This window comes from Streptomyces boetiae (assembly GCF_031845405.1).
Taxonomy (GTDB): Bacteria; Actinomycetota; Actinomycetes; order Streptomycetales; family Streptomycetaceae; genus Streptomyces; species Streptomyces boetiae.
Map to the genome: position 1 here is coordinate 1 of NZ_JAVREN010000041.1, position 44,793 is coordinate 44,793.

The 44,793-nt window shown below is 74.0% G+C and carries 37 protein-coding genes, 1 tRNA gene and 1 pseudogene; 20 read left to right on the plus strand and 19 right to left on the minus strand.

The window, feature by feature from the left end; all coding sequences use genetic code 11:
- Positions 1–190 precede the first annotated feature (190 nt).
- From RM780_RS21810 to RM780_RS21830, 5 genes are all read right to left on the minus strand, one after another.
- Complete coding sequence (locus RM780_RS21810) at positions 191–544, minus strand: hypothetical protein (RefSeq protein ID WP_311632537.1); 354 nt, start codon at positions 542–544, stop codon at positions 191–193.
- 11 nt (positions 545–555) lie between these two features.
- Positions 556–897, minus strand: coding sequence for a DUF4279 domain-containing protein (locus RM780_RS21815; RefSeq protein ID WP_311632538.1), 342 nt, complete (start codon positions 895–897; stop codon positions 556–558).
- Positions 898–980: 83 nt separating this feature from the next.
- A complete protein-coding gene (locus RM780_RS21820; RefSeq protein WP_311632539.1) occupies positions 981–1,313 on the minus strand; it encodes a hypothetical protein in 333 nt (110 codons plus the stop codon).
- Positions 1,314–1,317: 4 nt separating this feature from the next.
- Positions 1,318–1,821 carry an Imm50 family immunity protein gene (locus RM780_RS21825; RefSeq protein ID WP_311632540.1) on the minus strand — a complete coding sequence of 168 codons (504 nt, stop codon included), beginning with the start codon at positions 1,819–1,821 and terminating at the stop codon, positions 1,318–1,320.
- Positions 1,802–6,286 (minus strand): RHS repeat-associated core domain-containing protein, encoded by a 4,485-nt coding sequence (locus tag RM780_RS21830; RefSeq protein ID WP_311632541.1) that lies wholly within the window; start codon positions 6,284–6,286, stop codon positions 1,802–1,804. Before RM780_RS21830 ends, RM780_RS21825 begins: the two co-directional genes overlap by 20 nt.
- Positions 6,287–6,475: 189 nt before the next feature.
- On the opposite strand from RM780_RS21830, the gene RM780_RS21835 reads away from it, so the two are divergent.
- The 6 genes from RM780_RS21835 (at position 6,476) to RM780_RS21860 (ending at position 13,539) form a co-directional block, all read left to right on the plus strand.
- Complete coding sequence (locus tag RM780_RS21835) at positions 6,476–7,132, plus strand: response regulator transcription factor (RefSeq protein ID WP_311632542.1); 657 nt, start codon at positions 6,476–6,478, stop codon at positions 7,130–7,132.
- A gap of 5 nt (positions 7,133–7,137) precedes the next feature.
- Entirely contained in the window at positions 7,138–8,478 is a 1,341-nt protein-coding gene (locus RM780_RS21840; RefSeq protein WP_311632543.1) for a sensor histidine kinase, read from the plus strand.
- A 55-nt stretch (positions 8,479–8,533) separates the two neighbouring features.
- Positions 8,534–10,783, plus strand: coding sequence for a hypothetical protein (locus RM780_RS21845; RefSeq protein ID WP_311632544.1), 2,250 nt, complete (start codon positions 8,534–8,536; stop codon positions 10,781–10,783).
- Positions 10,780–12,321, plus strand: coding sequence for a hypothetical protein (locus RM780_RS21850; protein ID WP_311632546.1), 1,542 nt, complete (start codon positions 10,780–10,782; stop codon positions 12,319–12,321). The genes RM780_RS21845 and RM780_RS21850 overlap by 4 nt, the downstream gene beginning before the upstream one ends.
- A gap of 169 nt (positions 12,322–12,490) precedes the next feature.
- The gene (locus RM780_RS21855) at positions 12,491–13,300 is read left to right on the plus strand and encodes a helix-turn-helix domain-containing protein (RefSeq protein WP_311632547.1); all 810 of its coding nucleotides are present in this window, start codon (positions 12,491–12,493) and stop codon (positions 13,298–13,300) included.
- Positions 13,297–13,539, plus strand: coding sequence for a DUF397 domain-containing protein (locus RM780_RS21860; protein ID WP_311632548.1), 243 nt, complete (start codon positions 13,297–13,299; stop codon positions 13,537–13,539). The genes RM780_RS21855 and RM780_RS21860 overlap by 4 nt, the downstream gene beginning before the upstream one ends.
- Before the next feature lie 82 nt (positions 13,540–13,621).
- Here RM780_RS21860 and RM780_RS21865 read toward each other — a convergent pair whose 3' ends face one another.
- Positions 13,622–13,912, minus strand: a complete 291-nt coding sequence (locus RM780_RS21865; RefSeq protein WP_311632549.1) for a hypothetical protein — start codon at positions 13,910–13,912, stop codon at positions 13,622–13,624.
- Positions 13,913–14,097: 185 nt separating this feature from the next.
- Between RM780_RS21865 and RM780_RS21870 the strand changes: the two genes are divergently transcribed.
- Positions 14,098–17,013 carry a SpoIIE family protein phosphatase gene (locus RM780_RS21870; protein ID WP_311632550.1) on the plus strand — a complete coding sequence of 972 codons (2,916 nt, stop codon included), beginning with the start codon at positions 14,098–14,100 and terminating at the stop codon, positions 17,011–17,013.
- Positions 17,014–17,729: 716 nt separating this feature from the next.
- On the opposite strand, the gene RM780_RS21875 is transcribed toward RM780_RS21870, so the two are convergent.
- Genes RM780_RS21875 through RM780_RS21885 form a run of 3 tightly spaced genes read right to left on the minus strand, consistent with a single transcriptional unit; the run spans position 17,730 to position 22,065 of the window.
- On the minus strand, positions 17,730–18,737 hold the full coding sequence (locus RM780_RS21875) for an alpha/beta fold hydrolase (RefSeq protein ID WP_311632551.1): 1,008 nt from the start codon (positions 18,735–18,737) through the stop codon (positions 17,730–17,732).
- A gap of 17 nt (positions 18,738–18,754) precedes the next feature.
- The gene (locus tag RM780_RS21880) at positions 18,755–20,467 is read right to left on the minus strand and encodes an aldehyde dehydrogenase family protein (protein ID WP_311632552.1); all 1,713 of its coding nucleotides are present in this window, start codon (positions 20,465–20,467) and stop codon (positions 18,755–18,757) included.
- Positions 20,464–22,065, minus strand: coding sequence for a GMC family oxidoreductase (locus tag RM780_RS21885; protein WP_311632553.1), 1,602 nt, complete (start codon positions 22,063–22,065; stop codon positions 20,464–20,466). The genes RM780_RS21880 and RM780_RS21885 overlap by 4 nt, the downstream gene beginning before the upstream one ends.
- A gap of 192 nt (positions 22,066–22,257) precedes the next feature.
- Between RM780_RS21885 and RM780_RS21890 the strand changes: the two genes are divergently transcribed.
- From RM780_RS21890 to RM780_RS21910, 5 genes are all read left to right on the plus strand, one after another.
- Positions 22,258–24,126: a caspase, EACC1-associated type gene (locus RM780_RS21890; RefSeq protein WP_311632554.1), complete on the plus strand. Its 1,869-nt coding sequence runs from the start codon at positions 22,258–22,260 to the stop codon at positions 24,124–24,126.
- An 87-nt stretch (positions 24,127–24,213) separates the two neighbouring features.
- On the plus strand, positions 24,214–25,158 hold the full coding sequence (locus tag RM780_RS21895) for an alpha/beta fold hydrolase (RefSeq protein ID WP_311632555.1): 945 nt from the start codon (positions 24,214–24,216) through the stop codon (positions 25,156–25,158).
- A 255-nt stretch (positions 25,159–25,413) separates the two neighbouring features.
- On the plus strand, positions 25,414–26,430 hold the full coding sequence (locus tag RM780_RS21900; RefSeq protein WP_311632556.1) for a phosphotriesterase family protein: 1,017 nt from the start codon (positions 25,414–25,416) through the stop codon (positions 26,428–26,430).
- 61 nt (positions 26,431–26,491) lie between these two features.
- On the plus strand, positions 26,492–27,457 hold the full coding sequence (locus tag RM780_RS21905) for an aldo/keto reductase (RefSeq protein WP_311632557.1): 966 nt from the start codon (positions 26,492–26,494) through the stop codon (positions 27,455–27,457).
- A 47-nt stretch (positions 27,458–27,504) separates the two neighbouring features.
- Positions 27,505–27,855, plus strand: coding sequence for a hypothetical protein (locus RM780_RS21910; RefSeq protein WP_311632558.1), 351 nt, complete (start codon positions 27,505–27,507; stop codon positions 27,853–27,855).
- Between the two features lie 56 nt (positions 27,856–27,911).
- Here RM780_RS21910 and RM780_RS21915 read toward each other — a convergent pair whose 3' ends face one another.
- A complete protein-coding gene (locus tag RM780_RS21915; RefSeq protein WP_311632559.1) occupies positions 27,912–28,508 on the minus strand; it encodes a TetR family transcriptional regulator in 597 nt (198 codons plus the stop codon).
- 215 nt (positions 28,509–28,723) lie between these two features.
- Here RM780_RS21915 and RM780_RS21920 point away from each other — a divergent pair, with 215 nt between their 5' ends.
- A complete protein-coding gene (locus RM780_RS21920) occupies positions 28,724–29,980 on the plus strand; it encodes an MFS transporter (RefSeq protein WP_311632560.1) in 1,257 nt (418 codons plus the stop codon).
- 53 nt (positions 29,981–30,033) lie between these two features.
- Positions 30,034–30,729, plus strand: a complete 696-nt coding sequence (locus RM780_RS21925; protein ID WP_311632561.1) for a response regulator transcription factor — start codon at positions 30,034–30,036, stop codon at positions 30,727–30,729.
- Between the two features lie 514 nt (positions 30,730–31,243).
- Here RM780_RS21925 and RM780_RS21930 read toward each other — a convergent pair.
- Positions 31,244–32,554 carry a PucR family transcriptional regulator gene (locus tag RM780_RS21930; protein WP_311632562.1) on the minus strand — a complete coding sequence of 437 codons (1,311 nt, stop codon included), beginning with the start codon at positions 32,552–32,554 and terminating at the stop codon, positions 31,244–31,246.
- A 170-nt stretch (positions 32,555–32,724) separates the two neighbouring features.
- Between RM780_RS21930 and RM780_RS21935 the strand changes: the two genes are divergently transcribed.
- Entirely contained in the window at positions 32,725–33,717 is a 993-nt protein-coding gene (locus RM780_RS21935) for an esterase/lipase family protein (RefSeq protein ID WP_311632563.1), read from the plus strand.
- A gap of 142 nt (positions 33,718–33,859) precedes the next feature.
- Here RM780_RS21935 and RM780_RS21940 read toward each other — a convergent pair whose 3' ends face one another.
- From RM780_RS21940 to RM780_RS21955, 4 genes are all read right to left on the minus strand, one after another.
- Complete coding sequence (locus RM780_RS21940) at positions 33,860–35,980, minus strand: SpoIIE family protein phosphatase (RefSeq protein WP_311632564.1); 2,121 nt, start codon at positions 35,978–35,980, stop codon at positions 33,860–33,862.
- 111 nt (positions 35,981–36,091) lie between these two features.
- Entirely contained in the window at positions 36,092–36,457 is a 366-nt protein-coding gene (locus RM780_RS21945) for a nuclear transport factor 2 family protein (RefSeq protein WP_311632565.1), read from the minus strand.
- A 172-nt stretch (positions 36,458–36,629) separates the two neighbouring features.
- Positions 36,630–37,205 carry a hypothetical protein gene (locus RM780_RS21950; protein ID WP_311632566.1) on the minus strand — a complete coding sequence of 192 codons (576 nt, stop codon included), beginning with the start codon at positions 37,203–37,205 and terminating at the stop codon, positions 36,630–36,632.
- Positions 37,206–37,388: 183 nt separating this feature from the next.
- Positions 37,389–37,461: transfer RNA gene (locus tag RM780_RS21955), tRNA-Glu, on the minus strand.
- A gap of 110 nt (positions 37,462–37,571) precedes the next feature.
- On the opposite strand from RM780_RS21955, the gene RM780_RS21960 reads away from it, so the two are divergent.
- Both RM780_RS21960 and RM780_RS21965 read left to right on the plus strand, forming a co-directional pair.
- Positions 37,572–37,934, plus strand: a complete 363-nt coding sequence (locus RM780_RS21960; protein WP_311632567.1) for a metallopeptidase family protein — start codon at positions 37,572–37,574, stop codon at positions 37,932–37,934.
- A gap of 111 nt (positions 37,935–38,045) precedes the next feature.
- Entirely contained in the window at positions 38,046–39,254 is a 1,209-nt protein-coding gene (locus tag RM780_RS21965) for a glycine betaine ABC transporter substrate-binding protein (RefSeq protein ID WP_311632568.1), read from the plus strand.
- 96 nt (positions 39,255–39,350) lie between these two features.
- Here the strand turns inward: RM780_RS21965 and RM780_RS21970 are convergent, their stop codons facing one another.
- Both RM780_RS21970 and RM780_RS21975 read right to left on the minus strand, forming a co-directional pair.
- Complete coding sequence (locus RM780_RS21970; protein WP_311632569.1) at positions 39,351–39,770, minus strand: DUF3017 domain-containing protein; 420 nt, start codon at positions 39,768–39,770, stop codon at positions 39,351–39,353.
- Complete coding sequence (locus RM780_RS21975) at positions 39,767–40,624, minus strand: bifunctional methylenetetrahydrofolate dehydrogenase/methenyltetrahydrofolate cyclohydrolase (protein WP_311632570.1); 858 nt, start codon at positions 40,622–40,624, stop codon at positions 39,767–39,769. The genes RM780_RS21970 and RM780_RS21975 overlap by 4 nt, the downstream gene beginning before the upstream one ends.
- A 196-nt stretch (positions 40,625–40,820) precedes the next feature.
- Here RM780_RS21975 and RM780_RS21980 point away from each other — a divergent pair, with 196 nt between their 5' ends.
- Positions 40,821–41,471 carry an HNH endonuclease family protein gene (locus RM780_RS21980; protein WP_311632571.1) on the plus strand — a complete coding sequence of 217 codons (651 nt, stop codon included), beginning with the start codon at positions 40,821–40,823 and terminating at the stop codon, positions 41,469–41,471.
- A gap of 22 nt (positions 41,472–41,493) precedes the next feature.
- Positions 41,494–41,745 (plus strand): hypothetical protein, encoded by a 252-nt coding sequence (locus RM780_RS21985; protein ID WP_311632572.1) that lies wholly within the window; start codon positions 41,494–41,496, stop codon positions 41,743–41,745.
- A 96-nt stretch (positions 41,746–41,841) separates the two neighbouring features.
- Here RM780_RS21985 and purH read toward each other — a convergent pair whose 3' ends face one another.
- Together purH and purN are read right to left on the minus strand one after the other, a co-directional pair.
- The gene (gene purH / locus RM780_RS21990; RefSeq protein WP_394813048.1) at positions 41,842–43,422 is read right to left on the minus strand and encodes a bifunctional phosphoribosylaminoimidazolecarboxamide formyltransferase/IMP cyclohydrolase; all 1,581 of its coding nucleotides are present in this window, start codon (positions 43,420–43,422) and stop codon (positions 41,842–41,844) included.
- On the minus strand, positions 43,419–44,069 hold the full coding sequence (gene purN, locus RM780_RS21995; RefSeq protein WP_311632573.1) for a phosphoribosylglycinamide formyltransferase: 651 nt from the start codon (positions 44,067–44,069) through the stop codon (positions 43,419–43,421). Before purN ends, purH begins: the two co-directional genes overlap by 4 nt.
- Before the next feature lie 181 nt (positions 44,070–44,250).
- Between purN and RM780_RS22000 the strand changes: the two are divergent.
- Positions 44,251–44,793 (plus strand): annotated as a pseudogene (locus RM780_RS22000) (hypothetical protein); the annotation flags it as partial.

The following is a 44,793-nucleotide window of genomic DNA, read 5'->3' on the forward strand; positions in this document are numbered from 1 at the left end:
ACCCCCGTCCCCGCACCCGCCCACCAACACGACCAACGCCAGCGGCACCGCCGCGACCACCCCACGCACCCACATCCCACGCGCCATACCGACCTCCACGTCCCTGGGCTCCACATCCCTTACGGACCCCTACGGAACCGGACGGGGCGTTTCCTGGGGGTTTCCGTGCGGGCGGCTGCCGGCGCGGCCCTCAGCTGCCGAGGGAGGAGAGGAAGTCCTCGGTCTCCGTCGAGCCGTCGGCCCGCGTCGCGAACGCCAGCGGCAGCCCGAGCGCGGCGACCCGCGCGAGGAGGTCCGGCGGAACGGCGAGGCAGGCCCCGGTCTCCACCCAGCCCTCCATCCGGATACGGGCCGCGTGACCCTCCGCGCGGAGGGCGGCCAATGCGTCGGCGAGCGGCTCCAGTTGGGAGAGGACCGCGCCGAGGAGCTGCGCCGGGTCGTCTCCGGCGACGTCGAGCGCGACGAGCGTTTCCGCGTCCGCATGGCCGCCCGTGACCTCCAGGGTCACCCGGAGCGACCGCCACCCAAGCTCGTTGCCCGCCACGGCTGTTGCCCCTAACGCTCGCTGGTGCTGACGCGGACCTCCAGGCGAACGCCCAGCGCGGCGATGCGGGCGACCGCCTCGGCCGGCAGCTCGACCACCGAGCCGTCCCCCACGAACCCGAAGATCTCGAACGTCACCTCGTACCCCTCCGCGACGAGGCTCCGCAACTCGCCGCACCTGCCGCCCACGGCATCCAGAACGTCCTCCACCTGCTCCGGCAGGCTCCTGCGCATCTCATGCCGCTGGAATATCCACCACCCGTCCTCATCCCCACCCGGCCGCCACCGATCCGGCCCCGGCTCCCGCACCCCCGTCGGCTCCATGCCCAGCCGCTCGGTGACACGCTCCGGCACGAGATCCCCTTCCGCACGGTGAGCGCGGCACGCGTGGCCCCCCACGGGGTCGGCCTCGGCCGGGGCAGCATTCCGGAGCCCCCTCAGAACGCGCCCGAGCGCAGCCCCCGGCGTTCGCGCCGTGGGGCCGGGTCCGCGTGGAAGCGGACGGATGTAGCGGGGCCCGTCAGGGTGATCGCGAGGCGGGGGCCGGGGAGGGGGGTGGTCGTGTGGGTCGCCGGGGTGGCGTGGTGCCAGCCGTCGATCGTGAGGGTGTCGACGGACGTGTAAACGACCGCCTCCTCCCAGGAGTTGAAGCCCTCCTCGCGCCACTCGGCGGGCGCGTCGGGCGGGAGGCCGGCGTGGCGGGTGGTGACGGTCACCGAACGGGCGCGTTCGTCCAGGTGGACGGAGGTGACGTGGGTGCTCTCGCTCATCTCGTCAGAGCCGTTCGTAGAAGACGTGGTCGGTGACGTCCGGCAGCCCGTTCCCGAGCCGCAGCCGGTCCACCGGCCCGGCGTGCCAGTACGTGTCCCCGCCGCCCCGCAGGGCGGCGAAGTGTCCAACGGCCAGCGACGCGTTGCTCGTGAAGCGCATCAACGCCCCTCCCGCCCCGCCCACTTCGACGGCGATCCGCCGCCGCTCGGCGGGCGCGAGGCGTTCGAGACGCACGCCGCCCGAGGCGGACAGCGGCCACCCGGAGACCTTCAGGTCCCCCACGTCGAGAAACCGCAGGTGGCACTGGAGCCGGTCGCACCCCTCCGCCACCCACTCCGCCTCCGGCCGGTCGGGGAAGGCCCCCAGCTCCAGCCGCATCGTGACCGTCGGCCCGTCCCGATCCAGGTGCACGGCCCGCACGAGGACCCCGTCGAGCGGCGGGACGGCATCGTAGTACCGCTCCAGCCGCTCACGATTGGCGACGAGCTCAGCCCAGCGAAGGGTCATAGTAGTAGTGCTCCTCGCAGCCCGGGATCTGGCCGTTGCGTGGGTCATCGTACGGCCGCACATGCACGTGGGGCGGCTGGTCGCCGACGCCGTTCGGGTCGCCGAACTGGTGACCGGTGTGGTGATCCTGGTAAACGATCAGCTCGTCCCGGTTGTTGAGGTGGACCTCCTCGTAAAACTGGACCGGCTGGTAGTTCTCGTCCAGGATCTGCCGCCCCTGCGGCGTGGTCGACGGCGTGTAGCGGATCTCCAGCGGCTCGGCCCCGTCGGGAACGCCGGCGTCGCGCAACGCCTGGCGGCGGGCGGCCTCGCGGCAGGGCGTCAGGCCGAGCGGGTCCGTCCAGGTGTGCGGGTTACGGGCGTAGGAGTAGGCGTTGGGTGCCGGGTCCAGGCCCAGGGGGTCGGGCGAGGTGTACCGGGAGATGTCCGGGTCGTAGTGGCGGTGGAGGTTGTAGTGCCACCCCGTCTCCGCGTCGGCGTACTGGCCGGGGAATCGCAGCGGACACTGCGCCTCCTGGTCGTGCCCGCCGCCCCACAGCGTGAGGTCCGAGCGCCAGGCCGTCTCCCCGGACTCGCTGACCAGGTGGGTGGGCGTGCCGACGAGATCGGTGATGATCGCGTAGAAACGCTCGTCCACCTCCGCGTCCGTCAGCGCCGGGCCGGAACGGGGCCCTGAGCCCGCCCCCGAGCCGAGACCCGATCCCGAGTCCCCCCGCCGCTCCACCTGGGTCAGCGGATGGTGCGCGTGGTGGTTCCACGTAAGCGTGACCGGCACGGCCGCCCCCGCCTCGTACACCGTCTGCTCCGCCAGCACCGGCCCGTCCCAGGCGAACTCGACGCGGCGGTCCTCGCGCCCGTCCGCCGCCAGGCGTCGCTTGGCCACGCGCCGCCCCAGCGGGTCGTACGCGTAGAGCCACCGCCCGCCCCCGGGCGTGACGACCCCCGTGAGGCGGTCCTCCGCGTCCCAGGAGTACTCCCACGTCCGCACCTTGCCGGAGAGCGTCCGCACGCGGCGCTCAACGGTGCGCCCCGCGTCGTCGTACGCGTACCGCGTGCGGCCGGCCCGGGTGACGCGCATCCCGGCGTAGTCCCGCTCCCCGCAGGCGTCCGTGCGCTCGCCCGACCACCGGCCGGAGGTCTGGTTGCCGTCGAGGTCGTAGGAGTACGCCTCCTCCGAGGCCCCGGAGCGCACCACGACCGGCCGCCCCAGCGCGTCGAGTTCGTAGCGGGTCTCGCCGGCCTCCGCGTCGTGCACGCCGATGAGGTAGTTGTCGGGCCGCCAGTCGTAGCTGCGGCTCTGGAGCGCCTGCGGGCCGCGCAGCAGCCGCTGCCCGGTGAGCTGCCCGGCCGGGTCCCAGCTGTGGCCGAGCGTGAGCGCGTCCCCGATCCGGCGGCCGGTCTCGCGCCCCTCCGCGTCATAGGTGAACGCCAGCACGCGCCCGGAGGTCGCCAGCGTCGCGGGCGCGCCGAACGGCGTGTATGTCCACGCGCTCTCCACCCCGGCGGGTGTCGTCCGGGACAGGCGCCGCCCGATCGCGTCGTACGCGTTGCTGATGGTCCGCGCCCCCACGGTTTCGGCAACGACGCGGCCCATCGCGTCGCGGACCAGGCGCAGGTCGGGCGCCCCCTTCCCGTCGCGCACGGCCCCCACGAGCCGGCCGAGCGCGTCGTGGCTGAAGCGTGTGGTGACGCCGTCCACGGTTTTCTCGGTGATCTGGCCGAGGGGACCCCGGGTGAGGGAGAGGGTCTGGCCCAGGGCGTTGGTGCGGGAGGTGAGTCGGCCGGCCTCGTCGTAGGAGAAGGAGACGACGCGCCCGTCGAAGTCGCTCTCGCGGACCACCCGTCCCATCGGGTCCCGTTCGTAGTCCCAGGTCAGCCCCTGCGCGTTGGTCACCCGCAGGAGACGGTTCTCGGTGTCGCGCGTGAAGGCGTAACGCGCTCCGTCCGGCCGGATCTCCGCCGTCGCCATGTCGAACGCGCCGTACTCGTAGAAGGTGACCCCGCCGTTCCGGTCCGTGTGCGTCAGGCAGTTGCCCTCGGCATCCCAAGTCCACGAGCGAGCCGCGCCGTTCGGGTCCACCTGGCGCAGCGGCCGGCCCTCGGGCGTCCACTCCCAGGTGGTGACCGCGCCGGCCGGCGAGGTCACCTCGGTCACCCGGCCGAAGGCGTCACGCCGGTAGCGCGTCGTGGCACCGGTCGCCGCGACAACGGCCGTGGCCAGGCCCGCCGGGTCGGACTCGATCCGGGTCACCGAGCCCAGGGCGTCCGTCAGTTCGGCGAGAGCGCCGTTCGCCTCGTAGCGGAAACGGGTCACCGCTCCGGCCGGGTCGGTCAGCGCCGTGCGGTTGCCCGCCGCGTCGAACTCCTGCCGCCATGTCCCGCCATCGGCCTGAACGACACGGGTGGGCCTGCCCAGTTCGTCGCAGGTGAGGGAGACCTCCCGGCCGTCGGGTCGGTGTATGGAGGTGAGGTGGCCGTGTTCGTCCCGGGTGTAGCGGGTGGTGTTGCCGAGGGGGTCGGTGATGCTTTGGATGCGGTCGTAGCGGTCCCAGGTGCGGTGGGTGTGGTGGCCGAGGGGGTCGGTTTCGGTGGTGAGTTGGTAGCTGTCGTTGAACTGGTAGACGGTGGTGTTGCCGAGGGAGTCGGTGAAGAGGGTGCGGTGGGTGTGGGGGTCGTAGGTGATGCGGCTGGCGAGGACGCCGTCGGTGCCGTTGGTGGCGGTGCAGCGGCCGTCGGCGTCGTAGGTGTAGTGGTAGCGGGTGCCGTTGCGGTCTTCCCAGGAGGTGATGCGGGCCTTTTCGTCGTAGGTCAGCTTCAGGGGGAGGCCGGAGGAGTTGTAGATCTCGGTGAGGTTGCCGTGCTGGTCGTAGGCGTAGCGCAGGAGGGTGGGCTGCTGGGGGTCGCTGAGGAGGGTGAGGGCGGTGATGCGGCCGGTGTCGGTGGTGATGGTGAGGTGGTGGCCGCCGGTGTGGGTGATTTCTGCGGGGGCGCCGGTTTCGTCGTAGGTGATGTGGAGGGTGTTGTTGTTGCGGTCGGTGAGGGCGGTGAGGGGGAGTTCGGCGCCGCGGCGGGTGGGGACGGGGGAGAAGTGGAGGGTGTGGCCGGTGGTGGGCTGGTGGATGGTGAGGGGGGTGCCGGGCTGTCCGTCCCAGGACAGGGGCCAGCGGGGGCCTTCGACGGGCAGGACGGGGGCGTCGGCAAGGGGGCGGGGGTAGTCCAGGATCATGCCGTCGGCGGTGACGAAGCGCAGGCCGGAGTCGTCCAGGATGAGGCGCTGGTCGAGAGTGGAGGCCCAGGAGGGGCCGAACCAGGTGCCCTCGCGGAGGCTGGTGCGGTGGTGGCGCTTCAGGATCAGGGGCAGGACGCCGGGGAGTTCGACGTCGGTGGCGGTCATGACCATCTCGCCGGTGGCCATGTCGATGGGGTCGGTGCGGCAGACGAGGTCGTCGGCGCCGCGGCCCATGCGGCGCAGGCTCTGGCCCAGGCCGCGAACACCCTGGGCGATGCCGCGCAGCCCCGTGCGGGCGGCTGACAGGCCCCCGCGCAGGCCCCGGGCCAGGCCCCCCAGGGTCGTCAGGCCCTTCATCCCCGGAATGCAGTCCAAAGCCGCAAAAGCGACGTCCCACAGGGAGGCGCGGCCGTTGGCGTAGTCGATGAGGGTGTCGGCCAGGACGACGAGGGCTGCGGCCAGGACGACCCAGGCGAGGGGGCCGCCGATGATCATCACGACGATGCCCAGGACGGCGACGATGGCCTGGCAGACGGAGACGATGGTGTCCCAGTTGTCCACGACGAAGTCGATGGCGCGTTCCCACCAGCGGCGGTTGTGGATGCCGGCGTCGGAGGCCTCGTCGATGCCGTTCGCGCAGGTGCGGGCGGCCTCCTCGCGCATGTCCAGGGCCTGGCGGGCCAGTTCGCGGGCGGCCGACAGGTCGGCCTCGGCGTTGTCCACCCGCGACTGGGCCGTGGAGGCGGCCTGCTGGGCGGCCTGGTGGTCGCGGACGGCCTGGCGGACCTGGGTTTCGTCGGGGGGCTCGGGGGCGTCCTCCTGGTCGCGTTCGTCCTGGAGGCGTTCGGCCTCGTCGCCGGCCCGCGAGACCCAGGACTGGGCGTCGTCAAGCTGCGTCTGCGCGGAGGACAGGGCGGCCTGCGCGTCGATCGCCCGCTGAAGAGCGCGGTCGGCCATGCCCTGGGCCGTCTGGAGTTCCGGCCAGTACCGGGCCAGCGCGTCGGCAGCCATGTCGTACGAACGCTGGAGCTTGTCCAGATTCCCCGGCACCCCGTCGAACTCCGCACGGAACGCCTCCGCCGACAGACCCGCCCACTCCTGCACCGCCCGGTCCGAGGCCATCCCCCGGATACGGCCCAGCGCCTCCCCCACATCGTCCGCGAAGTCCTGGAGTTCTTCGGAGAGTTGGCGGATCTCCTCCGGGTCGCCGGGCGTCGGGTCCCGGTCCAGATCCACCGGCGACCAATCAGACGGACGCGACACCACTGATCAACTCCCCCGTGCCTTGCGTATAGCGGTTGCTCCGAAGAGTGAGCCACAGAAAGTACGCGGATGTGAATGGCAATTTCGTCACAAGACCGCGACAGGCCCCCACCCCGGCGTTCCTTACGGGAAGGAAACGCCCCCGCCGCCACCATGGCCCGCATGCGCGTACTGGTGGTGGAGGACGAGCCGCGGCTGGCCGGGGCGATCGCGGGGTGGCTGCGCGGGGAGGCGCACGCCGTGGACGTGGCGGCGGACGGGGCCGCGGCGCAGGAGCGGCTGGGGGTGAACGACTACGACGTGGTCGTGCTGGACCGGGACATCCCGGCCGTGCACGGGGACGAGGTGTGCCGCGAGCTGGTGGCCTCCGGGGCGACGACGCGGGTGCTGATGCTGACGGCCGCCGCCGGGGTCGCGGAGCGGGTGGAGGGGCTGGGCCTGGGCGCGGACGACTACCTCCCCAAGCCGTTCGCGTTCCCGGAACTGGCCGCCCGTGTCCTGGCGTTGGGCCGCCGCGCCCGCCCGGCCGCGCCTCCGTTGCTGCGGCGGGCCGGGATCACGCTGGACCCGGGGCGCCGCGAGGTGTTCCGGGGAACGCGGTATGTGCCGCTGTCGAACAAGGAGTTCGCCGTCCTGGCCGAGCTGCTGCGGGCCGACGGCGCGCCCGTGTCCTCCGAACAGCTCCTGGAGAAGGTGTGGGACGAGCACGCCGACCCGTTCACGAGGGCCGTCCGGCTGGCGGTGCTCAAGCTCCGCAGGAAGCTGGGCGATCCGCCCGTGGTGGAGACCGTCACCGGGGTGGGGTACAAGATCTCATGAGAGGCATGAGGGGAAGGGAACGGCAGCGCGGGAGAAAGCGGTTGGCGCTGCGGGCGCGGCTGGCGCTGATCAATGGCGTGCTGTTTCTCCTGGCCGGCGTGCTGCTCCTCGGCCTGACGTACGCCCTGTTCAGCCAGCGCCTCGGCGGGGGCATCAACCACTCCGAGAGCAGCAGCGGCGAGGGGCCCGTAAGGGACGGCCAGGAGGCCCCCGAACTCAGCGCCACCACCTCCGACGGCCGCACCGCCACCGGCCCGGAGGCCGACGCCCTGATCCGCAGCGAGGAGCAGGTCCGCGACGCCGCCACGCGGACGCTGCTCGGCCAGGGCGCCGTCGCCCTGCTGATCGTCGGGGCCCTCGCCGCCGGGTCCGGCTGGGTGGCCGCCGGGCGCGTCCTCGCGCCGCTGCACCGGGTCACGGACACCGCCCGCCGCATCGCCGCCGCCCCCGTCGCCGACCGCGGCCTCTACCAGCGGATCGCGCTGCCCGGCCCCGACGACGAGGTCAAGGACCTGGCCGACGCCTTCGACACCATGGTGGAACGCCTGGACCGCTCCTTCGCCGGGCAGCGCCGCTTCGTGGCCAACGCCTCGCACGAGCTGCGCACGCCCCTGACCGTCAGCCGCGCGCTGGTCGAACTGGCGATGCACCGCGCCGCCGCCTCCCCCGAGGTGCGGCAACTGGGCGAACAGCTCCTGGACATCAACGCCCGGCACGAGCGCCTGATCAACGGCCTGCTGCTGCTCGCCGGTTCGGAGAACGACATCCCCGAGCGCTTCCCGGTGGACCTGGCCGACGTGGCCGCGCACGTGCTCGCGCAGGCCGCGGCCGAGGCCCGACACGCCGATGTGCACCTCGACTTCGGCGTGAGCGCGGAGGCCGTCACGCAAGGGGACGCGTTGCTCCTGGAACGCCTCGTGCACAACCTGGTGGAGAACGGCATCCGCCACAACACCCGCGCCCCCGGCGCCTGGGTGCGCGTCGAGACCCGCGCCGGGGAGGGCGGAACGGCCGTGGTGGAGGTGGCCAACTCCGGCCCAGTAGTGGCCCCTTACGACGTCCCCACGCTGTTCGAGCCGTTCCGCCGCCTCGGGGACGACCGGCTGGTCACGGCCGGGGGCGCGGGCCTCGGGCTGTCCATCGTCCGGGCGGTGGCCCGCGCCCACGACGGTGAGGTGGCCGCCCGGCCCCGCGAGGGCGGCGGCCTGGTGGTGACCGTGACCCTCCCGGCCGCCCCGCAGGCCGGGGAGGCGGCGGCGGAGATGCCGCCGGACGTTCCCGGAGCGAACGTTCAACCGGGTGCGGAGGGTGGCGAGTTCGTGGCAGCGCTGCGAACGCCCGGGTAACGCGCCGCCGTACCCGCCGATATCCTCCACAACAGGGGATGGGCAGGGGGCTGCGATGGGGGAGCGGGTGGACGGCCTGGAGGCCGTGCTGGACGGGCTGGTGCCGCGCCTGGTGGGCGCCCAGCGGCTGACCAACGACTGGGTCGAGCGTGAATTCCCGGGCGGCGCACCGGTGGTGGAGATCGTCGGCGGCCGGGCCGGCGGCAAGTCGACGCTGCTGCGCTCGCTCGCCGCCGGGTACCGCAACCGCCTGCCGCTGGCCGAGGCCGACCTGGCGCAGTTACCCGACTTCGGGGAGCCGGAGTTCGCGGAGGTCCGCCGGCCCGGGCCGCAGAACGCCTCCGCGCTCACGCACCTGCTCTACCTGCTCTCGCACCGGCTCTCGCTGGCCGTCGGCTCCTTCCGCCGCCACCTGAGCTTCCCCCGGCTCTCCTGCGGCCTGGTCCCGGTCACCGCCTGGGAGCCGCCGGAGGGCGGCATCGCCCCGCAGGGACTCGCGGAAGTCTACGCCCAGTTGAGGGCGCTGCTGAGCGATCACGAGGCCGGGCAGCGGCAGGTGCGCCAGGCCCTGCGCGCGTGGGTGGACGCGCTGCTGCCGGTCGTCGCCGGACTGCCGGGCATCCCGGGCGTCGAGGCCGCCGTGGAGGCCGCGTTGCGCACCGCACGCGGCCCGCTGGCCGGGCGCCCGGAGCGCGGCCCGCTGCGCTGGTGGCGCGACCGGCTCCCCGAGCACCAGGGGAACGCCGAGCAGCGGCTGTTCAGCATGGTCGCGGACTTCCGGGTGGGCGGCGCCGGGCGCGAGGCGGTCGAACGGCTGCTGGTGGAGGCGTTTCTGGCCGACATCGCGGACCACTACGGCGCGCTCAGCCGGTCGTTGGGAACGCCCCTGCCGCTGGTGCTGCTGGACAACGCGCACACGCCCGTGGGGCGCGCGTTCCTGGCCCGGCTGGTGCCGGCGCGGCAGGCGCTGCTGCGGGACGGGGAGACCGGGCGGCCCCTCGCGCTGCCCGCGATCGTGGCCGCCTCGCTCGGGGACGGCGCCGCGGTGCCGTCCGTGCGGCTGGCCGCGCGCAGCAGCCCGCCCCCGGCGCGCGGCCTGCTGCGCCTGGGCATCCCACACGTGGGCGCGGAGGAGGTGCGCGCGATGCTCACCGCGCGCCGCACCCCCGGCGACGCCGGCTTCCCGCCCGAACTGGCCGCCCTCATTGGCCGCTTGAGCGGCGGCCGTCCTGGCTGCGCGGCGATCCTCGCCGACGCGGTCGCCTTGCGACGCCGAACGGCCGGGGCGAACGCGGGCGCCTCCGGCGGTAATCCCCCCGAGGGGTACGCCCCCGGCGGGAACGCCCGTGGTGCCGGTCTCCCCGAGCCCGTTCTGTTCGACCTCCCTGCCGTCGACGATCCCTCTCGGAGCGTCGGGGAGCATCTGGCCGAGTTGCTCCTGCCCGACGCGCGGTTACGGGAAGCGCTGACGGTGCTGGCGCCCGCGCTCGATTCCGAGGCCGCGCGGCGGCTGTGGCGGGATCAGGGCGGGGCCGATGAATCGCTGGATGCCGCCCTGGCGGAGCTCGCGGGTGCGCACTGGCATCACACCCCTTGGCCGTGGCCCGAGCGCACCGGCGGCGACGGTCAGGACCCGGTCGTTCCCCTGGTCACCGACCGCGCCCTGCACGCGCTGCTCCTGCACCGCCGCGCCGGCGGCGAGGGCGCGGCCGAGAAGTGGCGGCGCGCCCACGTGCGCCTGCGGGCCCTCGCGAACCCCCGCGACCTGCCCGAGAACGCCGTCACCCACGGCCTGCGCTACCTGCACCACACCCTCGCCCTCGGCCGCCCCGAGCCCGTCGTGAGGGCCCTGCACCACCGCCTCGGCACGCAGACCCCCGCGGCCTGGCTCGCGGCCGTCAACGCCGTCTGCGCCGCCCCGCGCCCGCCCCGCGGCGCCGAGCCGCCCCCGGCCGATCCCGCCCCCTGCCCGGCCTGCGCCGCCGAGGGCGTGACCGGCGAGGAGTCGGTGACGCACCGGGCGGTCGGCCAGCTCGTGCGCGGCCTGTGGCACTGCGCCGACCCGCTGGCCCCCGCCCCCGAGCCCGACGACGTCTACCAGGTGACGACCGGCCTTCAGGCCCTCGCCCTGCTCCGCGACGACCGGACACTGCGCGCGGTGCTCAACGTCTGGCCCCAGCTGATCGGTTCGGGCCTCCAGGCCCCCGACCTCCCCGTCCCGCGCACCGGAACGGCCCCCCGAACGGGCCCCACCATCGACGACCCCACCAACGACCCGAGCAACCAGGGAGAGGGCGACGCATGAGAGGCTTCCTGCGCAACCGGCCGCCACGGGTGCGGGCCCTGGCCGCCGGGCTGGCGCTCGCCGTCGTGGCCGGCGGCGGCTACGTGACCTACACCGTCCTGGCCGACGACTCCTGCGCCCCCGGCGTGACCGAGCGGGGCGGCGAATGCGTCGGCGTCACGGACGGCTCGCACACCTTCCGCCAGGACTACCTCGGCGACCTGTTCGCCCACATCGAGGCCGAGAACCGCGACGTGGAGGACAGCGCACTCCCTCACGTCACCATCGCGTTCGTCCTGCCCTTCACCGACCCCGACCCGGTGCAGCAGTCCCACGTGCTCAACCAGGCCCAGGGCGCCTACCTCGCGCAGTACCGCGCCAACCACCGGGAGAACGGCGCAACGCCCCTGATCCGCCTCGTCCTCGCCAACCCCGGCTACCGCAGCGCCCATTGGGAGCCGATGGTCGACCAGCTCGCCGCCATGGCCGAGTCGTCCGAGGACAACCTGCGCGCCGTCACCGGCTTCGACGTCTCCATCCCCGAGAACGAGGCCGCCTTGCGGGAGTTGACCGCCGAGCACGGCATCCCCGTCGTCACCGGCCCGGTCACCGCCGACGACATCGGCAACAGCGCCGAGGAGCCCGACGCGTTCCCCGGCATGGCCAAGGTCACCGCCGACAGTGAGGATCAGGCCGAGGCGCTGATCGACTACTACGGCGGCATCGACCCGGCCACCACGCTGCTGGTGGCCGACCAGCGCGAGGACGACAACTACGTCGTCGCGCTCCGCGAGGTCTTCCGCGCCCACACCCGCGGCGCCCCGCGCACCGAGGAGCCCTTCACCTCGCCGGACGACTACAACGAGGAGGGCAACCTCGCCAACGTCTTCAACCGCATGGTCAACAACATCTGCGACGCCGAGGACATCAACACCCTTTACTTCGCCGGACGGCCGGTGCAGCTGCGCCAGTTCATCAACGAACTGGGCCGGCGCGGCTGTCACGACCAGGACTACCGCCTCATCACCATCTCGGCCGGCTCGACCCTGGCCACCGACGAGGATCTGGAGGCCGAGGCGCTGAGCCGGGGCATCGAGTTCGTCTACACCGCGCACGGCCACCCCGCCGAGTGGGCCGGGGAGGAGGCCCCCCTGACCGGCGGTTCGCAGGAGGACGTGGACGATTTCCTGGCGCTGGTCGAGGAGGCCGGCCTGAGCGGGCGCGCCGACCTGGCCGACGGCCGGACGATGATCATGCACGACTCGGTGTTCACGGCCGTCACCGGCATCCGCAACGCCGCCGTGGACGATGTGAGCATCCCCGTCCTGTCCGACATCGCGGAGGGCTGGCCCCTGCTGCGCGGCGAGGACAACCGCGTGCGCGGCGCGACGGGCTGGATCTGCCTGGACAACTACGGCCGCGCCTACAACAAGCCCCTGGCCGTGGTCCGGCTGCTCCCCGGCGAGGGCCCCAACGGCACGGAGGTCAGCTTCCAGGGCGTCGCCTGGCCGGAGGGCGATCCGCCCCCGGCCGACTGTGCGGTGGCCAACGAACGCTAGAGCGCCGGGAGCGAGCGCGTCAGCGCCCCACCTGAAAGGGGGGAATTCCCCTTTCCCTCTCCTGCCGGGGAGCCGGAGCGGCTAGCGTGCCTCGTAGCCGGACCGCCACGATGCGTCATCGCTGGGGAGGGGGCGGCGGCGCTGTCACAGTGCAAAGGTGGTGTGGACAATGGCGGAAGAGCTGCCCTCGGCCCTGCGGCTCACCTTCGGGAAGCAGTGCCGTCTGCTGCGGGATTCTCTTCACCTGTCGAGGGAGCAGGTCGGCGACTCCTGCGGGGTCTCGGCCTCGATGGTCGGTGCGGTGGAGCGGGCCGAGCGCATCCCCGACTCGCAGTTGATCAAGAGCCTGGACCGCGCGCTCAAGGCCAACGGCCTGCTGGCCTCGGCCATCGAGGGCATGTCGGTGGAGAAGTACCGGACGTTCTTCCGGGACTTCGTGGTGCTGGAACGCCAGTGCTTCCTGCTGAACGCGTACGCTCCGCTGGCCATCCCCGGCCTGCTCCAGACTCGGGACTACGCGCGGGCGATCTTCCGCATGTCGACCGCCGGACTCACCGACGAGCAGGTGGAGAAGGAGGTCGAGGCCCGGATCGAGCGGCAGCAGGTCTTCCAGCGGGACCCGAGGCCGTTGCTCACCTTCGTCATCGAGCAGTCCGTGCTGGAACGGCCCATCGGCGGCCGGGAGGTCATGAGGGAGCAACTGGAACACCTGCTGTTCTGCGCCCGGTTGCACTTCGTCACCGTGCAGATCATGCCGACCGCCCGGCCCGAACACGCGGGCCTCAACGGCTACATGTCGCTGGTGACGACCAAGGAGCACCGGCACGTCGCGTACCTCGAATTCCCGGGCGGGAGCCAGTTGATCTCCGAGCGGAAGCGCGTGGCTACGCTGGACGAGCGGTATGGCATGCTGCGGGCTCAGGCCCTCTCCCCCGAGGAGTCGGCGGAGTTGATCGAGAAGTCCATGGGAGCACTGTGAACAGCGAACTCACCTGGTTCAAGAGCAGCTACAGCACCGACCAGGGCGGCGACTGCGTCGAAGTCGCCTACGACTGGCGGAAGTCGAGCCACAGCACCGACCAGGGTGGCGAGTGCGTCGAGATCGCCGCTTGCCCCCACGCGATTCACGTCCGGGACTCCAAGGACACGAGCATCCCGTCCTTCGCCGCCGCCCCGGCCGCCTGGTCCGCCTTCCTCGGCTTCGCCTCCGCCCGCTGACCCACTTCTTCCTTCTTCCTTCTCCTGTACAGCGCCGCCCACCCGGCCGACCGGTGACCATGAACCGGCCGGCCGGGATCGTTCAGGGGACGTACACGCTGTGCGCGTGGTGCTGGGTGGTGTGCGCGCCCGGGGCCACGACCGCCAGGACGCGGCCCTCGCAGTCGGGGTGCTCGTAGACCAGCGCGTACTCGGTCGTCCAGTTGTCCACGGTCACCGGGCTGCTCTCGGCGTTCACGCACCCGTTGGGGTTGTCGATCAACTCGCCGTTGAGCAGGATCTGGCCACGGGCCGCCGAGGCCGGGGCGGCCAGGGCGAGGCCCGTCGCCGCCAGGGCGGCCAGGGTGCCGAGCAGGGTCGCGGCACGTCGCATGAAGACTCCTCGGGGACAGGGCGGACGCGCCGTCCGCCACTCAGCGTGCGTTCATGGCGACCCTAGGTGAGAGGTGGCGGAGCGGCGCGCGTTGTTCGCCCGCTCGTGAGTTCGTCACCCTCACGCCCCCGGCGGATTGGCGCGAGGCCGCGCGAGAGGGCTGAAATGTGTCTAGTCTGCTCACTGTGAGTAGCGAAACGGTTCGGGGACGTGAGTGGGAGGAGCGCCTGCGGCTTCTCGCGGCCATGGAGGAGGACCAGAGCGACACCAATCTCCTCACGGCCGCGCTCCAGCAGGCCACGGCCGGGCTCGGCGCCCTGGGCGGCATGGCCCATCTGCGGGCGGCCGGCGCGCTCCGGCTGGTCGGCCTGATGGCCAGCAGCGGGCTGCCGCCCGCGCTGCTGCGCCTGTGGGAGGCCGTCGCCATGGACGGTACGTCCGCCCCCTCCCGCGCCATCCGCGAGGGCGCGACGGTCTGGCTGCCCTCCGTGGAGAGCCCCGAGCAGGCGCTCGACCGGCCCTGGCGGAAGGGCGAGACGCGACTCCCGCCCTCCGGGACCGGCATCCTCTCCGTGCCCCTGCTGCGGCCGGACGACGGAGGGCTGCCCGGCTCCCTCTCCGTCTTCACCGTGCCGGGCCACGAACCCCGGGCGGACGAACGGGAGTTCTTCGAGGAGATCGCCCGCCTCACCGGCGGCCGACTGCGCCTGACCTCCCCGACGCCGGAGAACCTCCCCCCCGACCTCCTCAACGACCTCCGCGACGACCCGCAGCTGAGGAACAGGCTTCCCGGTGTGGCCGGCGACACCTTCGAGTGGAATCTCCTCACCGGCGCCATCCGCGTCACGGAGGCGCTGCGCGAGGCGTTTCCGGGCATCGACCCCGCCGCGTTCAACGGCCGCATCGAGGACTGGGTGAGCGTCATCCACCCCGGCGACCTGCCCTGGGTCCTCACCGAGGTGGAACGCGGCATCCGCGGGGCCGGGGCCTACGAGGTGGAGCACCGGGTGCGGCAGGCGGACGGCTCCTACGGCTGGGTCCGCCTGCGCGGCAGGGTCGTGGAGCACGGGGACAAGGGGCCCGCCCGGGTCGTGGGCACGCTCAGCAACACCACCGAGACGCACGCGGCGCTGGAGTCCGTGGGCCGCGCCCTGCGTCACATGACGGACGGCTTCCTGGCTGTGGACGGGGAGTGGCGGATCTCGTTCGTCAACGCCGCCGCCGAGGCCCTGCTCGGCTCCGCGCGCGAGGTGATGGGGCGGCGGCTGTGGGACCTGCCGGTGATGGGCCGGGTGGCCCACCTGAGGGAGCGCTGCGAACAGGCCGCGCGGGACCGGGCGCCCGCCGACTTCGACGTGCCGTGGCCGGAGGGCGACCGCTGGTACCACCTGCGGCTGGTGCCCGTTCCGGACGGGCTGACCCTCTACATCTCCGACATCACGCGGGAGCGGCGCGACGAGGCGGAGCGGGAGGCCGCGCGCCGGGCCGCCGCCGAACGCGCGGGGCTGGTCGCCGCGATCACGCGGGCGCTGGCGGAGGCGGTGACCGCGCGGGACGTGGTGGCGGCGATGGCGGACAGCCTGCTGCCGCCGTTCGGGGCTGAGGGGCTGGTCGTACTCGCCCTGCGGGACGGGCAGTTGTCGCTGGTGGGGGCGCGGGGGTATCCGGAAGGCTTTCGCGAGCACCTGGACGCGGTCATGGCGGCCTCGGACGGGGAGTCGCCGCCGGGGCGGGCGTTGCGGGTGAAGGAGCCGCTGTTCATCGAGTCGGCCGAGGAACACGCCGAGGACTACCCGGTGGTGGCCGCGCTGGCCGAGCTGAGCGCCAAGCGGGCGTGGGCGTTCCTGCCGCTGGCTGTGACCGGGCGTCAGATCGGCGTGGTGGTCCTGTCCTTCGACCGGCCGCACCGCTTCACGGAGGACGAGCGCACGCTGCTGACCGTGATCAGCGGGCTGATCGCGCAGGCGCTGGAGCGGGCCAGCCTCTTCGACCGGGCGGTCACGCGGGCACGGGAGCTGCAACGGGCGTTGCTGCCACAGGTGTTGCCCTCGCTGCCGGCGGTGGAGGCCTCGGCGCGGTACTTTCCGGCGGGGGAGGGCACGGAGGTGGGCGGGGACTGGTACGACGTGATTCCGCTGTCCTCGGACCGGGTGGGGCTGGTGATGGGGGACGTCATGGGGCACGGCATGGCGCAGGCCGCGATCATGGGGCGGCTGCGGACGGCGGCGCGCACGCTCTCGGAGCTGGAGCTGGATCCGGAGGACATCCTCGGTCATCTGGACGACATCGTCGGGGACTTGGGCGAGGACTGCTATGCGACGTGCCTGTACGGGGTGTACGACCCGGTGACGGGGGACTTCGACTACGGCAGCGCGGGGCACCTGCCGCCGGTCGTGGCGCGGCCGGACGGCGGGACGGCGCTGCCCACGGAGGCGCCGAACCCGCCGCTGGGGATCGCCGCTCCGCCCTTCGACACGGTCAAGCTGCGGCTCCCGCCGGGGAGTCTGCTGGCGTTCTGCACGGACGGGCTGGTGGAGGCGCCGGGGCGGGACATCGGGCAGGGGCTGGCGCGGCTGGCGGCGCTGCTGGGGGAGGCGGTGCGTTCGGGGCGGGCCGGGGATCTGGAGGCGCTGTGCGACGGGCTGACGGCCGACCTGATGCCGGAGCGGGGGGGCAGTGGCTCGGATGACGCGGCGCTGCTTGTGGCGCGGACGCGCCAGTACGACGAGGCGGACGTGGCCACGTGGCGGCTCCCGGAGGAGCCGGTGGCGGCGGGGGAGGCGCGGGACCACGTGCGGGCGCAGCTCGCGGCCTGGGGGCTGGGCGGGGACCTGGAGATGACCACGGAGCTGATCGTCAGCGAGCTGGTCGGCAACGTCGTCCGCCACGCGAAGGGCCCGGTCCACCTGCGCCTGCTGCGCAGCCGGTCGTTGATCGTGGAGGTCTCGGACGGCAGCCTGACCACCCCCCACATCCGCCGCACCTCGGCCGCCGACGAGGGCGGCCGGGGCCTCCAACTCGTCGCGGCGATGGCCCAGCGGTGGGGGGCGCGGTACACGCCGGTGGGCAAGTGCATCTGGACTGAGCAGCCGATCCCTTGACCCCTGCGGGGGGCTTTCGCCTGCGGCGCTTTGCCCTGCGGGCGGCTTTCGCCTGCGGCGGGCTGAGAGGGTGCGCGTGGCGTCTCCGCGCGGCGGGTCTGCGCCTGCGGCGGGCAGTGCTTGCGGCGGGCAGTGCCTGCGGCGCGTTGCCCTGCGGGCGGCTTTCGTCTGCGGCGGGCTGAGGGCGAGCGCGTGGCGTCTCCGCGCACCGGGATTCACCTGCGGCGGGCTTCGCCTGCGGCGCTTTGCCCTGCGGGCGGGTCTGGGCCTGTGGCGGCTTCGCCTGTGGCGGGGTAAGAGCAGGGGGGGCGGGCTTCGCGTAGCGAGATTCGCCTGCGGCGTTAGGCCCCGCGCAGCGGTGTTTGCCTGCGGCGCTGAGTTCCGCGCAGCGGTGTTTGCCTGCGGCGTTAGGCCCCGCGCAGCGGTGTTTGCCTGCGGCGCTGAGTTCCGCGCAGCGGTGTTTGCCTGCGGCGTTAGGCCCCGCGCAGCGGTGTTTGCCTGCGGCGCTGAGTTCCGCGCAGCGGTGTTTGCCTGCGGCGTTAGGCCCCGCGCAGCGGTGTTTGCCTGCGGCGGCTAAGCCCCGCGCAGCGGTGTTTGCCTGCGGCGCTGAGTTCCGCGCAGCGGGATTCGCCTGCGGCGCCCAAGCGCCGCGAAGCGGAACTTGTGGGCGGGAGCCCCGGCCCCGGCCCGGGGAGGGCCGGGGCCGGGGGGCGGGGTCAGGCCGTGTCCGGCAGAGCCCGCAGGAAGTCCAGCAGGAGGGCGTTGACCTCGGCGGGGCGTTCCTGCTGGGTCCAGTGGCCGCACCCCGGGAGGAGTTCCGCGTGGTGGAGGCGGGGGGCCGCTTCGGGGAGGCCGGCCAGGAGGCGGTCGGGGGTGCCGGCGAAGGCCACGACGAGGTCGCGGTCGCCGCCGACGAAGAGGGCGGGGACCTCGACGCGGCCGCCGCGCAGGACGGAGAGGAGCTCCCAGTTGCGGTCGATGTTGCGGTACCAGTTGAGGCCGCCGGTGAAGGCCGCCTCGCCGTGGTGGGCGAACTCCCGGGCGAAGACCTGGACATCCGCCTCGGTCAGCCACGGGGGGAGTCGTTGCGGCTCCGGGATGGTGTCCCGAAGCGAGGCCCCCTCCGGGATGACCCACACCTGCGGCGGGTCCGTGGCGGGGTTGTCGCCGGAGGCCCCGTACAGCAGCCCCCGGAACGTGGCCGCCACGTCGCGCGCCAGCTCCGCGTCCGCCACCCCCGGCGCCTGGAAGTAGTGCTGGTAGTAGCCGTTGCCGAAACGCTCCCGCATGAAGCCGACCGGCGGCATCGCCCCGCCCCCGATCGGCGGGACGCTCAGCCCGGCCACGCCCCGCACCACGTCGGGGCGGAGCATGGCCGTGGTCCACGCGACGGGCGCGCCCCAGTCGTGCCCGACCAGCACCGCGCGTTCCTCCCCCAGCGCGTGAATCAGCCCGATCACGTCGCCGGTCAGGTGCAGCAGGCTGTACGCGTCCACGTCCGCCGGCTGCTCGCTGCGGGCGTACCCGCGCTGGTCGGGCGCCACCACCCGGTACCCGGCGGCGGCCAGCGGGGCGAACTGGTGACGCCAGGAGTACCAGCACTCGGGAAAGCCGTGCAGCAGCAGCACCAGCGGGCCCTCGCCCTGCTCGGCGTAGTGCAGCCGCAGGCCGTTGACCTCCACGGTGTGGTGGCTCGGGCCACGGGGGTCGTACACGGCGCTCACCGTCTCTCCCGGCCGGCTCAGCCGCGCAGCGCGGAGGTCACGACGCCAGGCAGCGCGCTCCACCGGCGTTCGGCCGCGTAACCGACCAGGCGGCGCCCGGTCGTTGCCGCCGTCCGGTTGGTGACGAACCACGGCGGCCGGGGGGACAGCGCCGGCTCCCCGTGCAGCACCGAGCGCGGCGCGGGGCGGAACGGCCCCCGGACGACCGTGCGTTCGGGGCCGTCCAGCAGAAGCGCGTTGTGCACGACGCCGATTCCGCTCTGCACGTCGTCCAGCGTGTGGCCGGGGAACGCGCCCCAGGGCGCGCGGGCGGTCTGATAGCCGAAGCCGGTCCAGGCGTTGACGGCGATGGTGCCGTAACGCAGCGCGGCCAGCGCCTCGTCGAAGGCGGCGCCGAGGGAGGAGAGCGTCTTGGGGTGGGCCAGGATGTTCACGCCCAGCGTCCCGGCACAGTCCTCGTTGGCGGTGCGGACGGCCTCGTCCAGGAACTCCCGGCCGGTGCCCGGGAGTTCGATGACGGCCAGCACGGGCGCGAAGTACTCGGTGCGCAGGGCCGGGCCCGGCTCGGCGGGGTCGAGGCCGTCGATCAGGACCCGGCCGCCCTGCGCGTGGGCGGAGGGGTAGGCGTCCAGGGCCAGGGCCAGGCGGTTGTCGCTGCCGGGGTAGTACGCCGGGCGCTCGGGCGCGGAGTCGAAGGTCTCGCGCAGCAGGGCCAGGAAGCGGTCCTTCTGCGGCCAGTCGGCGCTGAGGACGAGGACCTGGCTGGCCACGCAGTTGTAGCCGTTGTTGTGCAGCCGCTGCGTGGCGACGTGCTCGGCCTGGAAGCGCAGGTCGGCCTCGGACCACTCGCCCGGGAGCACGATCACCGGGGAGACGCCGCCCAGTTCGCTGGTGACGGGCTTGTCCAGCACGGGGGTGTTCGCGGCGCGGCGGGCCGCGCCCTCCTCGCCGGGGCCGAAGACGATCGCGTCGTGGGTGGCGGCGCTGCCGGTCATGTGGACGTGCGACACGTCGGGGTGGTTGACCAGGTAGCCGCCGACGTCGACGCCGCCGGTCAGCACCCGGACCGCGCCGGCCTCGATCAGCGGGGCGAGGGCGTCGGCGTAGACGCCGGCCAGCCCGTCGGTGACGGGGTTCAGCTTCAGGGCGGCCACGCGGTTGTTCGCGTACAGCTCGTAGAGGACGTCCAGGACGGGGATGGAGGTGACGTTGCCCGCGCCCAGGACCACGCCGACCCCGCCGGTCTTCGCCGGGTTGAGCAGGCCGAGTCCGGCGCGCTGCCTGGCCTCGGCCTCGGTGACGCCCGGCGGCATCCACACCTCGGCGGAGAAACCGCTGAACATCAGCCGCTCCTGGAGGTCGTGCGGCAGGACCTTCACCGCTATCCGGCCGCCGGGCGCGGGGCGCACGGGGAAGCCCTCGACGGGGCTGCGGCCGGCCTCCAGCGCGCGGATCGTCTCCACCAGCGCGGCCGTCGCGCTCAGCACGGAGAAGGGACCGGCCGTCCACTCCTCACCCAACAGGGGGGAATCGGCGGGCAGTTGCTTGTACTGGGCGGCGGCGGTCACCCACGCCTCGGCGTGCTCGGCCACGGCGGCGTGGACGCGTTCCAGCAGCTCGCGGCGTTCGGCCAGGCCGCGCACGGCCCAGGCGGACTCGCCCGCGACCAGCTCGGCCACGGCCCGGTCCACCGCGGCGGTGTGCTCGGCCGCCAGTTCCGGCGTCGTCATCGAAGGGCCTCCTGATCTTGTGTCTTCTCGGGGCTCTGGGCGCCGCGGATCAGGTCGGCGGCCTTCTCGGCGGCCATGATCACGGGCGCGTTGGTGTTGCCGCGGGGAACGGCCGGGAAGACGGAGGCGTCCACGACGCGCAGGGCCTCCGTCCCGAGGACGCGCAGCGCGGGGTCCGTCACCGCGCCGATCGCGCAGGTCGAGGTCGGGTGGAACAGGGTCTGCCCGGCCTGGCGGGCGAACGCCAGCAGGTCGGCGTCCGAGTCCGAGTCCGGCACGTCGAAGGGGCCGGTGGTCACGGCCCGCGCGCTCGGCTGCGCGGCGATCTCCAGCGCGAGGCGCAGCCCGGCGACGATGCAGTCCCGGTCCTCGGGCTCGCTCAGGTAGCGGTGCGCGATCCGGGGCGCGGCCGTCGGGTCGGGCGAACGCAGCGCCACCGCGCCGCGGCTGACCGGGGCCAGCACGCACGGGCCCCAGCTCCAGCCGTGCTCCGAGACCGGGCCCAGGCCCTCCTGGTGGAAGATGGCGGGGGCCATGTGGAGCTGGATGTCGGGGAGTTGGCGCTCGGGGCTGCTCTTGAAGAAGCCGCCGGCCTCGCCGACGTTGGAGGTCAGGGGGCCGCGGCCCTGCGTCTGGAGGAGGGCGGCGTTCTCCTCGGTGGCGACGCCGAGCAGGGACTGCTGATCCGTGCGGAAGTTGATCAGGGCCATGTAGTGGTCCTGGAGGCCCTGGCCCACGGGGAGGTCCGCGCGGACGGGCAGGCCCATCGCGGTCAGGGCCGCGGCGGGGCCGACGCCGGAGAGCATCAGCAGGCGGGGGGTGAGGTAGGCCCCGGCGCAGAGGATCACCTCGCGCTCGGCGCGCACGAGGTGCGGTGCGCCCGTGCCGGCGACCTCCACGCCGACGGCGCGCTCGCCTTCGAACGCCACGCGCAGGGCTGTCGTTCCCGCGAGGAGGGTGAGGTTGGGGCGTTCCAGGGCGGGGTGGAGGTAGGCCACGGCGGCGCTGCAGCGCAGGCCGTTGCGCTGGGTGAGCTGGTAGGGGCCGACGCCGAGTTGAGTGGGGCCGTTGAAGTCGGGGTTGCGGGGGTGCCCGGCCTCCTCGGCGGCCCTGAGGAACGCCTGGGCGAGCGGGTGGTTCGAGCGGCCGTCGCTGACGGTGAGGGGGCCGCCGGTCGCGTGGTGGGGGCCCGCGCCGCGCTCGTTGTCCTCGGCGCGCAGGAAGTACGGCAGCACGTCCCGCCAGGACCAGCCCTCGGCCCCTGCCCGGGCCCAGGCGTCGTAGTCGGCGGGGTTGCCGCGGACGTAGATCATGGCGTTCAGCGAGCTGGAGCCGCCCAGGACCCGGCCGCGCGGGAGGTTCAGGCGCCGGCCGCCGAGGGCGGGCTCGGGCTCGGTGTCGAAGTCCCAGTCGACGGCCGTCTTGAGCAGGGCGGGGAAAGCGGCGGGGATGTGGATCTCCTGCGCGGCGTCCGGGCCGCCGGCCTCGATCAGGGCGACGCGGACGTCCGGGTCCTCGGTGAGGCGGGCCGCGAGCACGCAGCCGGCGGAGCCGGCTCCGACGATGACGTAGTCGTAGGTGGTGCCTGGTCCGCTCATCCGATCTCCTTTGATCGACGTCACACCCGGGCGTTGCTGCGCATCTGGCGATACTCGTCGGTAGGGGGGCCTCGCGTCCATGGGCGGGCCGGAAATGCGGCGGACGCCTCAGTCGGCCTCTTCTTTTCCACAGGCTGTGGACGGCTCTTGCCGCCGGGCCCCGGGGCTAAACTGGCGGGCGGGGGTGAGGGGTTGAACGGGTCCTCGGCCGGAGGCTGCCGCCGCGAGGCGCTGCTGATCGCCACGGGGACCTACGACAGCCCCGCGCTGGACGCGCTGCGCTCGCCGGCCCAGGACGCGGAGGGGCTGGCGGCCGTGCTGGGGGACCCGGAAATCGGGGCGTTCGGGGTCCAGCGGCTGACCGACGCCCGATCCTACGAGGTGGCGCGGGCCCTGGAACGCTTCTTCCGCGGCCGGTCGCGGGACGACCTCCTGCTGCTGCACCTCTCGTGCCACGGGATCAAGGACCACGACGGGCGCCTGTACTTCGCGGCGCGCGACACGGACAAGGACCTGCCGGCCTCGACGGCCGTGCCGGCCTCCTTCCTCCACGACCTGATGGACCGCTGCCGGGCGCGCTCGATCGTGGTGCTGCTGGACTGCTGCTACAGCGGGGCCTTCCTGCGCGGCTCGCGGGGCGACCGGGACGTCCACCTCCACGACGAGCTCGCGGGCGCGGGCCGCGCGATCCTGACGGCCACGAGCCGCACGGAGTACGCGTGGGAGGGGCCCGACCTGCGCTCCGTCTCCCCCGGCCCCTCCCGCTTCACGGGCGCCCTCATCCACGGCCTGCGGACGGGCGAGGCGGACACGGACGGGGATGGGCGGATCACGGTCACGGAGCTGTACGACTACGTGTACGAGACGCTTCTGCGGACGCCGGGGGTCCGCCAGACGCCGCATCTGTGGGCGCAGCTCGAGTACCGCGTGACGCTCGCCCGCGCGCGCCCGCGTACGCCCCGGACGGCAGCGCCGACCCCGCCTCCGGACGGGCCGCCTTCGACGGGGGGCGGCGGGGTGCGGGAGGTATTGGGGGAGTTCGTCGTGCGGCCGAGGCCCGAGGGTGGGAAGCCGGGCGTTGCTCCGGCCGACGCGGCGGGGCCGGGGCGTGGTGGGAAGTCGCCGCTGAGCGAGTTCTTCGACGGGCTCTTCGCGCCCAGGGAGAAGGAGCCGCGGCAATCCAGCCACGCCTTCGACCTCGGTGACCTCCAGGAGCCAGGGGCGGCGCAGCCGATTCCGGCGCAGGGCCCGGCCGACGTCCTCCCGCCGGGCGATGCCTCCGGCAGCCGCACGGAGGGCGCAGGGCCGCAGGAGCCCTTCGATCTGAGCCAGCTCTTCGCCGATGGGCAGCGTGCCTCCACCCGGCCGGAGGCGCGCCCTGGCCGGGGCATCAGTCTGCGGCTGGAGTGCGAGCTGGCCGAGACCGTGCTGGGAGCCACCAAGCAGGTCACGGTGGAGCTCCCGGCTCCGTGCGCCACCTGCGACGGCACGGGCGAGGCTCCGGGGGGCCCGGTGACGTGCGGCCGGTGTGGGGGCGACGGAAGGAACCGGCGGTCGGGTGCCAAGAGGGATCCGGTCTGCCCGGACTGCCTCGGGAGCGGCGAGAACGTTCCCGCGCCCTGCGCGGCCTGCGACGGGATGGGCCGCGCGCCGCGACAGCGCACCCTCACCCTGCGCGTTCCGGCCGGTGTCCGTTCCGGCACCCGCCTGCGGTACGGCGGCCAGGGCGAGGCCGGGGAGGGGGGCGGGCCGCCCGGTGACCTGTTCGTCGAGATCGTCGAGCTTCCGCATCCCGAACTGAAACGCGACGGCGACGAGAACCTCGAGGTCTTCCGCGCGATCAGTCCTCAACTCGCCCGCGACGGCGGGAAGATCACCGTGCCGACCCTGAACGGCACGCGTACCGTCCGCATCGCGCCGGGCACGCCCCTCGGCCGCGTCCTCCGGCTGCCCGGCGAGGGCGCCGTGCGGCGGGACAAGTCCGGCCGCGGTGACCTTTTGGTCCGTCTGACGGGCGGACGCGCCGAACACACGCGCCCGAAGCGCCCCCCGACCGGGTGAGTTCAGAGGGTGTGAGGCGATTCGGGGCGGTTGGTGTGCGCATCATCGTGAGCGGATCCGCCGCACCGCTCACGGGAAGAGACGCCCATGCCGCTCATCGCCCCGTCCGTCGATGTCCTGCCGCCTCCGGTCGTGGGGGTTCACCGGTACCGGGGGCAGCCGTGCGCGTCGCGGTTCGTGCGTGGGGGTGGGCGGGCGCGGGTGCCGCTGCTGCTGATCGGGGGGGCGTTCCAACGCAAGGAGCACTGGGGGGCGTTCGAGCGGGCGTTCCTCGCGCGGATGGATGTGCTGACCGTGGACCCGCCGGGGTGGGGGGCGGGGGCCGTGCTGCCGCCGGAGCACGGCGCGGACTTCCTCGCGCGCGCGGTGTGCCACATGCTCAACGAGGCCGGGATCGCGCGCGTGCACGTGCTGGGCGGCTCCTACGGCACCGCGATCGCCTACCGGCTGGCGCAGTTGTTTCCCGACCGGGTCGAACGCATGGTGCTGGTGGGGACGATGACGGCCATCCCGGAGCACGCTGAGCACGCCCTGCGCCGGGGCCTGGACCTCCTGGAGGCGCGCCGGATGCAGGAGTTCGCGCGCGCAACGGTCGGCGTGCTGATGAACGAGGAGCGGCTGCCGCTGATCGCGCGCGGGGCGGCCGTCCGGCGGTTCCTGATGCGGCGGTTGAGCACGCTGCCGTACGAGGAGGGCGAGCAGACCCGCGCCAACACCCGGCGCCTGCTGCTGCACCGGATGGTGGACGCCACCGCGCCGCCCCGCCCGCCGGTGCTCGTCGTGACGGGGGAGCACGACGCGTTCACCACCCCGGAGCTGTGCCGGGAGATGGCGCGGGCCTGCGGGGACAGTTGGTTCGCCGAGGTGGCGGACGCCGACCACATGGTGCACCTGGAGCGCACGGCCGAACTAGCCGCCCTGGCCGGGCGGTTCCTCCTGGGGGACGCGCCGCTGAGCGCGGAGCTGCCGTTCTGCCGCCTGGTGGAGCGGATCAGCGAGCCGGCCGCGGAGGGTTCCGCGCTCCGGCGCTGAGCCGGGGCGCGCACGGCGCGCGGGCGCGGCGAAAGCGTCGCGCGCCTCCCCCGGTGGGGTAGCCGAACGGGCAGGCCGAACTCGCCTTGCGGTCGCGAAGGTGAGCGCGCAGGCTTGGACGTGTTAGCCCCGAAGGCATCGAATGTGTAGAAGACATCGAATACCCCGGGTTGCCCCCATCGACCGCACCCCTTCCCCCCGGCACCCCCATGCCGCGCCCGGCTTTGTCCAGGGCTGATCACCCAGGGAGATGGAATGACCACGACTGCGAGCGAGACAGTGAAAGCCGCCCCCGCACCGGGCGCCGTCAGCACCGTCCGCGGACCCGTCAGCGTCGGCGATCTCGGCGTCACCCTCATGCACGAGCACCTGTTCGTGCTCACCCCGGACGTCCAGCAGAACCAGCCGCACCTGTGGGACGAGGAGGAGCGCATCGAGGACGCCGTCACCAAGCTGATGGCCGCCTACGACCAGGGCGTGCGCAGCTTCGTCGACCTCACCGCCATCGGGCAGGGCCGCTTCATACCCCGGGTGAAGCGCGTGGCCGAGCGCGTCCCGCTGAACATCCTCGTCGCGACCGGCGTGTACACCTACCACGACGTGCCCTACTTCTTCCACTACCGGGGCCCCGGGCGGCTGTTCGACGGCCCGGAGCCGATGACCGAGCTGTTCGTCGAGGACCTGACCCGCGGCATCGCGGACACCGGCGTGCGGGCCGCGGTCCTGAAGTGCGCCACCGAGGAGCCCACACTCTCGGAGGGCGTGGAACGCGTGCTGCGGGCCACCGCGCAGGCCCACCGCGAGACGGGCGCGCCGATCACCACGCACTCCAACGCCTTCGTGCAGAACGGCCTGTTGCAGCAGAAGGTGCTCGCGGAGGAGGGCGTGGACCTGAGCCACGTCATCATCGGGCACAGCGGTGACACCGACGATCTCGACTACCTGAAGCGGCTGATGGACGCCGGCTCGACCATCGGCATGGACCGCTTCGGCCTGGACAACTTCACGCCTCACGAGAAGCGGGTGAAGATCGTCGCCGACCTGGTGGCCGCCGGCTACGCGGACCGGATGGTCCTCTCCCACGACTGCCCCTGCTTCATCGACTACTTCACCGAGGAGCAGATGGCCAAGACGCTCCCGGACTGGGACTACACCCACCTGCACAAGCGCGTTCTGCCCGCGCTGCACGAGCAGGGCGTCTCCGAGCACGACATCCGCACCATGCTCATCGACAACCCGCGGCGCTATTTCACGCCCGTGGCGCCGTACTGATCCGCACCGATCCGTACTGATCCGCACCGATCCGCAACTCACTCATCAGGGAGTGCTTTTCATGAAGACGCGTCTGCCCGGGAACAGCGGCCTCGAACTGTCCGCCATCGGCCTGGGCTGCATGGGCATGAGCTGGGTCTACGACGAGTCCGAGCGGGACGACGCCGAGTCGGTGCGGGTCATCCACCGCGCGATCGACCTGGGCGTCACCTTCATCGACACCGCCGACCTCTACGGGCCCTTCACCAACGAGGAGCTGGTCGGCCGCGCGCTGGCCGGCCGCCGGGACGAGGTCGTGCTGGCCACCAAGGTCGGCCTGGTGCCGGACATGACGCTCTACCCGACCAAGGTGAAGGTCACGCCCAACGGCCGCCCCGAGCACATACGGGCCTCCGTGGACGGCAGCCTGCGCCGCCTCGGCACCGAGGTGATCGACCTCTACCAGCTCCACCGCGTGGACCCCGAGGTGCCGATCGAGGAGTCCTGGGGCGCGATGGCCGAGCTGGTCCAGGCCGGCAAGGTCCGCCACATCGGGCTCTCGGAGGCGAACGTCGACCACCTGGAGCGGGCCTCGGCCATCGCCCCGGTCGCCACCCTCCAGTCCGAGCTGTCCCTGTGGTCGCGCGACCCGCTGAAGGACGTGCTGCCCTGGTGCGAGGCCAACGGCGTGGGCTTCCTGCCGTTCTCGCCGCTGGGCCGCGGCTTCCTCACCGGCGCGATCCGCTCGGCCGAGCAGCTCAAGCCCAGCGACTTCCGCTCCCAGCAGCCGCGGTTCTCCAAGGAGGCGCTGGCGCAGAACCTGCGGATCGTGGACGGGGTCGAGAAGGTGGCCGGGCGCCACGGGGCCACCCCGGCCCAGGTCGCGCTGGCCTGGGTGCTGGCCCAGGGCGAGCACGTGGTGCCGATCCCCGGCAGCACCCGCCTGGCCCACCTGGAGGACAACGTGCGTTCCGTGGACCTGGACCTGACCGCGGAGGACCTGGCCGACCTGGACACCCTGCCCGCCCCGGTGGGCACCCGCTTCTGACCGCGGTGTCGCACGGACCGGACCATCCCGACCGAGGAGGAGAGACCATGACCGTCACCCGGAGCGAGCCCTGGCGGGAACTCGGCGCCGAGCCGCACGTCGACACCCCGGCCGTCACCTGCTGGGTGGAGTCGATCCCCCGCGGCGAGACCCGGCCGTTCCACACCCACGACACGCCGTGGCTGACCGTGGTGGTCAGCGGCGGCCGGGCGCAGGTCCTCACCCCCGGCGGAGGGGAACCGGAAGAGGTCGAACTCGTCACGGGCACGGTGAAGTACAACGCCCTGCCGCCGTCCGGACGGGTGCGTCACGCGCTGCGCAACACCGGCGAGACCGACCTGCTGGTGGTCGCCGTGCAGCTCGACCTCCTGCCGCCGGGCGGGCCGGACCGCGCCTGAACGGGCGGCCGTTCCGCGCCTGTTGACCAGGGCGCGGAACGGCCGCCTGCCGCGCGTCAGTTCGTCAGCGGCTCGCGCGGGGCGACGATGCGGCGGGCGCACTCGGCGAGGAAGCGCTCGTGCTCCGCGAGGATCTCGGCGTCCGGCTCCCGGCCGAACAGCAGCTCCACGATCTGCGGGACGGCGAACCAGTAGTTCACCATCCCCAGCAGCACGATCGTCAGGTGCCGGGGGTCGAGCCCGGGGTCCACCGTGCCGTCCGCCTGGGAGGAGCGCACCGCCTCCAGCTTCTCGGCGAAGTGCGCCCGGCGTTCGGCCAGGGCGGGGTTCTCCCGCAGGCCGACGCGCTCCATGCCCTCCCACAGGCACAGCCGCAGGTACCGGGGGTCGTGCTGGTAGTGCCGGAAGAGGCCGGCCACGTACTCGTCCAGCGCGTTCGCCTCGGGGCTGACGTTGTCGCCGTTGGTGCGCAGGTACTCGCCCAGCACCTGGTCCAGCAGCTCCTCCTTGAGGCCGTAGTAGCGGTAGATGGACTCCTTGTTCGCTTTCGCATTGCGGGCGATGCGGTCCACGCGGGCGCCGGAGACGCCGTGTTCGGCGAACTCCTCCAGGGCCGCTGCCATGATGCGGGCCTTGGTGTCGGGGGCTGCCATGTCACTTGCCCCCCAGATCTGACGCAGACTCAGGATTCACAGAAGCCAACGCACTTCTCCTCCGATCGAGGCTTGCCAGGCACGAGGCCATGAGGTTTCATGAGCTTACGCGACCAACTATTTGGTTTGACCGGTAGGTTGGACCTCTCGGTTGGACCGTTTGGTTTGCCTCCTTCGTCCGGCTCACCAGTTGCTCTCCGAAGGAAGACCCCGGCATGCAGGAAACCCCGTCCCGCCGCTTCGTCTGGCTGCTGACCCTGGCGTGCGGCCTGACCGTCGCGAACCTGTACTACACACAGCCCCTCCTGCACGCCATCTCGGAGAGCTTCGGCGTCTCCGAGGCGAGCACCGGGGCCATCGTGACCGCCACCCAGCTCGGCTACGCCGTCGCCCTCGTCCTGATCGTGCCGCTGGGCGACATCGTCCGCCGCCGGCCGCTGGTGTGCGGGCTGCTGATAGCCGACGCCGCCGCGCTGGCCCTCAGCGCCGCGGCCCCCAACGTCACGGTGCTGCTGATCGCGGCGACCGTCGTCGGCGTCACCTCCGTCGTCGTGCAGGTCCTCGTCCCCTTCGCCGCCGGCGTCGCCCCGGACGAGTCGCGCAACCGCGTCATCGGCATGCTGCTCTCCGGCATGCTGCTGGGCGTTCTGCTCTCGCGCACCTTCGCCGGCCTGGTCTCCCAGGCCCTGAGCTGGCGCGCGGTCTACGCCCTGGCCGGTGTGTTCATGCTGCTGGCCGCCGCGGTGCTCTACCGCCTGCTGGGCGACCGGGCCCCGGACCTGAAGCTGACCTACCGCAAGCAGATGCGCGCCATCGTCTCGGTGGCCGCCGCCGAACCCGTCCTGCGCAGGCGGGCGTTCATCGGCGCGTGCATCTACGCCGCGTTCAACTGCTTCTGGACCACGGCGGCCTTCCTGCTGGCGGGCGATCCCTACGACTTCGACCAGGGCGCGATCGGCGTCTTCGGCCTCGTCGGCGTGGCCGGCGCGCTGACCACCAATCTCGCCGGGCGGTACCTCACCGCCGCCCGGCAGTCCATGCTCTCGGGCCTGATGCTCTCCGCGCTCGTGCTCTCCTTCCTCGCCCTGGGCGGCGGCGGGACGAGCCTGTTCCTGCTGATCATCGGCGTGCTGGTGATGGACGCGGCCGTGCAGGGCGTTCACCTGCTCAACCAGAGCGTCATCTACGCCCTGTCGCCCAAGGCGCGGGCGCGGCTGACGGCCGTCTACATGACCAGCTACTTCATCGGCGGCGCGCTCGGCTCCGCGATCGGCTCCGCGGCGTACAACGCGGCGGGCTGGGGCGGTGCCTGCGCCGCGGGCGGCGGCCTGTCGCTGCTGGCCCTCGCGGTGTGGGCCCTGCGCTCCCGGGGTACCGCGGAAGGCCCGCGGCACCCCGAACCGGCCGCGCCCGTCGCCGGATCCGGGACTCCGGCCGTTCCGGCCGGGAACAGCGAGACCCTCCAGAGGTAGCACCCACGTGCGCCGGACTGGCATGCGGCGCACAACAGCGACAGGGGATAGGCGTGTTGGACGTCACGGACCACCAGGACAAGAAGTGCCTCGACCACCGCGTGGTGGTCGGCATCGAGAACGACCTGCTGCGCTACGGCGTGGAGCGGATGCTTCAGCGCGTGCCGCGCGTGGCGGAGATCCGGCCGCGGTGCGGGCTGGCGGGCGCGTTCGCGGACGGCCTGTCCGAGGGGGACGTTCTCATCGCGCTGCTCGCCGAGGTGGACGAGGCGGCGGCCGACGAACTGCGCGGCAACGAGGCGCGCGGGGTGCGGATCGTCTTCCTGGTCGAGGACGACGACCTGTTCGCCTTACCGAAGATCCTCGGCCTGAAGGCCGGGTTCGTGCGCACCTCCAGCGTGGACGAGGGCGCCCTGGACGACGCGGTCGCCCAGGTCGCGAGCGGCGGGGCGCCCATCCCGCCGGGCCTCGCGCACGACCTGCTGGTGCTCGCGACGCGGCGCAACGCCCCGCCGCAGGTCCGGCTGCGGCTGACCCCGCGCGAACAGGAGGCGCTGGTGCTGATGGTCGAGGGCATGAGCAATAAGCAGATCGCCCGGAACCTCGCGATCTCGCAGCACGGGGCGAAGCGGCTGGTCGCCAACATCCTGGCCAAGATGGACTGCAACAACCGCACGCTGGCCGTCTCCCGGGCCTTGCGGGAGGGGCTTTACGAGCGGTACGCGCGGGCGCGGGAGGCCGTTCGGTAAGGCTCCGCGCTCCGCGCTTGCCCGCGCGGGCCTGGCCGTCGGCGCTGCGGCCCTCGGGCGCGGCGCCGGTGCTCCCCGGCCCGGCGCCAGGCCCCGTGCCGCCGGGGCCGGGTTCCTCCCCCCGGTCCCGGCATCCCCGGGCGCGCCCCGGCCCCCGCTCCGGCCGGGTCCCCCCACCCGCCCGCGCCGCGGGCGCGCCCCCCATCCGCCCCGCCCCGGGCTACCGGCATCCCCCGGCGCCGCGCCCGGGGCGGGGTCTTTTTCCGGCGCGATGCCCTGCTCGGGCGCGTGGGCGGTGCCGTGCGGCGGGAACGCCCGTGGTCGGCGCGGTGTGCGGCGGCGGCGCCCGCCGCGGGCGTTACCCGAACGTCGGGCTTCGCGTGGGCGGGGCGTTCCGCGCGCGTGGGCCGAACGCTGCGTTTCCTGCGCGCGGGTTCTCCCGTGCGGCATGCCTGACGCGGCGCTCCGGGCGAGCGGTGTTCCCGCGCGGCGGGGCGCCGCGTCGGCCGGGCGGTCAGGCAGGCTCCGGCTGCGGTTCCGCCCCCGGGTCCCCGGCCCGGGGGCGGCCCGCGTCCAGGGCGATCAGGGAGGCGCGGAGGGTCAGGGCGTGGGCGTACGTGGTGGGGTCGAGGCCGGTGAGGGTGGCGAGTTTGCGGAGGCGGTAGTCGACCGTGTTGGGGTGGATGCCCAAGTGGCTCGCCGCCGCGCGGCGGTTGAGGCCGGAGGCGAGGAAGGCGCGCAGGGTCAGGAGGAGATCGGGCTTGTCGCGGGCCGGGCCCAGCAGCTCCGCCAGGTGGTCGCGGCCCGGGCCCGGGCGGGAGAGCTGGTACTCCAGGGCCAGGTCCTCCAGCCGGTACACCCCGCACGGCAGCCCCGCCGCCACCGCCAGGTCCCGCAGTTCGCGTGCCAGCCGCACCGCCGCCGGCACCCCCGGCGGTTCGCACTCCCGGGCCGCCGCGAGGATCGGCGCCCCGCAGGACTCGGCCAGCGCCGCGACCAGCTCGGCCAGCCCCTCCCAGTCCTCCACGTCCAGCGCCGACGGCGCGACACGGCACGGGATCAGCGCGAGCGCGGCGTTGTCCGAGAGCCGCAGTAGCACCGAACGCCCGATGCGGCGCTCCAACTCCGCCCGCAGCCGCCGCAGTTTGCGCCGCGTCGCGACCGTCGTGTCCACGTCCGCGCGCCGTTCGTCCGGGTGCCGGCCCACCGCCATCGCCACCGTCAGGTAGGCCGGCGGCAACACGATCCCGGCCCGCGTCGCCTCCTCGCCCGGCTCGGTGCCCTCCAGCAGCGCGGAGAGCAACGTCTGCCGCGCGGCGCTGCGTTCGCCCAGGGCTGTGCGGTGCTCGTCCAGGAAGCCCTCCGAGATCGCGGCCGAGATCCGCCCCAGGTACTCCACCAGCAGCCGCTGCACCTGCGCCGCGTCGGCCATGTCCTCCGGGCCCGCCTCCGGGATCACCGCGTCGAAGCAGGCCAACGCCCCGGCGTGGTACGCCAGAACGGCCGCCTCCACCGGCACGCCCTCCTCCGCGCGCTGCGCCGCCGAGGCCCGGATCTGCGCGAGCTGCGCCTCGGTGGGCGGCGCCCCGGTGCGCAGCACCTCGATGAACGCCCGGATGGCGCCCTCGGTCTCCCGGCGCAGGTCGCCGTCGAGCTGCTCGGCCGGGAGCCGGTAGACCGGCAGGCTCTCGGCCAGGCTGGCGAGAACCCCGTCGGTGAGCGCAGGCAGCCCCGCCATCAGCCGGTGGTGCACGGGCACGCCCCCGAAGCGCAGCAGCCGGCCCTGCCCTCGCGTCGTCCTTTCGGCCGTTCTGTCCGCCGTCACAACCGCGCCTCCCGCAATTCGTGTCAGGTCGCCAACCCCCGGCACGCCGCCCGCGCCGCACGATGTGAAGCGCACGTTACTGACCGGAAACCTTGTTTGTGGAGGCCCCCGCGCAGCGGATTCGGCCGCGCGCACCGACGGGCCGCCCCACCCCCCACTCGGGAGAAACCATGCGAAAAGCCTCACCGCGGCACCGGCAACGGCGCCTGCTGCGGCGCTGGGCCGGCGCGGCCGTGGCGGCCCTGGCCGTCGCCGCCACCGCGTTCGTCGCCCTGCCCGCCGCCCAGGCGGGCCAGGAGACGCAGCCCCAGCAGGAGGAGCGTTACGCCGTGGGCGACGTGAACCTCGGCCTGCGCAACTACCTCCTCAGCCCCGGAGCCGTCACCGGCGCCAACGACTGGGAGTGCGAGCCCTCGGCCGAGCACCCCGAGCCGGTGGTGCTGGTCCACGCCACCGCCTTCAACCTGGGCAGCAACTTCGCCCGGCTCGCGCCCACCCTGGCCAACGAGGGGCGCTGCGTCTACGCCTTCAACTACGGCATGGGCTCCTTCTCGATGTTCGGCCGCGTCGGCGGCCTGACCGGGATCACCCGTTCCTCCCAGGCCCTGGACGCCTTCGTGGACCGCGTGCTTACGTCCACCGGCGCCGAACAGGTCGACATCCTGGGCCACTCCCAGGGCGGCATGCTGCCCAACCACTACATCAAGCGCCTCGGCGGCGCGGCGCTGGTGGACGACTTCGTCGCCCTGGCCCCCAGCAACCACGGCACCACCCTCAGCGGCCTGACCACCATCGGCGAGACCCTGGGCTTCCTCGGCCTGGCCAACGGCTTCCTCGACCTGGCCGGGCTCGACGGCCTGCTGGACCAGGAGGTCGGCTCGGAGTTCCAGGAGGCGCTGTTCGCGGACGGCGACACCGTGCCGGGCGTGGACTACACCGTCATCGCCACCCGCCACGACGCCATCGTCACGCCGTACACGCAGGCGTTCCTGGAGGGTGAGAACGTCACCAACATCCTGCTCCAGGACGTCTGTCCGCAGGACGAGGCCGGGCACATGGGCCTGGCCTACGACACCCCGACCGTCCAGATGGTGCTCAACGCCCTGGGCGCGGACGACCCCGACTTCCGGCCGGACTGCGAGGGTTACGGCCCCGGCTGGTGAACCGGCCGCGGCACCGCGGCCCTTGAGCCCGGCGGGTCTGCGCACCCGTCCGGAAACCCCGTACCCGCCGATTGCCCCTCGGCGGGTACGGGCGTCGAACGACGGGGCCCGCTGCGGGCGTTGTGCCGGAAGGGGCGGCCGTTCAGACCGCGTCCGCGAAGGCGTTGAGGCCGCCCGCCGGGGGGAGGGGCTGTTCGGCCCAGACCGTCTTGCCGTTGTGGGCGTAGCGGCTGCCCCAGCGGCTGGCGAGCTGGGCCACGAGGAACAGGCCGCGCCCGCCCTCGTCCCCGGTGCGGGCGCGGCGCATCCGCGGCTGGGTGTTGCTGCGGTCGGAGACCTCGCACACCAGCACCGAGTCGCGCAGCAGCCGCACCCCGTAGGGGCCGCGGGCGTGCCGGTGGGCGTTGGTCATCAGCTCGCTGACGATCAGCTCGGTGCTGAACGCCAGCGCCTCCAGGTCCCATTCGGCCAGCCGTTCGGTGACCGCCCGCCGCACCCGCGCCACCGCCATGGGGTCGTCGTCGGGCACCTCCCAGGTGGCGTTCGCGTGCTCAGGCAGGGCGCGGACCCGGGCCAGCAGCAGGGTGGCGTCGTCGGCGGGCGGGCGGCGGGCGGCCGGGGACATCAGGTCCTTGGCCACATCCGCGAGGGGGGCGCGGGGGCCGTGTTCCTCCAGGCCGCGCGCCAGGCGCTCGGCGCCCTCGCGCGGGTCGGTGCGGCCGGGGGCGGCCAGGCCGTCGCTGTAGAGGGCCAGCACGGAGTCCGGTCGCAGCTTCAACTCCGCGACCTCGAAGGGCATTCCGCCGACGCCGAGCATCGGCCCCGGGTCCAGCGGCACGAGTTCGGCCGCTCCGTCCGGCCGCAGGATCAGCGGCGGCGGGTGTCCGGCCGTTGCCAGCGAACAGCAGCGCGTGACCGGGTCGTACACGGCGTACAGCAGCGTTCCGCCGACGCCGCCCTCCGTGTCCGGGCCCGCCTCGGCGGACAGACGCAGCACCAAGTCGTCGACACGGGTGAGGAGTTCGTCGGGGGAGAGGTCGAGGTCGGCCAGGGTCTGCACGGCGGTGCGCAGCCGGCCCATCGTGGCCGTGGCGTGCATGCCGTGGCCGATGACGTCCCCGATGACCAGCGCCACGCGCAGCGAGGGCAGCGGGATCACGTCGAACCAGTCGCCGCCGATGTCCGCGCCGCCGCCCGCCGGCACGTAGCCGCCCATCGTCTCGGCGGCGGGGACGTCCCGCCCGGCCTGCGGGAGCAGGCGCTGCTGGAGCGCGGAGGCGGCGCGGTGCTCGCGGGCGTAGCGGCGGGCGTTGTCCACCGCGATCGCGGTCCGGGAGAAGAGATCGCGCAGCAGCTCGACGTCGTCGTCCGTGAACGGCTCGGGCTGGGCCGTACGCCACAGCACCACCGCGCCGAGCACCAGGCCGCGGGCGTGCAGCGGGGCGAAGACCACGGAGTGGCCGTCCTCGGGGACCACGCGCCGCACCAGCTCGGCGTCGCCCAGCATGGCGACGGCCGTGGCCCGGTCCACGGAGATGATCGCGCCGCCGCGCTGCACCTCGTACGTGTCGGGCAGGTCGGGCATCGGCGGCAGGGCTTCCCCGACCTGGGTGAGCTGCGCGGGCCAGTCGCCGGCCACGGCCACCCGCCGCAGGTGCTGGTCGCCGCCGCCGGAGAAGCGGGGCGGCTCGTCGCCGCGCAGCACGGCCTCCGCGAGGGTGATGGCGGCGAGGTCGGCCATCTCGGGCACCAGCAGCTCGACCAGGTCGCGGGCGACCTGCTGCACGTCCAGGGAGCTGCCGATGGTGGTGGTGGCGCGGCGGCGCAGGTCCTGGTGATTGCGGGGGCCGGGCTCGGGTCCGGGGGCCGTGCGGCGGAAGAGGAGGGAGACGCCGGTCGGGTCACCCGCGCGGTCCAGGAGGCGGACGGCGGAGAGGCGCAGGGTGACCTCGCGCTCGCCGTCCCCCGGGATACGGAGGCGGCGGGCGCGGCCGGCCAGCGGGACGCCCGTCTCCAGAACGCGGCGCAGGTCCGTCTCGGTGGCCGAGCCCTCCGGCTCGCCCAGCGCGTCGCGGATGTGGCCGCCCACGGGGAGGCGCAGGCCGTCGGGCAGGGCGCGGTCGTTGACCCGGGTGATCCGCAGGGTCTGGTCGAGGAACGCGACGCCCAGGCGGTCCTGGGTGAGCAGGCCGCGTACGAGGTCCGCTGCCTCGCCGTCCTGGTCGTGGCCGTCATCAGCGGGGCGCGCCGGGGTTCCGTCCATCGGAATCTCACCTCCGCGCCCTCGTCCGTGCCCCCATGCTGCTCCGGCCGCGCCCCGGGCGCCCCCCGGGCTAAGCCGTCCGGGGGGCGTTCCCGCTCCGTCGGGCCGTTGTCAGGCCCCGGGCACGCGGTCGAGGAAGCCGCTGACCGAGCTGATCCGCCCGTCCGCGGCCAGCCGCGCCACGTCCGACCCGGCCGCGGGCGCCGAGCCGTCCGCCACCGACACCAGCTCCCAGGAGAAGCGGACCAGGTCGTGGTGCCCGTCCACGGCCCCCGCGAGCCGGAACTCGAACCCCGGGAACTGCGCGTGCGCCCCGGAGATGACGGCCGCGATCCCCTCGTGCCCCGCGACGTCGGCCAGCGGGTCGGTGTACGTCCCGTCCTCGGTGAACGCGGCGGCCACCGCCGCCCCGACGTCCTCGCCCCCGGCGTTCCAGGCGGCGAAGTAACGCTCCACGGCGGCCTCGTAAGCAGTCATGATGCCTCCCTCTCACTCAACTCCCGGCCACTTCCGGCCCGGACGACGCCTACGATGCGCCCGCGCCGGAGGCCGGGTCGATGACCGCTGAGGTCATGACTGCTGAGCTCACGCCACGTCCGGCGCCGCGTCCCCAGCCCGCCGCCCGGGGCTACCCGCCCGCCGCCCGGGGCTAATTGCCGTGCCTGACCTTCGGCCCTCCCTTTCCCTCGTCCCAGACCCACCGTCCGGGCCGGAAGGGCGCGATGCCCCGGTACTGCCGGGCGACCCCCCCCGGAATCCGGTAAGCCTCCCTGGCGTAGCCGGACTTGAACGGGGCTTCCAGGTACCTGGCGATGAGCCCGTCGGCTTCGCCGAGCAGCGCGTACTGCTCCCGGGAAACGACGAACCGGGCGGGCGTATCGAAGCGTTGCCCGGGGTCATCCACGCGCTTCGGGGGACCCGCGAAGAGGTTGCCCGGCAGCCATACCTGGACCTGCACGAAGGTGTCCCAGCCGTCCGGGGTCAGGGCGGTGCCGTAGCGGTCGACGTTCTGGTCCATCGCGCTGAGCAGCGAGTCGGCGAGGGCGCCGATCTTGCCGGCGTCCAGTGCCGCGTTCCACAGCGCCATCAGTCCGGAGGCGGCTGACTTGGGGACGATGCGGTGACAGGCGAGGCCCAGCTCGTCGGCGCAACCCGGGACCTTGCCACGGCGGGGCCCCGGGTGCGGGCTTGCAGGCTCCTGGAGACGCAGGTTGCAGGCGGGCATCGACGGCTCCGTCGGGGAAGGACGGGCCGCCGGGCCCGGCGCGAACGCCGCCGGCGGGCCTCCAGCGTGGCCGCGGGGCCGAGGCCCCGCAACGCCGACATGCCGCGCCTTCACCTCATCGGGCTGCACCGGCCCCGGTGCAGCCCCGGAAACCGGACAACCGGGAGAACCCGGAGAATGAAGTACCCCCAACGGGATTCGAACCCGCGCTACCGCCTTGAAAGGGCGGCGTCCTGGGCCACTAGACGATGGGGGCAGGGAACGGCTGAAGCATAGGCGATGGCCGTAGCGATCTCAAAAACCGTTTCTGTCCATCGCTGGGGCGGGTTCGGGGCGGGTCGGGGCGCGGGGCGGAGAATGGGGGGTGTGGTGGAGATGACGCGCGAGGAGTTCGAGGGGCTGGTCAGCGAGGCGCTGGACCGGATCCCGCCGGAGCTGACGCGGCTGATGGACAACGTGGCCGTGTTCGTGGAGGACGAGCCCCCGGCCGACAGCCCCGAGCTGCTGGGGCTGTACGAGGGCACGCCGCTGACCGAGCGCGGCGAGTGGTACGCCGGGGTGCTGCCCGACCGGATCTCGGTCTACATGGGGCCCACGCTGCGGCTGTGCCGCCGGGAGGGCGGCGACCGGGAGATGGTCGTGGAGGAGGTGGAGATCACGGTCGTTCATGAGATCGCGCACCACTTCGGGATCGACGACGAGCGGCTGCACGACCTGGGGTACGGCTGAGTATGGCGGGGCGGGGCTGAGCGGCGCCGCGGGCCGGTGGCCGTGTCCTCGGTCCCGGTGCGGGAGTTGAAGAGGCGGAAAGCCGCCCCCCGTCCCCGGAGGTGCCCGTCCGTGCGCCCGCCACGCCGCCGCTCCCTGCCCGCCGCCGCAGCCGCGGCGTTCGCCCTCGCCGCCGCCCTGGGCGCCACGCTCGGCGGCTGCGTGACCGTCGAGCCCGACGAGACCCGCAGCTCCGGGCCCAGCCCCTCGCCCGCCGCCGGGGACAACGCCCCGGACGCGCCCCGGCGCGAGGGCGGGGGCGGCCGTCAGCCGGACGGCGGGGCCGAGGAGCTGCCCCGGGAGGAACGCACGGGGCCGGGCGATCCGGCGGAGGGCGGGCGTTCGGAGGAGCCGGAGCGGCGCGGCGCGGGCGGTGCGGCGGGTGCCGGGCGTTCCCCCGGGGCGGACCGTGAGCCGCCGGCCGCCGAGGAGCCCCGGGACCCCGCGCGCCCCGGGGCGGGCGGCGGGGAGCCCGAGCCGGTGCTGATCGCGGTGCCCGACTGGCCCGGCGGCCAGGCGAACGCGGCGGTGGCCGGCTGGGTGCTGGAGAACGAGCTGGGCATCCCCGTCGAGCGGGTCTGGGCCGACCAGGAGGGCGCCTGGGAGGCGCTGGCCGAGGGCCGCGCCGACGTCATCCTGGAGGACTGGGGCGCGCTCCCCGACGCCAGGGAGCGCCACGTCGACCGGGACCGGGCCGTGGTGCCCGCGGGCCCGCTGGGCATCACCGGCCACGTCGGCTGGTACGTCAGCGGGGACTTCGCCGAGGCCCACCCCGAGGCGCTGGACTGGCGCAGGCTCAACGACTACGCCGCGCTGCTGGGCGGTCAAGTCCTCCAGGGCGACCCGCAGTTCGCCACCCGGGATCAGGAGATCATCGAGGATCTGGGCCTGGACCTGCGGCCGGTCCCGGCCGGGAGCGAGGAGGCCCTGCTGGACTCCCTGCGCCGGGCCGACGCCGGGGGCGAGCCGGTGCTGGGCTACTTCTGGCAGCCGCACTGGCTCTCCGCCGAGGTGGACCTCGCGGAGGTCCGGCTGCCCGGCTACTACCCGCGTATCCCGCTGCGGAAGTACCTCAACGCCGAGTTCGCCTCCGAGGGCGGCGAGGCGGTGGCGTTCCTGCGGGAGTTCGCGTGGACGGCCGAGGACCAGAACGCCGTGGCCGAGCTGATCGCGGGCGAGGGCCTGAGCCTGTCGGCCGCGGCCGAACGCTGGGCGCGGGCGCACCCGGAGACCGTCGCCTCCTGGGTGGAGGCCGCGGAGTCCGCCGAGGCGGCGGACTAGCGGCGGGCAGTTCCGGGGCCCCGGCCCGGAGCCGGACGGGGACGGACGGCGGACGGGACGGGCGTTCCCCCACCCGCCGAGGCCGGGGCGGGCCGCCTAGCCGGCCGAGAAGCGCAGCAGGTCGTTCAGAAACGGCACTTCGAGCCACGGGTCGGGCTGGGCCATCAGCGTCAGCAGCACCGTCGCCCCGCCCAGGACCGCGTAGGTCAGCACGTCCGTGAACCGCGAGCGGACCGCGAGCATGCCGACCGCGGGCAGCAGCCAGCGCAGCACGGCCCCCGTCAGCAGGGCGCAGCCGACCGTCAGCAGGCCGGGGCGGAAGTCGGCCAGGCACACCAGCAGCCCGGCGACCGCGCCGCCGAGCACCACCAGCAGCGGCCACTGGCGTATCGGCGCGGGCGCGGCGCCGCCGGCGGTGCGCTCCCCGCCCTCGGGGCGCGCGGTGCCGCGGGTGGGGTAGGCGTCCGGGCCCCCGCGCCCCCCGGCGCCGCGCGGAGCGGGGCCGTGGGCGCTCATCCGGCCGCGGCCCGTTCGGCGGCCTCGACCACGTTCTGGAGCAGCATCGCGCGGGTCATCGGGCCGACGCCGCCGGGGTTGGGCGAGAGCCAGCCCGCGACCTCGGCGACGCCCGGGTGCACGTCGCCGACGATCCTGCCGTGCTCGTCGCGGCTGACGCCCACGTCCAGGACGGCCGCGCCCGGCTTGACGTCCTCCGGCTTCACCAGGTGGGGAACGCCCGCCGCCGCCACGACGATGTCGGCCGCGCGCAGGTGGGCCGGCAGGTCGCGGGTGCCGGTGTGCACCTGGGTGACGGTGGAGTTCTCGCTGCGGCGGGCGAGCAGCAGCGGCAGGGAGCGGCCCACGGTGATGCCGCGGCCGATCACCACCACGTGGGCGCCGGCCAGCTCGACGCCGTGGCGGCGCAGCAGGGCGATGATGCCGTTGGGCGTGCAGGGCAGGGGGGCGGGCTCGTTGAGCACGAGGCGGCCGAGGTTGACCGGGTGCAGCCCGTCGGCGTCCTTGACCGGGTCGACCAGCTCCAGCACGCGGTTGGCGTCCAGGCCGCGGGGCAGCGGGAGCTGGACCAGGTAGCCGGTGCAGGCGGGGTCGGCGTTCAGCTCGCGGATCACCGCCTCCACCTCCGCCTGGGTAGCGGTGGCGGGCAGCTCCCGCTGGATCGAGGCGATCCCGACGGCGGCGCAGTCGCGGTGCTTGCCGGCCACGTACTTGCGGCTGGCCACGTCGTCCCCGACCAGCACGGTGCCCAGGCCCGGGTGAACGCCCCGCTCCTTCAGGGCGGCGACCCGCCCGGTCAGCTCGGACTTGATCGCCGCGGCTGCGGCCTTCCCATCGAGAATCTGCGCGCTCATGGCCCCCATCCTCCCGGATGGGGGCCGTCCCGCCCAATCCGGCCCCGGGCGCCCCGCGGGGCCCGGCGTGCGCGGGGCGGGCGGGGCGCGGGGCGGCGGCGCGGGGCGGGGTGCGCGACCCTGATCCGCCATGTCCGCGACATGACCGGGTAGGCGGGCCGGGAGTCCCCCCACGACACGCACGGAGGTATCCCCCATGCCCCGGACCACCCCCCGCACGCGGCTCCGGAAACGATCCTGCGCCGCCGCGCTCGGCGCGGCCCTCGCCGTCCTGGCCTGGCCGCTGGCCGGGCCCGCCGCCGCGGAGCCGCCCGGCATCCCCGACCCCGCCACCGCCCGGGCCGAGCTGGAGGCCCTGACCACCGCCGAGCCCGGCTCGATGGACGGCTACTCCCGCGAGGAGTTCCCGCACTGGAGCGAGGCGGACGGGTGCACCACCCGCCAGCGCGTGCTGGCCCGCGACGGCAGCGACGTGCAGACCGGCGACGACTGCCAGCCCGACTCGGGCATCTGGTTCAGCCCGTACGACGGGGTGACGCTGACCGACGACGGCGAGACCGACATCGACCACGTCGTGCCCCTGGCCGAGGCCTGGCGCTCCGGCGCGGCCGGCTGGACCACCGAGCAGCGGGAGGCGTTCGCCAACGACCTCGACCACCCGCAGCTCATCGCGGTCAGCGCGAGCTCCAACCGCTCCAAGGGCGACCAGGACCCCGCCGAGTGGCAGCCCGCGGCCGACTACCTGTGCACCTACGCCGCGATGTGGGTGCGCTCCAAGTACTCCTGGGGGCTGACGGTGGACGACGCGGAGCGCACCGCCCTCGCGGAGATGCTCGGCACCTGCTGACCGCACTGCTGGAATGTCCGGCATGAGCGACAGGTATTCCGTCTTCACCGCCCCGCGCGGCGGCGTGATGACCAAGGAAGTGGGCGTCATCACGGGCGAACTCGAACTGCACACGGGGGCCGACAAGGAGGGGCACCTGACGATGCGGATCCGCTACGCCGGGGCGGAGGAGTGGTACACGGTGGACGCGGGGCCGTTCCGCCTCTACGACCCCCGCGACCACGAGGTGCTGCACCAGGTGATCGTCGCCCTGCTGCACCGGCCCCAGCCCTGAGGGCCCGCCCGCAGACGACAGGAGGGTCGACGCCCGCCCCTGCGGCGGCCGTTGACCCTCCTCGTCCCGGTGGCTCCCGGTGGACCCCGCCGGCCCTCAGTGGAAGAAGTGCCGCGTGCCCGTGAGGTACATGGTCACGCCGGCCGCGCGCGCGGCCTCGATCACCTGCTCGTCGCGGACCGAGCCGCCCGGCTGGACGACGGCCCGCACGCCCGCCTCGGCCAGCACCTCGAAGCCGTCCGGGAAGGGGAAGAACGCGTCGGAGGCCGCGAACGACCCCGCCGCCCGCTCGGCGCCCGCCCGCTGCACCGCGAGCCGGGCCGAGTCCACGCGGTTGACCTGGCCCATGCCCACGCCAACCGTCGCGCCGCCCCTGGCCAGCAGGATGGCGTTGGACTTCACCGCGCGCACCGCCCGCCAGGCGAAGGCGAGTTCGGCCAGGCCCGCCTCGTCCAGCGGCTCGCCCGCGGCCGGCGTCCAGGCGGCCGGGTCGTCGCCGGGGGCCTGGAGGCGGTCGGTCACCTGGGCCAGCGTGCCGCCGTCGATGGGCCGGTACTCCACGGGCGCGGCCGGGGGCGCGGGGCAGCGCAGCACGCGGATGTTCTTCTTCCTCGCCAGCACGTCCAGGGCGCCGTCCTCGTAGCCGGGGGCGACGATCACCTCGGTGAAGATCTCCGCGACCTGCCCGGCCAGCTCGACCGTCACCGGCCGGTTGACGGCGATGACGCCGCCGTAGGCGGACAGCGGGTCGCAGGCGTGGGCCTTGCGGTGGGCGTCGGCCACGTCCGCGCCCACGGCGATGCCGCAGGGGTTGGTGTGCTTGACGATGGCCACGCAGGGACGGTCGCCGTGGTCGTGGGCGGCGCGGCGGGCGGCCTCGGTGTCCACGTAGTTGTTGTAGGACATCTCCTTGCCGTGGAGCTGCTCGGCGGCGGCCAGGCCGGCGCCGGTGCCGTCGGTGTAGAGGGCGGCGGCCTGGTGCGGGTTCTCGCCGTAGCGCAGGACGTTGGCGAGCTGGAACGTCAGCCGGGCCTCGCGGACGAACGGCTCGCCCTCGCCCGCCTCCTGCTGCGCGAACCAGCCGGCCACGGCCGCGTCGTAGGCGGCGGTGTGGTGGAACGCCCGGGAGGCCAGGCGCCGCCGCTCCGCCGCGCCGAACCCGCCCTCGCGGGCCGCCGCCAGCACCTCGGGGTAGCGGGCGGGGTCCACGACCACGGCCACCGAGGGGTGGTTCTTGGCGGCGGCGCGGACCATCGCGGGGCCGCCGATGTCGATCTGCTCCACGCACGCGTCGGCGTCCGCGCCGGACTCGACGGTGAGCTGGAAGGGATAGAGGTTGACCACGACCAGATCGAAGGGCTCCACGCCGAGGTCCGCGAGCTGCCGCTGGTGCTCCTCGCGGCGGAGGTCGGCGAGGATGCCGGCGTGCACGCGCGGGTGCAGGGTCTTGACCCGGCCGTCCAGCGTCTCGGGGAAGCCGGTCAGCTCCTCGACCTTCGTCACCGGGACGCCGGCCCCGGCGATCCGGGCGGCCGTCGAGCCGGTGGAGACGATCCGCACGCCGGCAGCGTGCAGGCCGCGGGCCAGCTCCTCCAGGCCGGTCTTGTCGTAGACGCTGATCAGCGCCCGCCGGATCGGCCGCTTCGCGTCCTGGCTGGTCACGCCCTCGGTGGTCACGGGATATGCACCTTTCGTCCCTCGATGCGGTAGCCGTCGCGGGCCAGCCGGCCCACGACGTCCACGAGCAGCCGCCGTTCGACGTCCTTGATCCGCTCGTGCAGGGTCTTCTCGTCGTCCTCGTCCCGGATCTCGACCACGCCCTGGGCGATGACCGGGCCCGTGTCCACGCCCGCGTCCACGAAGTGCACGGTGCAGCCGGTGACCTTGGCCCCGTAGGCGAGGGCGTCCCGCACGCCGTGGGCGCCGGGGAAGCTGGGCAGCAGGGCGGGGTGGGTGTTGACGACGCGTCCGCCGAAGCGTTCCAGGAACGCCGGCCCGAGGATCTTCATGAAGCCCGCCGACACGACGAGGTCGGGGTCGTGGGCCGCCACCGCGGCGGTCAGCGCCTGGTCCCAGGCCGCGCGGGAGGCGTGCCCGGTCACCCGGCAGGCGAACGCCGGCAGCCCGGCGCGCTCCGCGCGCCGCAGCCCCTCGACGCCCTCACGGTCCGCGCCGACCGCCACCACGCGGGCCCCGTAGGCCGGGTCGGCGGCGGCGTCCAGCAGGGCCTGGAGGTTGGTGCCGGAGCCGGAGACCAGAACGACCAGGCGCGCCGGGGTCGTTCGCCCGCCGGCGGGGGTCCTTCGCTCGACGGGAGCAGCCACGTTCGGGTCTTTCTCTGCGGGCTCGGCGGGGAGCCTTCGGGGCACTGCGGGAGGCACCGCAACGATACCGGCATGCCCGGCTCCCCCCGTGCCGAGGGAGGGCCCGGGGCAGGTACGGTCGGAAGCAGCGCACGCGCACCGACCAGGGAGACCCGACGACCACGATGACGACGGACCGACGATGACGGACCGACGCCGCGCCCCGGGCCGGCAGAACCGGCCGGACGACCGCACCGAGGAGGACAACCCCTTCGCGCCGCCGCCGGAGGGGCGGCCCGACCAGCCGTGGCAGCCGCGCTTCCCTCCGGGCTCGGACTCCGGCTCGGACTCCGGCTCCGATGACCCGGACGACTCGGGCGACGGCCAGCGACAGCGCTGGGGCAGCCAGTGGAGCCGGCGTCAGCCCCGGCGCGCCAACGGCGGCTTCGGCGACCCGGAGTCCGGCGAGGAGCGCCGCCCGGGCGGGCCCGGCGGCGGCCGGGGCCGGTGGGACCCCTCCGACCCGGTGCAACGGCACGCCAGGTACGCGGTGCTGGCCGGCATGTGGGGCGTCTTCAGCGGGCTGCTCGGCTGGGAGTGGCTGGGGCTGCTGCTCGGGGCGCTCGCCCTGTACTGGGGCATCAGCGCCCTGCGCGGCGGCCCGAAGGAGCCCCCGGAGGCGCGCCAGGGCCGCGTGGATGCCCTGGAGGGCCGCGCGGCCCCGCCCACCGGCCCGCCCGTCCCC

Coding starts and splice junctions, on each gene's coding strand:
- RM780_RS21820 (WP_311632539.1), bottom strand. CDS start 1,313: ATGAGCGAGAGCACCCACGTCACCTCCGTCCACCTGGACGAACGCGCC.
- RM780_RS21825 (WP_311632540.1), bottom strand. CDS start 1,821: ATGACCCTTCGCTGGGCTGAGCTCGTCGCCAATCGTGAGCGGCTGGAG.
- RM780_RS21835 (WP_311632542.1), top strand. CDS start 6,476: ATGCGCGTACTGGTGGTGGAGGACGAGCCGCGGCTGGCCGGGGCGATC.
- RM780_RS21840 (WP_311632543.1), top strand. CDS start 7,138: ATGAGGGGAAGGGAACGGCAGCGCGGGAGAAAGCGGTTGGCGCTGCGG.
- RM780_RS21845 (WP_311632544.1), top strand. CDS start 8,534: ATGGGGGAGCGGGTGGACGGCCTGGAGGCCGTGCTGGACGGGCTGGTG.
- RM780_RS21850 (WP_311632546.1), top strand. CDS start 10,780: ATGAGAGGCTTCCTGCGCAACCGGCCGCCACGGGTGCGGGCCCTGGCC.
- RM780_RS21855 (WP_311632547.1), top strand. CDS start 12,491: ATGGCGGAAGAGCTGCCCTCGGCCCTGCGGCTCACCTTCGGGAAGCAG.
- RM780_RS21865 (WP_311632549.1), bottom strand. CDS start 13,912: ATGCGACGTGCCGCGACCCTGCTCGGCACCCTGGCCGCCCTGGCGGCG.
- RM780_RS21880 (WP_311632552.1), bottom strand. CDS start 20,467: ATGACGACGCCGGAACTGGCGGCCGAGCACACCGCCGCGGTGGACCGG.
- RM780_RS21885 (WP_311632553.1), bottom strand. CDS start 22,065: ATGAGCGGACCAGGCACCACCTACGACTACGTCATCGTCGGAGCCGGC.
- RM780_RS21895 (WP_311632555.1), top strand. CDS start 24,214: ATGCCGCTCATCGCCCCGTCCGTCGATGTCCTGCCGCCTCCGGTCGTG.
- RM780_RS21900 (WP_311632556.1), top strand. CDS start 25,414: ATGACCACGACTGCGAGCGAGACAGTGAAAGCCGCCCCCGCACCGGGC.
- RM780_RS21905 (WP_311632557.1), top strand. CDS start 26,492: ATGAAGACGCGTCTGCCCGGGAACAGCGGCCTCGAACTGTCCGCCATC.
- RM780_RS21910 (WP_311632558.1), top strand. CDS start 27,505: ATGACCGTCACCCGGAGCGAGCCCTGGCGGGAACTCGGCGCCGAGCCG.
- RM780_RS21915 (WP_311632559.1), bottom strand. CDS start 28,508: ATGGCAGCCCCCGACACCAAGGCCCGCATCATGGCAGCGGCCCTGGAG.
- RM780_RS21920 (WP_311632560.1), top strand. CDS start 28,724: ATGCAGGAAACCCCGTCCCGCCGCTTCGTCTGGCTGCTGACCCTGGCG.
- RM780_RS21935 (WP_311632563.1), top strand. CDS start 32,725: ATGCGAAAAGCCTCACCGCGGCACCGGCAACGGCGCCTGCTGCGGCGC.
- RM780_RS21940 (WP_311632564.1), bottom strand. CDS start 35,980: ATGGACGGAACCCCGGCGCGCCCCGCTGATGACGGCCACGACCAGGAC.
- RM780_RS21945 (WP_311632565.1), bottom strand. CDS start 36,457: ATGACTGCTTACGAGGCCGCCGTGGAGCGTTACTTCGCCGCCTGGAAC.
- RM780_RS21950 (WP_311632566.1), bottom strand. CDS start 37,205: ATGCCCGCCTGCAACCTGCGTCTCCAGGAGCCTGCAAGCCCGCACCCG.
- RM780_RS21970 (WP_311632569.1), bottom strand. CDS start 39,770: ATGAGCGCCCACGGCCCCGCTCCGCGCGGCGCCGGGGGGCGCGGGGGC.
- RM780_RS21975 (WP_311632570.1), bottom strand. CDS start 40,624: ATGAGCGCGCAGATTCTCGATGGGAAGGCCGCAGCCGCGGCGATCAAG.
- RM780_RS21980 (WP_311632571.1), top strand. CDS start 40,821: ATGCCCCGGACCACCCCCCGCACGCGGCTCCGGAAACGATCCTGCGCC.
- RM780_RS21985 (WP_311632572.1), top strand. CDS start 41,494: ATGAGCGACAGGTATTCCGTCTTCACCGCCCCGCGCGGCGGCGTGATG.